This is a genomic window from Clostridium sartagoforme (assembly GCF_039521405.1).
GTDB classification, from domain to species: domain Bacteria; phylum Bacillota; class Clostridia; order Clostridiales; family Clostridiaceae; genus Clostridium; species Clostridium sartagoforme.
The window spans coordinates 173,015-230,685 of the sequence record NZ_BAAACH010000016.1; the positions used below are offsets into that span (position 1 = coordinate 173,015).

At 27.1% G+C, this 57,671-nt stretch carries 50 protein-coding genes, 1 tRNA gene and 2 other annotated features (2 of these 53 running past the window's edge); of the genes, 12 read left to right on the plus strand and 39 right to left on the minus strand.

The features are described from left to right. The 8 genes from ABDZ60_RS08335 to ABDZ60_RS08370 all read right to left on the minus strand — a co-directional run. On the minus strand, positions 1 to 2,685 hold the 5' portion of the coding sequence (locus tag ABDZ60_RS08335) for a DNA topoisomerase IV subunit A (RefSeq protein ID WP_343777462.1). Its footprint begins 225 nt before the window's first position; the window shows 2,685 of its 2,910 coding nt (coding positions 1-2,685); the start codon lies at positions 2,683 to 2,685; its stop codon lies beyond the left edge, outside the window. A 21-nt stretch (positions 2,686 to 2,706) separates the two neighbouring features. Next, a complete protein-coding gene (locus ABDZ60_RS08340) occupies positions 2,707 to 4,653 on the minus strand; it encodes a DNA gyrase/topoisomerase IV subunit B (protein ID WP_016208245.1) in 1,947 nt (648 codons plus the stop codon). A 293-nt stretch (positions 4,654 to 4,946) separates the two neighbouring features. Then, on the minus strand, positions 4,947 to 6,341 hold the full coding sequence (locus ABDZ60_RS08345; protein ID WP_016208246.1) for a glycosyltransferase family 2 protein: 1,395 nt from the start codon (positions 6,339 to 6,341) through the stop codon (positions 4,947 to 4,949). A gap of 654 nt (positions 6,342 to 6,995) precedes the next feature. Next, on the minus strand, positions 6,996 to 8,342 hold the full coding sequence (gdhA, locus tag ABDZ60_RS08350) for an NADP-specific glutamate dehydrogenase (protein WP_343777464.1): 1,347 nt from the start codon (positions 8,340 to 8,342) through the stop codon (positions 6,996 to 6,998). Between the two features lie 184 nt (positions 8,343 to 8,526). Beyond that, positions 8,527 to 9,150, minus strand: a complete 624-nt coding sequence (locus ABDZ60_RS08355) for a DUF2238 domain-containing protein (protein ID WP_016208248.1) — start codon at positions 9,148 to 9,150, stop codon at positions 8,527 to 8,529. A 30-nt stretch (positions 9,151 to 9,180) separates the two neighbouring features. Beyond that, on the minus strand, positions 9,181 to 10,158 hold the full coding sequence (locus tag ABDZ60_RS08360; RefSeq protein WP_047001694.1) for a rhomboid family intramembrane serine protease: 978 nt from the start codon (positions 10,156 to 10,158) through the stop codon (positions 9,181 to 9,183). 145 nt (positions 10,159 to 10,303) lie between these two features. Beyond that, positions 10,304 to 12,112, minus strand: coding sequence for an oligoendopeptidase F (gene pepF / locus ABDZ60_RS08365; RefSeq protein ID WP_016208249.1), 1,809 nt, complete (start codon positions 12,110 to 12,112; stop codon positions 10,304 to 10,306). A 31-nt stretch (positions 12,113 to 12,143) separates the two neighbouring features. Next, complete coding sequence (locus ABDZ60_RS08370; protein ID WP_016208250.1) at positions 12,144 to 12,542, minus strand: DUF6762 family protein; 399 nt, start codon at positions 12,540 to 12,542, stop codon at positions 12,144 to 12,146. A gap of 289 nt (positions 12,543 to 12,831) precedes the next feature. On the opposite strand from ABDZ60_RS08370, the gene ABDZ60_RS08375 reads away from it, so the two are divergent. Then, positions 12,832 to 13,503 (plus strand): metal ABC transporter ATP-binding protein, encoded by a 672-nt coding sequence (locus ABDZ60_RS08375; RefSeq protein WP_016208251.1) that lies wholly within the window; start codon positions 12,832 to 12,834, stop codon positions 13,501 to 13,503. Positions 13,504 to 13,529: 26 nt separating this feature from the next. Then, positions 13,530 to 14,330, plus strand: coding sequence for a metal ABC transporter permease (locus tag ABDZ60_RS08380; protein ID WP_047001695.1), 801 nt, complete (start codon positions 13,530 to 13,532; stop codon positions 14,328 to 14,330). A gap of 45 nt (positions 14,331 to 14,375) precedes the next feature. On the opposite strand, the gene ABDZ60_RS08385 is transcribed toward ABDZ60_RS08380, so the two are convergent. Next, on the minus strand, positions 14,376 to 14,789 hold the full coding sequence (locus ABDZ60_RS08385) for a Fur family transcriptional regulator (RefSeq protein ID WP_016208253.1): 414 nt from the start codon (positions 14,787 to 14,789) through the stop codon (positions 14,376 to 14,378). Between the two features lie 245 nt (positions 14,790 to 15,034). Then, on the minus strand, positions 15,035 to 15,595 hold the full coding sequence (locus ABDZ60_RS08390) for a manganese efflux pump MntP (RefSeq protein WP_016208254.1): 561 nt from the start codon (positions 15,593 to 15,595) through the stop codon (positions 15,035 to 15,037). 189 nt (positions 15,596 to 15,784) lie between these two features. Between ABDZ60_RS08390 and ABDZ60_RS08395 the strand changes: the two genes are divergently transcribed. Beyond that, positions 15,785 to 17,002, plus strand: a complete 1,218-nt coding sequence (locus tag ABDZ60_RS08395; protein ID WP_016208255.1) for a 6-phosphofructokinase — start codon at positions 15,785 to 15,787, stop codon at positions 17,000 to 17,002. A gap of 279 nt (positions 17,003 to 17,281) precedes the next feature. Beyond that, positions 17,282 to 19,201, plus strand: a complete 1,920-nt coding sequence (locus ABDZ60_RS08400; protein ID WP_343777470.1) for an ABC-F family ATP-binding cassette domain-containing protein — start codon at positions 17,282 to 17,284, stop codon at positions 19,199 to 19,201. A gap of 281 nt (positions 19,202 to 19,482) precedes the next feature. Here the strand turns inward: ABDZ60_RS08400 and dut are convergent, their stop codons facing one another. From dut to ABDZ60_RS08415, 3 genes are all read right to left on the minus strand, one after another. Continuing rightward, entirely contained in the window at positions 19,483 to 19,920 is a 438-nt protein-coding gene (gene dut / locus ABDZ60_RS08405) for a dUTP diphosphatase (protein ID WP_016208257.1), read from the minus strand. Between the two features lie 190 nt (positions 19,921 to 20,110). After that, positions 20,111 to 20,737, minus strand: coding sequence for a SpaA isopeptide-forming pilin-related protein (locus ABDZ60_RS08410; protein WP_016208258.1), 627 nt, complete (start codon positions 20,735 to 20,737; stop codon positions 20,111 to 20,113). A 78-nt stretch (positions 20,738 to 20,815) separates the two neighbouring features. Then, positions 20,816 to 23,053, minus strand: coding sequence for a sensor domain-containing protein (locus tag ABDZ60_RS08415; protein ID WP_343777473.1), 2,238 nt, complete (start codon positions 23,051 to 23,053; stop codon positions 20,816 to 20,818). Between the two features lie 241 nt (positions 23,054 to 23,294). Between ABDZ60_RS08415 and ABDZ60_RS08420 the strand changes: the two genes are divergently transcribed. Continuing rightward, positions 23,295 to 24,026 (plus strand): polysaccharide deacetylase family protein, encoded by a 732-nt coding sequence (locus tag ABDZ60_RS08420; protein WP_343777475.1) that lies wholly within the window; start codon positions 23,295 to 23,297, stop codon positions 24,024 to 24,026. Positions 24,027 to 24,058: 32 nt separating this feature from the next. On the opposite strand, the gene ABDZ60_RS08425 is transcribed toward ABDZ60_RS08420, so the two are convergent. The 8 genes from ABDZ60_RS08425 to ABDZ60_RS08460 all read right to left on the minus strand — a co-directional run bounded on the left by ABDZ60_RS08425 (position 24,059) and on the right by ABDZ60_RS08460 (position 32,381). Continuing rightward, positions 24,059 to 24,589, minus strand: coding sequence for a tryptophan transporter (locus ABDZ60_RS08425; RefSeq protein ID WP_016208261.1), 531 nt, complete (start codon positions 24,587 to 24,589; stop codon positions 24,059 to 24,061). 117 nt (positions 24,590 to 24,706) lie between these two features. Next, positions 24,707 to 24,940 (minus strand) — a binding site (T-box leader). A gap of 36 nt (positions 24,941 to 24,976) precedes the next feature. Continuing rightward, on the minus strand, positions 24,977 to 26,347 hold the full coding sequence (locus tag ABDZ60_RS08430) for an MATE family efflux transporter (RefSeq protein WP_047001065.1): 1,371 nt from the start codon (positions 26,345 to 26,347) through the stop codon (positions 24,977 to 24,979). Positions 26,348 to 26,597: 250 nt separating this feature from the next. Continuing rightward, a complete protein-coding gene (locus ABDZ60_RS08435; protein WP_343777478.1) occupies positions 26,598 to 28,337 on the minus strand; it encodes a sensor domain-containing protein in 1,740 nt (579 codons plus the stop codon). 45 nt (positions 28,338 to 28,382) lie between these two features. Next, positions 28,383 to 28,529: a hypothetical protein gene (locus ABDZ60_RS08440; RefSeq protein WP_157453670.1), complete on the minus strand. Its 147-nt coding sequence runs from the start codon at positions 28,527 to 28,529 to the stop codon at positions 28,383 to 28,385. A gap of 20 nt (positions 28,530 to 28,549) precedes the next feature. Beyond that, positions 28,550 to 28,738: a DUF4250 domain-containing protein gene (locus ABDZ60_RS08445; RefSeq protein WP_343777482.1), complete on the minus strand. Its 189-nt coding sequence runs from the start codon at positions 28,736 to 28,738 to the stop codon at positions 28,550 to 28,552. A 503-nt stretch (positions 28,739 to 29,241) separates the two neighbouring features. Beyond that, on the minus strand, positions 29,242 to 30,105 hold the full coding sequence (locus ABDZ60_RS08450; protein WP_343777484.1) for a tRNA 2-thiocytidine biosynthesis TtcA family protein: 864 nt from the start codon (positions 30,103 to 30,105) through the stop codon (positions 29,242 to 29,244). A gap of 91 nt (positions 30,106 to 30,196) precedes the next feature. Beyond that, entirely contained in the window at positions 30,197 to 30,961 is a 765-nt protein-coding gene (locus ABDZ60_RS08455; RefSeq protein WP_343777486.1) for an EFR1 family ferrodoxin, read from the minus strand. Between the two features lie 64 nt (positions 30,962 to 31,025). Continuing rightward, entirely contained in the window at positions 31,026 to 32,381 is a 1,356-nt protein-coding gene (locus ABDZ60_RS08460; protein WP_047001061.1) for an FAD-binding oxidoreductase, read from the minus strand. Between the two features lie 212 nt (positions 32,382 to 32,593). On the opposite strand from ABDZ60_RS08460, the gene ABDZ60_RS08465 reads away from it, so the two are divergent. Genes ABDZ60_RS08465 through ABDZ60_RS08475 form a run of 3 tightly spaced genes read left to right on the plus strand, consistent with a single transcriptional unit; the run spans position 32,594 to position 33,707 of the window. Continuing rightward, positions 32,594 to 32,869: a spore coat associated protein CotJA gene (locus tag ABDZ60_RS08465; RefSeq protein WP_016208268.1), complete on the plus strand. Its 276-nt coding sequence runs from the start codon at positions 32,594 to 32,596 to the stop codon at positions 32,867 to 32,869. Then, positions 32,869 to 33,132 carry a spore coat protein CotJB gene (locus ABDZ60_RS08470; protein ID WP_016208269.1) on the plus strand — a complete coding sequence of 88 codons (264 nt, stop codon included), beginning with the start codon at positions 32,869 to 32,871 and terminating at the stop codon, positions 33,130 to 33,132. The genes ABDZ60_RS08465 and ABDZ60_RS08470 overlap by 1 nt, the downstream gene beginning before the upstream one ends. Continuing rightward, positions 33,132 to 33,707, plus strand: coding sequence for a manganese catalase family protein (locus ABDZ60_RS08475; protein ID WP_016208270.1), 576 nt, complete (start codon positions 33,132 to 33,134; stop codon positions 33,705 to 33,707). The genes ABDZ60_RS08470 and ABDZ60_RS08475 overlap by 1 nt, the downstream gene beginning before the upstream one ends. 53 nt (positions 33,708 to 33,760) lie before the next feature. On the opposite strand, the gene aspS is transcribed toward ABDZ60_RS08475, so the two are convergent. The 12 genes from aspS to rhaM form a co-directional block, all read right to left on the minus strand. Continuing rightward, a complete protein-coding gene (aspS, locus tag ABDZ60_RS08480) occupies positions 33,761 to 35,047 on the minus strand; it encodes an aspartate--tRNA(Asn) ligase (RefSeq protein ID WP_016208271.1) in 1,287 nt (428 codons plus the stop codon). A 333-nt stretch (positions 35,048 to 35,380) separates the two neighbouring features. Beyond that, positions 35,381 to 35,602: a binding site (T-box leader), on the minus strand. Between the two features lie 141 nt (positions 35,603 to 35,743). Beyond that, positions 35,744 to 36,571 (minus strand): carbohydrate ABC transporter permease, encoded by an 828-nt coding sequence (locus ABDZ60_RS08485; RefSeq protein ID WP_016208272.1) that lies wholly within the window; start codon positions 36,569 to 36,571, stop codon positions 35,744 to 35,746. Between the two features lie 31 nt (positions 36,572 to 36,602). Further along, positions 36,603 to 37,556 carry a carbohydrate ABC transporter permease gene (locus tag ABDZ60_RS08490; RefSeq protein ID WP_016208273.1) on the minus strand — a complete coding sequence of 318 codons (954 nt, stop codon included), beginning with the start codon at positions 37,554 to 37,556 and terminating at the stop codon, positions 36,603 to 36,605. A gap of 75 nt (positions 37,557 to 37,631) precedes the next feature. Then, entirely contained in the window at positions 37,632 to 38,930 is a 1,299-nt protein-coding gene (locus ABDZ60_RS08495; protein WP_016208274.1) for an ABC transporter substrate-binding protein, read from the minus strand. A 251-nt stretch (positions 38,931 to 39,181) separates the two neighbouring features. Further along, complete coding sequence (locus ABDZ60_RS08500) at positions 39,182 to 40,783, minus strand: response regulator (RefSeq protein ID WP_343777492.1); 1,602 nt, start codon at positions 40,781 to 40,783, stop codon at positions 39,182 to 39,184. A gap of 28 nt (positions 40,784 to 40,811) precedes the next feature. Beyond that, positions 40,812 to 42,611, minus strand: a complete 1,800-nt coding sequence (locus tag ABDZ60_RS08505) for a sensor histidine kinase (RefSeq protein WP_016208277.1) — start codon at positions 42,609 to 42,611, stop codon at positions 40,812 to 40,814. A 160-nt stretch (positions 42,612 to 42,771) separates the two neighbouring features. Further along, positions 42,772 to 44,793 (minus strand): alginate lyase family protein, encoded by a 2,022-nt coding sequence (locus ABDZ60_RS08510; protein ID WP_343777494.1) that lies wholly within the window; start codon positions 44,791 to 44,793, stop codon positions 42,772 to 42,774. A gap of 25 nt (positions 44,794 to 44,818) precedes the next feature. Beyond that, positions 44,819 to 45,823 (minus strand): sugar kinase, encoded by a 1,005-nt coding sequence (locus ABDZ60_RS08515; RefSeq protein WP_016208278.1) that lies wholly within the window; start codon positions 45,821 to 45,823, stop codon positions 44,819 to 44,821. A gap of 1 nt (position 45,824) precedes the next feature. Beyond that, entirely contained in the window at positions 45,825 to 46,472 is a 648-nt protein-coding gene (locus ABDZ60_RS08520) for a bifunctional 2-keto-4-hydroxyglutarate aldolase/2-keto-3-deoxy-6-phosphogluconate aldolase (RefSeq protein WP_016208279.1), read from the minus strand. A 48-nt stretch (positions 46,473 to 46,520) separates the two neighbouring features. Next, on the minus strand, positions 46,521 to 47,651 hold the full coding sequence (locus ABDZ60_RS08525) for a glycoside hydrolase family 88 protein (protein ID WP_016208280.1): 1,131 nt from the start codon (positions 47,649 to 47,651) through the stop codon (positions 46,521 to 46,523). A gap of 86 nt (positions 47,652 to 47,737) precedes the next feature. Next, positions 47,738 to 49,468, minus strand: coding sequence for a heparinase II/III domain-containing protein (locus ABDZ60_RS08530; RefSeq protein ID WP_047001054.1), 1,731 nt, complete (start codon positions 49,466 to 49,468; stop codon positions 47,738 to 47,740). Between the two features lie 179 nt (positions 49,469 to 49,647). Next, on the minus strand, positions 49,648 to 49,965 hold the full coding sequence (gene rhaM / locus ABDZ60_RS08535; RefSeq protein ID WP_016208282.1) for an L-rhamnose mutarotase: 318 nt from the start codon (positions 49,963 to 49,965) through the stop codon (positions 49,648 to 49,650). Positions 49,966 to 50,161: 196 nt separating this feature from the next. Between rhaM and ABDZ60_RS08540 the strand changes: the two genes are divergently transcribed. Beyond that, complete coding sequence (locus ABDZ60_RS08540; RefSeq protein WP_016208283.1) at positions 50,162 to 50,797, plus strand: YesL family protein; 636 nt, start codon at positions 50,162 to 50,164, stop codon at positions 50,795 to 50,797. A 93-nt stretch (positions 50,798 to 50,890) separates the two neighbouring features. Here ABDZ60_RS08540 and ABDZ60_RS08545 read toward each other — a convergent pair whose 3' ends face one another. From ABDZ60_RS08545 to ABDZ60_RS08555, 3 genes are read right to left on the minus strand one after another with little or no spacing between them, the layout of a single operon-like run. After that, positions 50,891 to 51,031 (minus strand): hypothetical protein, encoded by a 141-nt coding sequence (locus ABDZ60_RS08545; protein WP_016208284.1) that lies wholly within the window; start codon positions 51,029 to 51,031, stop codon positions 50,891 to 50,893. Positions 51,032 to 51,074: 43 nt separating this feature from the next. After that, complete coding sequence (locus ABDZ60_RS08550) at positions 51,075 to 51,332, minus strand: helix-turn-helix domain-containing protein (RefSeq protein ID WP_016208285.1); 258 nt, start codon at positions 51,330 to 51,332, stop codon at positions 51,075 to 51,077. Between the two features lie 16 nt (positions 51,333 to 51,348). After that, positions 51,349 to 52,338, minus strand: a complete 990-nt coding sequence (locus tag ABDZ60_RS08555; protein ID WP_016208286.1) for a hypothetical protein — start codon at positions 52,336 to 52,338, stop codon at positions 51,349 to 51,351. Positions 52,339 to 52,599: 261 nt separating this feature from the next. On the opposite strand from ABDZ60_RS08555, the gene ABDZ60_RS08560 reads away from it, so the two are divergent. Beyond that, positions 52,600 to 53,202, plus strand: coding sequence for a DapH/DapD/GlmU-related protein (locus ABDZ60_RS08560; protein WP_016208287.1), 603 nt, complete (start codon positions 52,600 to 52,602; stop codon positions 53,200 to 53,202). A 112-nt stretch (positions 53,203 to 53,314) separates the two neighbouring features. Here ABDZ60_RS08560 and ABDZ60_RS08565 read toward each other — a convergent pair whose 3' ends face one another. Further along, positions 53,315 to 53,929, minus strand: coding sequence for a TraR/DksA C4-type zinc finger protein (locus ABDZ60_RS08565; protein ID WP_343777499.1), 615 nt, complete (start codon positions 53,927 to 53,929; stop codon positions 53,315 to 53,317). Positions 53,930 to 54,009: 80 nt separating this feature from the next. After that, entirely contained in the window at positions 54,010 to 54,771 is a 762-nt protein-coding gene (locus ABDZ60_RS08570) for a GNAT family N-acetyltransferase (RefSeq protein WP_343777501.1), read from the minus strand. Positions 54,772 to 55,053: 282 nt separating this feature from the next. On the opposite strand from ABDZ60_RS08570, the gene ABDZ60_RS08575 reads away from it, so the two are divergent. Then, positions 55,054 to 55,129, plus strand: a tRNA-Met gene (locus ABDZ60_RS08575). A 69-nt stretch (positions 55,130 to 55,198) separates the two neighbouring features. Beyond that, positions 55,199 to 55,834: a hypothetical protein gene (locus ABDZ60_RS08580; RefSeq protein ID WP_016208290.1), complete on the plus strand. Its 636-nt coding sequence runs from the start codon at positions 55,199 to 55,201 to the stop codon at positions 55,832 to 55,834. Positions 55,835 to 55,992: 158 nt separating this feature from the next. Here the strand turns inward: ABDZ60_RS08580 and ABDZ60_RS08585 are convergent, their stop codons facing one another. Beyond that, on the minus strand, positions 55,993 to 57,671 hold the 3' portion of the coding sequence (locus ABDZ60_RS08585) for a carbohydrate binding domain-containing protein (RefSeq protein WP_343777504.1). 1,519 nt of this gene lie beyond the right edge of the window; only the last 1,679 of its 3,198 coding nucleotides appear in the window; its start codon lies beyond the right edge, outside the window — the gene reads right to left on this strand; it ends in the stop codon at positions 55,993 to 55,995.

The following is a 57,671-nucleotide window of genomic DNA, read 5'->3' on the forward strand; positions in this document are numbered from 1 at the left end:
TAAGCTTATTCCCGTTACTCCTGAAGCTACTTTTCCCATGGTATTTATATTTTCTGAGGAAAACTTTATACCCATACCTTTTTTAGTTATAATTACTATTTCTGCTACATTATTATTATACATCTCTGCTGATATTAATTCATCATTATCATACTTAAATTTATATGACAATTGTGATGAGTAGTTTCCATCAAATTCTACTAATGAAGTCTTTTTAACCATACCTTTTTTAGTAAAGAAATATATAAATCTATTATCTTCAAAGTTTTTTATAGATATTACTTTTATAATTTTTTCATTCTTTTCTAAATCATCTATAATTTTTTCTAGAGGAATTTCACCTTTATTTACTCCTGATAATAAGAAGGCTGGTATTTTAAACACTTTTCCTAAGTTTGTGAAAATTAATATATTACTTAGAGAATCTATCTTTACTTTTAGATTATCATTTTTTTTAATACTATTAAATCCCTTTATTGTTCCCTTTGAAGTTATACCTATAGAAAAATCAATAAAATCAATACTATCACTATACTCAACTTTTGTTACTTCATCTTTATTCGATAAATTAAACATCATTATTGGTAATATATTTCTTGCAGAATCCTCTATGCTAGGAATTGGCAAATTGAATACCAATCCCTTCTTAGTTTCAAAATTTATAAATTCTTTAAATTCATCTTCCTCTAGCAGACTTATATCTATAACTTCTTCAAAATCCTTAAGCTTCGTAGCTTGTAGCTTTGTGTAACTTGTTTGGAATTTATCTAAGGAACTTCTTTTAATTCCACCTCTTGATGTTATAAATTGAACATATTTATTCGGCATAAACGAAGAAACTGAAGCAGTATAGACTATGGTTTCATCTTCCAAATTTAATGTTTTTATTAAATTATCAACTCTTTCACCTTTTTCTTTCCATTTACATTCTGGAATATTTATACCCTTTGTTTGATACATATTCCCCTTATTTGTAAATAAAAGAATGTTTTCTGTAGTATTCGATTTAAATAAGAATTTTAATTCATCACCTTCTCTATACTCAATATCTTCTGCATTTGCATTAACTCTATTGAAAGTTTTTAAAGGAATCCTTTTTATAAATCCATCTTTAGATAAAGTTATCATAACATCTTCTACTACTATAAGCTCTTCTACATCTATTTTAGCTTCATTGTCATCTTTAATAATAGCTGTTTTTCTAGGATTTCTATATTTATCTGCAACTTCCTTTAATTCAGCTTTTACTACTTTAAGAAGTTCTTTTTCGTCTGATAATATCTTTTTTAATCTTTTGATAGTTTTTTCTAATTCAGCATATTCTTTTTGGAATACTTTTATTTCAAGTCCAGTTAATCTATATAGCATCAGTTCTAAAATTGCTTCTGATTGTATTTCTGTAAATCCAAATTTATTTATAAGATTTATGCCTGCATCTTTTTTAGACTTAGATTCTCTTATTGTTTTAATAATTTCATCTAAAACATCTATAGCTTTAATAAATCCTTCAACTATATGAAATCTTTTTTCTGCAATTGCTAATTCTTTTATAGTTCTTCTTGTTACTATTTCTTTTTGATGATTTACATAATGCTTTATTATAGTCTTAAGCCCCATAGTTTGAGGTTTTCCCTCTGCTAAAGCTACCATATTAAAGCTTAAATTACATTGAAGATCTGTTCTTTTAAATAAATATTTTAAAACCTTATCTGCTACTTCTTCATCAGCTGCTTTTCTTAATTCTATAACAGCTCTTACTCCACTTCTGTCTGATTCATCTCTTATATCAATTATTGATTCTAAAGCTTTAGAATGTCTTTTATCTCCAGTCATCTCAGATATAGTTTGAAGAAGCTTCGCCTTATTTCTTCTAAAAGGAAACTCTGTTATAACTATTCCAATTTTCCCGTTTTCAAGCCTTTCGATATTGGTTTTAGCTCTTAAGGTTACCTTTCCCTCTCCAGCTTCATAAGCAGAAAGTATAGAGTTTTGTCCTATTAAAATTCCTCCAGTAGGTAAATCAGGTCCCTTTACATACTCCATAAGTTCTTTAGTTGTTATTTCTGGATTATCTATATATGCTAATACTCCATCCGTAACTTCTCCTAAATTATGTGGAGGTATATTTGTCGCAAGCCCTACCGCAATTCCAAATGTACCATTAACTAGAAGATTAGGATATCTACTAGGAAGTACCTTAGGTTCCATCTCACTATCTGAATAGTTCGGAACCATATCTACAGTATCTTTATCTATGTCTCTAAGCATTTCTATGGCAATAGGAGCAAGTCTTGCTTCTGTATACCTCATTGCTGCTGCTCCATCTCCATCCATAGATCCCCAGTTACCATGACCATCTATAAGGGTTTCTCTAGTTGAAAAATCTTGTGCCATTATAACCATAGCATCATAAACTGATGTATCACCATGTGGGTGATATTTACCTAATATATCTCCAACTATTCTTGCTGACTTATAATATGGTTTATCTGGAAATGCTTTTAATTGATATGCACCATATAATATTCTTCTATGAACTGGTTTTAATCCATCCCTAACATCTGGCAGTGCTCTATCCTTTGCAACTTCTATAGCATAAGGCAAATAGTTATCAGGCATTGCCTCCTCTAAAGGAACTCTAATTATATTATTATCCCTTGGTATATCATTAACTTTCTTCGCCATATTTTTTCTCCATCCTATTTATTAAAATTCTCCATATTTATACATATATGTTTTTCTTGGCTCAACTATATCTCCCATAAGTAATGAAACCATCTTTTCAGCTTTAGCAGCATCTTCAATCGTTACTTGAAGTAAAGTTCTTGTTTCTGGGTTTAGTGTAGTTTGCCATAATTGATCTGGATTCATTTCTCCAAGACCTTTATATCTTTGTATAAGTGCTCCTTTTCCTATTTCCTTTTTTACACTTTCAAGCTCATCATCACTATATGCATATTTATGAACTTCTTTCCCTTTAACACTTTTATACACTTTATATAATGGTGGCTGAGCTAAATATAAATGCCCATTTGCAATTAGAGGTCTCATATATCTATATATATAAGTCATCCATAAAGTTCTTATATGATATCCATCTACATCTGCATCACTCATAATTATAATTTTATCGTACTTTAAATCTTCTTCTTTATAATTATCTAAGGTACCTGTGCCTAATGCTGTATTAAATATCTTAAGTTCCTCTGATGCTAATACATTTTCTAGCTTTTGTTTTTCTGTATTCATTATCTTACCTTTTGAAGGCATTATAGTTTGAAATCTTCTATCTCTTGCTTGTTTTGCCGAACCCCCTGCTGAATCTCCCTCAACAACAATAAATTCATTTACAGTATTATCTTTCAGTGTGCAAACAGCAACTTTTCCTGCAAGAGGTGCTGCACCTTTTCCTACTTTTCTTTTTTCAGCTTCATTTATTTTTTTTATTTTTTCTCTTCTTTGAGCTGCTTGAAGCGCATTGTTTATAAGCATAGAAGCAACTTCTTTGTTATCTTCTATCCACTCATTAAACTTTGTGTAAGCTAAGTCATTCATCATTGTATAAGCTTCAGTACTCCCTAGTTTAGTTTTGGTTTGTCCTTCAAATATAGGATTTGTAATCTTTATTCTTAAGATAGCTGTCATTCCTTCTCTTAAGTCGTCACCTTCAAAATCCTTATCTTTTTCTTTTACAAGTCCAAGTTTCTTAGCACCTTCTTTAAATGCTCTTGTCATTCCTGTTTTAAATCCAGTTTCATGGGTTCCTGCTTCTTTTGTTGGTATATTATTAACATAACTCGCTATATTTTCTGTAGTAGAATCTGTAAATTGTACACATAACTCTCCAAACATTTGTATATTATTAACGCTTCTTTCCCCTTCAAAGTAAATTGGATTATCATGAAGTGTAGTTTTACTTTCATTTAAATATTCTATAAAATCTAAAAGCCCTCTTTCTGAGTAATACTCTTTTCTAAACTCATCTTTTCTTAAATCTATTAATTCTAAATACATTCCTTTATTTTGAAATGCTAATTCTTGTAATCTTTCATCTATTATGTCAACTTTAAAATCTGTGCTAGAAAAAACATCCTTATCTGGCATAAAAGTAACTCTTGTTCCTGTTTCCTTGGTTTTGCCAACTATTTCTAGTTTTGTTACAGCTGTTCCTGGCATATCTCTTTTTAGCTCTTTATCATAAGCATATTCAAATCTTTGTTTATATATATTTCCACTTTGATGAACCTCTACTTCTAACCAAGAAGATAACGCATTAACTACAGCTGCACCAACACCATGCAATCCTCCTGATGTTTTGTAGTTTTTATTATTAAATTTTCCTCCAGTATGTAACTCCGTAAAAACCATCTCTACTCCAGATTTTTTCTTAACTGGATGTATCCCTGTTGGAATTCCTCTTCCATTGTCTATTATAGTAATACTTTTATCTTTATTTATTATTATTGTAGCTTTATTTCCATATCCATTAGATATTTCATCTATAGAATTATCTAAAATCTCCCAAACACAATGATGTAATCCTTTAGTTCCTGTAGATCCTATATACATTCCAGGTCTTACTCTAACTGGTTCAAGCTTTTCTAAGGAAGTTAAATCAGTAACATCATATCCTTTCATCAAATCTTCACTCATACAAACCTCCAAAATCACTATTATTGCGTTAAACTAAACTTATACCTTAGTTTAACCATACCTTCTCATTATAATCTTTTTAATTTTATCATAATTAATCTATAAATAAAAATATAAATCTTTCTAAAGAAAATGTCAAACAAATGTTCGAGATAGATTCAAGGTAAACTCTTTATATTTTTTTATTTTATCAATTAAAAAGCTGTATTAAATTAATTTTAAAATCAATTTAATACAGCTATATATTCTAGAAATTTCACTTTAAGAAAAATCTGATTTCAAAACAATGTTTTTTACTGAACATCACAAATTTCTATATTTCTAACATGCTTTGTCGGATTCCATTCTTTATTATTTTTTCTTAGCATACCTTCAATAGTTATTGGAATCCATGTTAATGTATATAAAGAATATAATAAAAATCTAAAGAATAAAATTAGTTTCTTTTTTCCTAAGAATAATGCCGTTGCTAATAAAAATGCTAAATTATAAACTATATCTATTAATAAAACCGTTGAATAATTATCTACCTTAGTTGCAAAAATTGGTAGTATAAATACACTTAATGAATAAAATATAAGCATAACAAACAATCCTGGTGATATTTTTTTATCTAATCTCATAATTAAAGGAGTAATTAAAAATTGCATAACACCAATAACTTTAAATGAAAAATCTCCAGTCAGATAGCTAATTAAGAAAATATTAAGTCCTTCTGGACTCATGCCTTGTACAAAGCTTAAAACCGTTGATATACCAATCATTAAAGTAAAGAAAGGTTGAATTACGTATAAAGCACAATCTAAAACAAACCATTTTCTTTCTTTAAATCCCTTTTTAAGTAGCTTAAAGAAATATCTAGATGCTACATCTGTAAATCCTTGCATCCATCTTCTTCTTTGAACCCATGATTGTTTTAGAGTAAGAGGTTTTTCATCATAAATAATAGCATCATGTGCCCATCCAACTTTTTCTCCATTCAAAATTAACTTACAACTAAACTCTAAATCCTCGGTTAAACATGTAGCTCCCCATCCAAATTCTTGTAAAATCTCTGTATCTATAGCAAATCCTGTTCCACCAATTTGATTTGATAATCCAATATTCGCTCTTGCTAGTTGATACATTCTATTCTGAGTCCAGAAAGCTATTGAATATGAAGTAGCTATCCATGAATCATTAGGATTTTTACTATCTATGTAGCCTTGTACTACTTTATAACCTTCTAGCATTTTTGAATTAATTTCTTTACACCAATTTTTTGATACTAAATTGTCAGCATCAAATACTGCAACCGCATCATATTTCTTTTGCATTTTAAATATCTTATCAAATAACCACTCTAATGCATATCCTTTACCCTTTTGATCTTTATTGAATCTTTCATAAACATAAACACCATATTTTCTTGCTATTTTAGCAGTATTATCATCACAATTATCAGCAATCACAAATACATCATATAGCTCTCTCGGGTAATCTTGATTTAACATACTTTCCACTAGTTTTCCGATAACAACTTCTTCATTATGAGCTGCAACTATCATTGCAAACTTTTTTGTAGGTGTATAATTTTTCTTTTCTGTCTTTCTTATTAAGCCAAAAAAAGCTAAAACAAAATAATACATCATCATTGCAAAGACAATAACCTGAAATACACCTGTCACAGCTAAAATAATTTCTTTCATTACATCCACTCCTATAAATAAAGGATATTTTCCTTATATTACTATTTAGTACATTATCTTTGACATCTTTATTAAATATATTCTAATAGTGGTAAAAAATCAAGTACTGAAATCTTAAAAATTCATTAATATTACTACATACAAATTTTATAAATAGTTTATTGATTTATTATTGATTAGTATATTTATCTTAATATTAATTATATCTTTATATATATTATTTTATCCTATATAAATAAAGATATAATTAATATACTCATGTAATAATTTCCTTATAATTGCGAAGCATTTTATCTAGTGAAAAGTTAATAGTGAAAAGTGAAAGAATTAAGGTACATCTACTTTAGGCAAGCTTCAGTAGGTGGCTTTCATACTAAGTTCAGGTGTACAGAAATTATATTCCACAAGTATTCAATGCCTTCTATGAAAAAAAAATTAAAATACATAGATGCAAAGCACCTTTACTCCAAAATCCTGTAAGGATTTCTTCCTCAACTTTTCCCTCTTACACTTTTCACTTGTAATATTTTGCTTCACAAAATATTACAAGTTTAATTAAAAGAAAAGCCATTTAGTTATAAATATATTTTACAACTAAATGGCTTTTTATTAATAAACTCAAAATAGGGGTTGCTATTTTTGAGATTTATAACATTAAACTATACCTTGAGACATCATGGCTTCTGCAACCTTTATAAAGCCTGCTATATTAGCTCCCATTAATATATTACCTGGCTCACCATATTCTTGTGCTGCATTTTTAGAATTTATATATATGTTGACCATTATGTCTTTAAGTTTTGAATCAACTTCTTCAAAATCCCAAGATAATCTTGAACTATTTTGTGACATTTCTAATGCCGAACAAGCAACTCCACCAGCATTTGCAGCCTTTGCTGGACCAAACATTACTCCAGACTTTTGAAGCAACTCTATTGCATCTAAGTCTGTTGGCATATTTGCACCTTCTGAAACAACTTTAACACCATTTTTAATTAAAATTTCTGCTGCTTCTTTATTTATTTCCCCTTGTGTTGCACAAGGAAGTGCAATATCACATTTAATTTCCCAAATTCCTCTAAATCCTTCTGTATATTTAGCATTTGGTACATAGTCTAAATATTCTTTAATTCTTCCTCTATTAACTTCCTTAATTTGTTTTATTATATCTAAATTTATTCCATTTTCATCATATATATATCCATTAGAATCACTTAATGCTACTACTTTTGCACCTAATTCATTTGCTTTTTCACAAGCATATATAGCAACATTACCTGATCCTGATATTACTACTGTTTTATCTTTAAAACTTAAATTATTATCACTTAACATTTTCTCTGTAAAGTACACTAGTCCATATCCAGTTGCTTCTTTTCTTACTAAACTCCCACCATAGGCAAGTCCTTTACCTGTTAATACCCCTTGATCATTTGCATTTTTTATTTTCTTGTAATACCCATACATATATCCTATTTCTCTTGCTCCAACTCCTATATCACCTGCTGGAACGTCCGTATCAAGTCCTATATGCTTGTATAATTCTGCCATAAAACTTTGACAAAATCTCATTACTTCTCTATCTGATTTTCCTTTTGGATTAAAATCTGAACCACCTTTTCCTCCACCTATTGGCAATCCAGTTAGTGAATTTTTAAAAGTTTGTTCAAATCCTAAAAATTTTATTATACTTTGATTTACTGATGGATGAAATCTCAAACCACCTTTATAAGGTCCTATCGCACTATTAAATTGAACTCTAAATCCTCTATTAACTTGTACTTTTCCATTATCATCTATCCATGGAACTCTAAAAAATATTTGTCTTTCAGGTTCTACGATTCGTTCTAATATTCCTTCTTCTATATATTCAGGATGTTTATTAAATACTGGTACAAGTGAATTAAGCACTTCCTTTATAGCATTTAAAAATTCTTCTTCCCCAAAATTTCTTTTTTCCACTTTACTAATAATTTCATCTACATATTTTCTTCCAATCATATTCAAAACTCCTTTGTCCCCAATAATTCCTTTATATTAGCATATTGATATGTTTTTTGATATATTTTTTCTATTTACTCTCTATTATTGTTAAATTATTAATATTATACATCTTTTCATGAGTAAATGTAAATATAAAAATCACAAAAAAGATATGTTATTTTTATTAACATATCTTTTTTATCTATTTTTTGTTTCGTTCAATATCTTCTATTATATATTTAATAAATTTAATATTTTTACCTTTATTATATAAATATATAGGAATAGATGTTATTACCCCTACTAAAGTTCCACAAATTATATCCCACATAGTATCATTTAAACTTCCATTCTGAGCCTTTAATCCAAAAAGAGAATCAGTTGTAAATTCCCATATTTCCCATACTGCAGCTGCAGATGTAGCAAATAATATTACAAAGATAACAGAAATTAATGGATGTATTTCTTTTCTTACTTTTTCATTTGTTAAATATAAAAATAAAACATAGCCAATTATAGCAATTATCGCTCCTGATAATAGATGTAGAAATTTATCATAGTTAGTTATAGAATAAAAATCTAAAACACTAGCTAAATACATTGATAAAAAAATGAACAGCATATTAATATAATATATAACTTTTGCTCCCTTGAGAAAGGTTCTTATATATAACGAATATACTCCAAGAATAGTTATAAACGTAAGGCCTATTCTGAAAAGTTTTTCTATATCTATATTTATTAAGTAATATATTGAAGTTGCTAATAGTACTCCAATAAATGAAATAGCAAATATAAGTTCATTGTTATGATTTTTTTCTTTCACTATTATCACCTCTAGAATTTATAATTTTATTTAACTGATTGTCTTTTTACTTTTAAATAAAATTAATGCTGATATTGCCCCCATTATTAAACCACCCAAATGTGCGTAATTATCTATATTAGATATAGTTATTCCTATAATTACATTTATAGCTAGAGTCTCTAATATATTTTTTACATATTGTTTTCCAATTTTATTTTTTTCTTTTAATCCAAATACTAACATAGCACCCAAAAGTCCAAATATAGCACCTGATGCTCCAACCGATACACTATTTGGATTAAATAAATAACTAAATAATGATCCCGATAAAGCAGACAAAATATAAATTAATATATATTTTTTACTTCCATATATATATTCAACTTCTTTTCCTATTATATTAAGTGCACTCATATTAAATAAAATATGCATTATTCCACCATGTAAAAAAGTAGATGTTATTAATCTATATATTTCCCCTCTATTAATTAAAATATTAACTTTTGCACCCATTTGAATCAAAGTATATATGTTAATATCAATTAAATTTCTTGATTTAATAATTTCAATCAAATACACTAAAATATTTAAAATAATTATTGTATATGTAACTTTATATTTTTTGAAATTTATTTTCTTCTTATTATTTTCATTTATCATGTAATTTATAATAGGAATAAATGCTTTAGAACCTTCACTAGAATATAGTATTTTCTTATCTTTTACTGAAAATATTAGTTTATTGTAATAATTATTTTTATTATAATTTATATATTCTTCTGAAGCTAAAATTATTAAATTTACTACAAATCTTTTATTTAAAGATTTTAAAAGATACTCTTTTGCTTCATTAAAATCTACTTCTTCATTCATATCATTTGATACAACAACTGAAACTACTACTTCATTTAAATCAATTAACCCTATCCATCTTTCTTCTTTATGAAATTCGCTATAATAACTTCTCATAAAAAAGTTTAGTTCTTTAGTTAATAAACCAAAAAATATTTTTTCAAAATTCTTCAAAGTCCATCCCCCTTAATTAGCGCAATAAAAATATTAGTAAGCAATCAATAAAAATTATTAATTGCTTACTATTAATAAACTTCTCCAAAATTTACCGCAAAAAGTTGTGAACTATACCTTGTAAATCATAAAATGAAATAAATTGTTAATTGAAATTTATTTCTTTATCTAGCATATCTAAAAGTTCATTAAATCTTTCAACAGTTGCTTCTAGAGGTTGTGACGTAGTCATATCAACTCCTGCTTTTTTTAATATCTCTATTGGATAATCACTTCCACCACTTTTTAAGAATTCAATATATTTAGAAACAGAATCTTCCTTTCCTTCTAGTATTGATTTTGCAAAGGCTGAAGCTGCTGCATATCCTGTAGCATATTGATAAACATAAAAATCTGAATAAAAATGTGGTATTCTAGCCCATTCAATATCAATTTCTTCATCTACTACCATATCTTCACCAAAATATTTAACATTTAAATCATGCCAAGCTTTATTATAATCTTCAGCAGTTAAAGACATTCCTTTTTCCAAGCTTTCATGAGTAAATAATTCAAATTCTGCAAACATAAGTTGCCTAAATACAGTTGTTCTTATTTGCTCTAACTCTTGATTTATTAAATATAATTTTTTCTTTTTATCAGTTTCTTTATTAATTAAGTAATGAATAAGAAGAGCTTCATTTGTAGTTGAGGCTACTTCTGCACAAAACAAAGTATAACCTGCATAAATATATGGCTGCTCTTTTCTTGAATAATAAGAGTGGATAGAATGACCCATCTCATGTGCTAAAGTGGATACATCATGTAATTCATAATTGTAGTTTAATAAAACATATGGCATTGTTTTATATCCACCCCAAGAATATGCGCCTCCCCTTTTGCCTTTATTTTGATATATATCTATCCAACCATTTTCTACACCATTCTTAAAAATATTTAAATATTCTTCTCCTAATGGCTTTAACCCTTCTAAAACCATATTTACACCATCATTAAATTCTATATGCTCTTTTGGTATCTCTATTACTGGAACATATAAATCATACATATGCATTTCATCTAATCCCAATAATTTTTTCTTTAAAGAAACATATTTATGAAGTGATTTTAGATTCTCATTTATAGTTTTTATAGAATTTTTATATACTTCAACTGGTATATCATTTGGACTTAATGATGATTCTAGTGCAGAATTATACTTTCTAACCTTAGCTCCAAAATTAAAATTCTTTAGTGAGCTTGTTAAAGTAGTTGAAAATGTATTTTCTAAATTTTTATATTCTTTAAATAAAGTTTTAAAAGCTTCTTTTCTAACTTTTCTATCTTTACTTTTTATAAATGATGAGTAATTTCCTTCTGTTAACTCTACATTTTCACCATCTTCATCAATTATATTTCCAAATTTCATATCTGCATTTGTTAACATATTATGAATAGATGATGGAGCATCTAAGCAATCTGAAACTTGTGCTAGTAATTCTTCCTGTTCTTTGCTTAATATATGAGGTTTTTCCTTTAATATGTCCTTAAACATAAATGAATAAACCTTTAATTTATCATTACTATCTATAATATTCATTATAAATTCATCATCTAATGATAATATCTCTGGTACAAAATAAGCTGTATATGATGCAAATTCAGCCATATAAGAATCTATCTTGTTCATCATAGCTTGATACTTTGAATTTGATGTATCCTCATCACATTTTAAATGAGCATATACATAAACTATTTCTGCTTTTATTCCTAAATCTATATACTTTTCTAAGTAATTTAAAATATTTTCAGCATTATTTAGTTTGCCTTCAAAATCTTTAAGAGAAGGCGATTCTTTTTTTAGTTCCTGGAAAGCATTTTCCCACGCATCATCATTTGAAAATATTTCATTAACTTTCCATTTATACTTATCTTCAATTTCTTCTCTCTTTTTCAATATCTTTAATTCACTCATAACTTCTGCCTAATTTATTAGGCTCTCCTTTCTAATTATAGTCATCTTCTTTACCTTCAATATCCTTAAAGGCATTTTCCATAGCTTCTTCGATTAACTCAACACATCTTGTTATTCGTTCTTTCATGAATTCATAATCATCTACATATTTAAATTTTACTAAAAAAGTAGGATTATATTCATCTAAAGAATCCTCAATTTCAAATTCTTCCTTTATAAAAGCATCATAATTAAAAACATCATATATTGCTGAGTATTCCCATTCTTCTACATCTTTATTTGTATCAAAATATAAATTTACAACTTCATTGCTAACAAAAAGCTTTTTTACATATAATGCCCCTTCTGAAACTTGAAAACTTCCAAGCTCCTTAGTTATAAATCCCGTTTCTTTATCCTTTTCCATTAATACTAAACTTGAAAAATCCATATATATTCCTCCAATATTTTTACTTTGGTTTTATTTAACTTATCTATATTATATGTTTTATTCATAATATAAATCAACAAAACTATGGTAATTAACTATTAACAATTTATGATCAATAACTTAACTAAGAAAATCTGCTCAATTTCTTAGTTAAAATAGCTTTGTAATTTAAAACTATGTCAATAATACAAATAAATAAGTAAATTTATAATATATCTAAAGTTATTGTTGCAAACTATTCGCATTTTCATATATAATAAGTCTAGATTATTTAGGAGATGATTTTTTAATGATTAATATAAAAGACTTATGTTTTTCATATTCTAATAAACCACCATATTTACTTAAAAATATAAACTTAAACATACAAAGTGGTATATATTTATCTATAGTTGGTGAAAATGGAAGCTGTAAAACTACATTAATAAAACTAATACTTGGCTTATTAAAACCTACCTCTGGTAGTATAGAAATTAATTCAGATTCAATTGGGTATGTTCCCCAAAGACTTGATTCTTTTAACTCACAATTTCCAATTACAGTTAAAGAGGTTTTACTATGTCATAAAAAAACTTTGAAAAATAAAAATATAAATATCTCTTCAATCCTTGAAAATGTTAGTATGAGTGATTATGAAAACAGACTTCTAGGTATGCTATCTGGTGGACAACAACAAAGAGTTCTTATTGCAAGAGCTTTAATGGGTAATCCTGATATAATTATTCTTGATGAACCCTCTACTGGCGTGGATGAAAAAAATCAAATTGAAATCTACGGTATTTTAAAGAAATTAAATGAAATTGATAAAAAAACTATTATATCAATAGAACATAATATAGATATTGCTTTAAAGAACTCAACTCATATTCTTAAAGTTGATAATGGAAATATTAATTTATTTACCACTGATGAGTATAAAGAGTTTAGAAATAAAAGTTTTAAATTAAATGATGCTATTTAAGTTTATTATTAGGAAAGGTAGATAATATGTTTCAATTAGATTTTATGCAAAATGCCTTTATGGCTGGTTTTATAATATCAATACTTTGTCCTTTCATAGGACTTTTTTTAGTGCTTAGACGATATTCAATGATTGGTGATACACTTTCACATTCTTCTTTTGCTGGTGTTGCTATTGGTTTAGTTATAGGGGTTAATCCATTAATAACAGCCTTCTTATTTACAACACTTTGTGCTATAGTTATAGAATTCTTAAGAGAATATTATAAAAAATATGCTGAACTTGTTATGTCTTTAGTTTTAACCTTTAGTTTAGGTATAGCTATCATACTTATAAGCAGTGGTAAAGCTTCTGCAAAAGTAAATTCATTTTTATTTGGAAGTATTCTTACCGTTTCTAAAGAAGATATTTTCTTAATTTTAATAGTTGGAATTATTTGTTTAGTTGCTTTGATCTTTTTATTTAATAAGCTTATTTACATTACTTTTGATGAAGAAGGTGCAAAGACTTCAGGAGTAAAAGTAAAACTTATAAATTATATTTTTACTATACTTGTTGGCTCAACTATTTCTATGTCAATAAGAGTAATGGGAATACTTGTTATATCATCCATAATGATAGTGCCTGTTGCAACTGCAATGCAATTAAAAAAGGGATTTAAGACAACATTACTATTCTCCATAGGTTTTGGAATGTTTGATATTATGATGGGATTATTTTTATCATATTATATTAATAGTGCTCCAGGGGGTACTATTGCAATTACATCTGTGTTCACTTTAATTTTAGTCATAATCTTCGATAAATTTTTTAATTTAAAACAATAAATATAATAAGGGTAGTATAAAATACTACCCTTATTATATTTATTGTTATTGTTTTAATTTTTTGCATTCATCACAAACGCCATTTAATTCTAACTTATGTTCTGTTAAGCTAAATCCAACTTTAGCTTTTATGGCTTCTTCTATTTCTTCCATTGGACATGGTATTTCTACACATTTATTACAAACATCACATTTTAAAGTATGTTTGTGACTTTCCTTTTTTAATACATAAATTGCAGGTCCATCTATGTTAATTTTTTTTATTATATCTTTTTCTTCTAACAATTCTAATGTTCTATATATAGTACTAAGGTTTAAGTTTTCATTGTGCTTTTTGCATTGATAATATATATTTTCTGCTGAAAGCCCTTTATCTGAAGACTCTATTATATTTAAAATTGAAATTCTTCCTGCTGTAACTCTCATTCCTTTTTCTTTTAAATAAATTTCCCAGCTCATTTTATTCTCCTAACGTTCTTATATACAAGTTGTACTAAATACTTTTCACTTATCTAAACTACCTTTGAAATTTATACTATATAAGAAAAATCAATATTTAAGTAACCTATATAAAAATTAAATAATCTATGCTTTCAATTTTTCTATTTTGCTTAAGTAATACTATTATCTTATATCATAATACTGCAATAATATAAATTAATAATTGAAACATATATATAATTATAACACTAATATTCTACATATTAAATATTAAAAAATATCATTTCTAATGCTAATATTAATAATATTATTCCACCTAGCAAATCTGCATATTTACATATAAAATCAACCTTTCTTATATATCTACATAAAAAGAAACCTGTGGTACATATTAGTAAAGTTATTAAGCCTACCAAAACAGCATCAATAAATAACAATATTGCATTAATCTCAAAAAAAGATGTAAAACCAACTACTAAAGCATCTACACTTACTGACATTCCTAAAATTAAATACATTGATTTTTTTATTAAAACAGAATCGTCTTTATCATTCTTTTTAAAAGCTTCAAATATCATTATAAGACCTATTAAAGCTATTACAATTCCGCCTATCATATTAGGAATTGCTACAATATATGTATCAAACAAATTTCCTGCTATTCCCCCCAAAAATATAAATAGAAATTGAAAAAATGCAAATGAAGCTATAAATCCCCATTTATTTTTTCTTTTTAATGTGGGATTTATCCCCAAACATATACTAAGTCCAAGTGCGTCCATAGCCATAGCTACACCAATTAAAATTACCTCTCTTAATCCCATCTTTTAGAAACTCCTCCAAATTATATAATTCTACTCTATATATAATTATAAAGTATAGTATTTATGTATTATTTTTTTGAAATAAACCCTTTTAATATTACAAATTTTATTGTATATTATTAAATAGGGTATATAATATTTTAAAAAGTATATCACATTTTGTATTTTTTTATAAAGGAGAGTAGCTTAATGGCGAATTGTATAATTGCTCAATCTGGTGGTCCAACATCTGTTATTAATTCTAGTGTAGTAGGTTTGTTACAAGCAAATAAAGATTTAGGTGCCTTTGATAAAGTATATGCAGGTTTAAACGGAATAGAAGGTATATTAAATGGAAATATAATAGAATTATCATCTTTTTCAGATGAAGAAATAAATACATTTAGATACACACCATCTTCTGGATTAGGTTCTTGTAGATATAAAATGAAGAATTTAGAAGATTCAAGTGAGGAATATGATAAACTTTTAGACATATTAAATATAAACAATATAAAAGCCTTCTTTTATGTAGGTGGAAATGATTCTATGGATACCATTGCTAAATTAGGTAAGTATGCGAAAAGTTCAGGAATAGATATAAAATTTATAGGAATTCCTAAAACAATAGATAATGATTTAATGTATACTGATCATACGCCGGGCTTTGGAAGTGCTGCAAAGTTTATTGCTACAACAGCTCTTGAAACATATTTAGATTCATCAGTTTATATTAATAATGGAATCTTTATCTTAGAAACAATGGGGAGAGATACAGGTTGGCTAGCTGCTTCTTCATGCACAGCTAGAATAAATGGAAAGCCAGTTGCAGACTTTATCTACTTACCAGAAGTTGCTTTTAATATAGAACAATTTCTTCTAGATGTTAGAAAGAAATTTCAAGAAAAGAATAAAGTTTTTATAGTTGTTTCTGAGGGTTTAAAAAATTCTGAAGGCCAATTTATTACTGAAGTTACCAGACAAGCTCATGACAATTTCGGACATGCTCAACTTGGTGGTATAGGTAATTACCTTAAAAACTTAATAATATCATCAGGTATAACAAGTAGAGTAAAATCTCTTGAATTAGGAGTTTTACAAAGATGCTCTATTCACTGTGCTTCTGACGTAGACTTAGAGGAAGCCTTTGATGCTGGTTATTCTGCCTTAAAATTTGCTATTGATGGAAATAGTGGCTATATGGTTGGAATTAAAAGAGATTCAAATTCACCATATACTACATCTCATTTTCTTGTTGAAGCTGATAAAATAGCTAACAATGTTAAATATTTTCCAACAGAATTAATTAATGAAGAAGGAAATCACATAAGAGAAGAAGCTTTAGATTATTTCTTACCTCTTATATCTGGAACCCCTTCTCTTGTAATAGATAATCATTTACCAAAATTCAAAACAATTTCTAAATAATAAAAAAGTATGTAAGATTAATAAATTACTCATAGTTTAAGATTTTCACCAATACTATGAAGTAACCTTTAATTCCTACATACTTTTATTTATGTAAACTCCTAAATTACTAACTTAAATATTATCAATTTAAAAATTATTTAATTAACTACAGAATATTTATTATTACTTATAGTTATTTGATTAGTATAATACCTTAGAGTATAATAAAGTTGGAATTATAACTTTATTATATTTATATATATTGTAGATATTTCAAGATAATAATAGGAGGATAAAATGATAGTTTTAAGTTGCAAAGATATATCGAAAAGCTATGGTATAAGAGATGTATTGAAAAATATTACATTTTCAATTAATGAAGGAGATAAAGTTGGAATTATCGGTGGTAATGGCGAAGGAAAATCTACTCTTTTTAAAATAATTTCTAAAGAAATATCTCAAGATTCTGGAGAAATATTTATTGATAAAAATAGAACCATAGGATATTTAACACAACACGTTGATTTAGATTTAAATAATACTATATATGATGAAATGAACTTAGTTTTTAAAGAATTAACCGATATTGAAAATAAACTTCATACTTTAGAAATCAAGATGAATGAGCCTTATGATGAGAATAAAGCTTCATATCATGAAAAAATTATAAAGGACTATACTACTCTTCAAGACTTATATTCTCATAAAGGTGGCTATACATATAAAGGTGAAATTTCTAGAGTTCTTAAAGGTCTTGGATTTTTAGAAGAGGATTTTGATAAAATAATTTATACTTTAAGTGGGGGACAAAAGACTAGAGTTGCTCTTTGTAAATTACTTTTAAAGAATCCTGATATAATTTTACTAGATGAGCCAACAAACCATCTTGACCTACAAGCTATAGAATGGCTTGAGGATTATTTAAAAAATTATAAGGGAACAGTTTTAGTAATTTCTCATGACAGATTTTTCTTGGACACTGTAACTAATAATACATTTGAAGTTATTAATGGTCACATTAATTGCTACAATGTTTCTTATACTAAATTCATTGAGCAAAGAAAGAAAAATTATGAGGCTCAACTTAAGGCCTATAATCTTCAACAAGCAGAAATCAAAAGGCAAGAAGCAATAATAGAAAAGTTTAGAAGCTTTAATAGAGAAAAAAGTATTCGCGCTGCTGAAAGTAGAGAAAAAGCTTTAGATAAGATGGAGAAGATAGATGCTCCTGATAAAGAAAAGGAAGCTACTAAAATTAAATTTGAAACCTCAGTAAAAAGTGGCTATGATGTTCTTCATATCGAAAATTTAGCTAAAAGTTATGGTGATAAAAAACTATTCTATAATCTTAATTTAGATCTTAAAAGAAGTGAAAAAGTAGCTCTAATTGGTGAAAATGGTCGTGGTAAGACTACTTTATTAAAAATCATTTTAGATAGCTTATCACCAGATAATGGTAAAGTAGTTCTTGGCACAAATGTAAATGTTGGATATTATGATCAAGAACAATCTGATTTAAATTTAGATAAAACCATATTAGATGAAGTTTGGGATGAGTTTCCTAATTTAACTACTTCTAAACTAAGAGGTGCTCTAGCATCTTTCTTATTTACAGGAGATGACGTTTTTAAAATTATAAATACCCTTAGCGGTGGTGAAAAGTGTAGAATTAACTTGCTAAAACTTATGTTATCAAGATCTAATTTATTATTACTAGACGAACCTACAAATCATCTTGATATAATGTCTAGAGAAGCTCTTGAAGATGCTCTATTAAGCTACGATGGCACATTAATAGTTATATCTCATGATAGATACTTTTTAAATAAAGTAATTAATAGAATACTTGAACTTAATGAAGATGGTATTAAAGAGTTTTTAGGAAACTATAGCTACTATCAAGAAAAGAAAATCAATCCAAATAGATTTGAAATTTTAGAAGAGCTTGCTAACGGCAAAACCAAAACTCAATTAAAAGATGAGAAAAGAAAAAAGAAAGAACTTGAAAAAGAAGAGAAATCTTTAAAATTAAAAATTAAAAAACTTGAAGATGATATATCTAAAGGTGAAGACTATTTATTATCACTTCAAGAACAACTTTGCCTTGAAGAAATTTATTCAAATCCTATTGAAAGTGAGCGCGTAAATAAAGAAATTAAGGATTTAGAAGAAAAAATTTCATTTTTATATGAAGAATGGGAAAACTTAAATAAATAGTGCACTCTATTTTTAAAGATTGTGCTGCAATTTATTTTGGTTCACAGAGCGTAACTTACAGTTGTTGGATAAAATACCATATATAATATAAATTGCTAAGCAATTCATAAATGAAAGATTTAAAAAATTAAAGCCTATCTACTGAAACTTGCTTGAAGTAGATAGGCTTTAATATTAAGCTCAGTTGTAGAGTACTAAACTTGAACTATAAGTGTAAAATACCTTTTATTCAAAATTCTATAAGGATTTTCTTCTTTCAATCGTTAATTATCAATTATGAATTATTTTCCACTTGAGCCAAATCCGCCCTCGGCTCTTTCAGTATCGCTAAGTTCTTCTACCTCTTCAATATCAACATACCATACAGGTTTAACTATCATTTGTGCTATTTTCATTCCTTTTTCTACTATAAATGGCTCCTTACCATGATTTATTAATATTATTCCAACTTCTCCTCTATATCCTTCGTCTATAGTCCCTGGTGTATTTAAAACAGTTATACCATGTTTTAATGCAAGTCCACTTCTCGGTCTAACTTGAGCTTCTGTTTGTGGTGGTAATTCAATTTTTATTCCAGTCTTTATTAATGCAGTTTCTGATGGATTTATTGTTACCTTCTCTACCGAATATAAATCTAATCCAGCATCTCCTTTATGTGCATAACTTGGTATTATAGCTTCATTATGTATTTTTTGAATCTTTAATTTAAATTTATTCATTAGCAATTCCTCCTATAAAAATAATATATAATACAAAACTATTGTCCACTTAACTAAATCATTAATTAACGCATCTATATTTTATCAATTAACTATAGCTTATGTCTACATCAATATTATTAAAATAAAAAGAGATAAATCTTTTATAATTTATCTCTTTTTATAAGTGTATAAACATTATAATATTTATCTATCTTCTGTAATAAGACATTTTTATTCTATTTACTACACATATATCAGCATATTTATTATTTTTATCTATTGTTACCTCATTCCAACTATAGTAAGAAGGTTTTTCGAAAAATCTTCTATCTACTATTGCAATAACTCTATAACATCCATTTTCTAAATTACTAAATATAGCTTTACCATTACTATCTGTAAATTTTGAATCATACAACTTAGGGGATATTCCATTTAATAAATATAAGTTTATTCTTGCTCCTTTAAGCTCTACACCGTCTTTATTAGCAAGCCTTGATGTCACTTGAATTGTCCCCTTTTCCTCTACTATATTTCTATCTGCAAATTCTTCTTTTGCTTTACCTATTTGTGAGTAAAGATTGTCATATACATCTGAATCAGCGTATTTTTCATCTACTAAAAAATCCTCATTAAAATTATTTTCTATTATTTTTTCTTCGGCTTGATTATTGATTATGTTGCCTCTATTAATCGTTCTGCTAGAAGTTTCCTTTTCAATTTCTTCATCAACCTGAATAAATAAATTCAAGTTACCATTTTCATCTACAGTATACTCTTGTTCTCCATAATCGCTATCATCATTATGATATTGATCATCTATTACTATTTTCATATATACCTCCAAATCGTAATATAGTTACATAATATGATGAGCTTATCGATTTGGTGATAAAATTTCAAAAAAATAACTTTAACTTATAAGCATTTTCATTGCATTATTAAATTCAATTGGCTTACTAAAATAATATCCTTGAATAACATCACAACTAATTTTCTTTAAATAATCTAATTGATTCTTATTTTCTACTCCTTCAGCTACAACTAATAAATTTAAGTAATGAGAAAGATCAACAATACTATTTATTATATACTCACTTTTCTGCTCTATCAGTATTCCATCTATAAAACTTTTATCTATTTTTAGTACATCTATCGGCAATGTTCTTAAATAACTTAATGAAGAGTATCCTGTTCCAAAATCATCTAATGCTAAAGTAACTCCTAATTTTTTTAATTTTTCCAATGTTTTTATATTTTTCTCTGCTGATTTCATTATTATACTTTCTGTAATTTCAAATTCTATATATTTAGCATCTAAATCATATTTTTTTAATGTATCGTTAACAAATGATACTATTTCTTCATCTCTAATTTGAACCTCTGATAGATTAATTGCCATTTTAAAAGTTTTACTAGTATTTTCTGCTAACTCCTTACATTTTTTAAAGCTTTCTTCAATTATATATTCTCCTATAGGTATTATAAGTCCTGAGTTCTCTGCTATTGGTATAAATTCACTTGGTGACACTTCACCAAGCTCCTTACTATGCCATCTTACAAGAGACTCAAAACCTACTATTTCTCCAGTACTTACATTTACCTTTGGTTGATATAATAACTGAATTTCATTTCTATCTATAGCTACTCTTAATCCCTTTTCTATATCAAATTCCCTATTTAAAATTTCTAATATACCTATATCAAAAAACTCATATCTATTTTTTCCATTTACTTTTGCTAGGTACATTGCCATATCTGCTCTTTTTAACAATATAGCCATATCCTTCCCATCTATAGGATATATACTTACGCCTATACTTAATGTACAAAAAACCTCTTTATCATTTATGATTATTGGATTACTTAGCTTCTTTATTATATTATCTAATATCGATTTAATTTGATGTTTTTCTTGTAAATTATATTGAACTATTACAAATTCATCTCCACCATATCTAGCAAAAAGTGAATCTTCTATCTTCATATTTTTTATTATTTTTGTAAATTCAATTAGTAATAAATCCCCTGCATCATGTCCATATGTATCATTTATATATTTAAAATTATCTAAATCTATAAATATAAATGCCATTTTTTCATTTTTATAATGTCTTATACGCTTTGTAACTTCCCTAACAAAATATCTTCTATTTGGAATTCCTGTAACCTCATCATTGAAACTTAAATAATTAATTTCAATTTCCTTTTCCTTCCTCTCTGTTATATCCGAAAGAGCTCCATGTATAAATAAGTCACCATTTTTCTCTAATCTTTTCTTTCCTTTGCTTTGGAGCCAAACTGGCTTGTTGTCTTTACTTAAAATTCTATATTCTATTGAATAAAATTCATCCTTCTTAGAATCCATTACTTTTTTTATTTGTTCATTATATCTTTTTATATCATCTTTCAATATGTAGTTTTGCCAACTTGTATCAGTAATTATTAGATCTCCTTCCCCCTCTATATCTAAATACTTTTTTATACTACTATCAATTGATATTATATTTTGATTGACATTCCACCAGAATACTATGTCTTTAGCTCCTTCTATCGCTAATCTATTTTTATTTTCTATAACCTTATTCATGTTTTCTGTCTTTTTTCTTTCTGTTATATCTACAATAAATCCTGATAAATAGAAAATATTTTTCCTTTCTATTCCTTTTCCCTGAATTTTAGCTATTATCTTTCTATCTATCGAATTTCTTAAAGAGCATTCTAAAATAAAATTATCACATATTTTATTTTTAATTATATTTTCAATAAAAATTCTTATATCTTCTCTTTCTTCTTCATCTATAAAAGAATACCACTTTTCAAAACTATCTATATTATCATCACTTCTTAAAATATCTTTAATTTTTGTAGACATATAGAGTTTTTTACTTTCACTGTTCCACTCCCAAATTGCACCTTCAAGAGCATCTATAGCCATTATGTATCTTCTTCTATTTGCTTCAGCTAATTTATATATCTTCTTATACCTTTTATCTGTAAATATTAATTTTAATATTAAAACTAATATAACAAATGTCATTATAAATAATATAGGAGGTAGATTATTTAAACCATTTTTAATTAATAATATGATTATAAATAAGTTAGTAAATATGAAAATACTATTGTTTCTTTCTTTTTTCACTATCATCACCAATGCCTTCTTTTTAATAGTACTCATTAATTATTATTTATTTTATCATATTATTCCACTTATTAACATATTTTTACTTGTATAAAATTAAAAACTATATATTTTAATTTTTAAAGTTTACTTAAATAAGCATATTACCGTTATATTATTTTAATTATGCAGATTATTATTTAAAACATATATTATAAAAATTTAGGAATACTAGTACTAGTATTAATTTATTAGGAGGATTTATAATATGAGTTTTAAAATTCAAAGAAAATTTTTGATTTTATTTTTTTTAACTACTATATTTTCGCTATCTTTTATAACTAATGTCAAAGCGAAAGAGGATAGCCAAGATTTAAAGGAAAAAGTTGTTTATCTAACCTTTGATGATGGACCAGGAGGTAAGATTACAAATCAAATCTTAGATACATTAGAAAAAGAAAATGTACCTGCTACATTTTTTGTTATAGGTTGTCAAATTAAGGGACAAGAAGATATTATTTTGAGAATGAAAAATGAGGGCCACAGTATAGGTCTTCACAGCTTTTCTCATAATAGAAACAAACTTTACTGTGAAGATGATAGTTTTTTACAAGAAATGCTTCAAGGCCAAGAAACTTTATTTGAAGTGACAGGAGAAAAGTACAATATCTTAAGATTTCCTTTTGGTTGTAATAATAAATCTTATAAGTTAACAGATAAATTAGTTGAAAAATTACATGAAAATAATTTTAAGATATATGACTGGACTGTAGATAGTGGAGATGGTGCTAATGCCAATTCAGCTCCTGAAAATATAATAAAAAAAGCATGTAAAGCTGGAGATAATGATAAAGTTATAGTACTAATGCATTGTTCTTATATAAATAAAAATTCATCTTTAGCTCTTCCTTCAATAATTAAATACTATAAGAATAACGGATATATTTTTAAATCCATAGATGAAAATACTCCTGAGGTATATAGAATAATGAAAAAATAAAGTTTAGAGTTGCCGTAAGGCAACTCTAAACTTTATTTATCAACTACTATATTAGTTATTTTTAATGCTATAGTAATTGCTTTATATAATATCATTCCTAATAAAATATTCATTAATGCTGCAGGAATTACTACAATAACAATTAAACTTATGAATGGCCCAGGTAAACCTACTAATATACTTGCCGATCCTAAAAATATTAATCCACTTAATATAGTTCCTAAGCTTAGAGCTAGTAATATTTTTATATTATCTGATATCTTTTCACCAACTAAATTAAATATAAAGTATATTATATTGGCTGTTAACAGCTTGTCTATGATATTAGGTAATTGTCCACCTGGAAACTTTGTAGTAATTGCTGTTAATATTCCTAGTATGATACTTGAAATTAATGTAGTCTTATAATCTTTATTTATTATTATAATTATAAACATCATTGCTAATGCAAAATCTGGTTGCATAGGTAATCCTAAAGCTGGTGTAATTTGATGTAATAGAGCTCCAATAGCTATTAATATTGCATTTAGTGTCATTTTTTTTACATTCATACTTCTATTCATATTAAATTCTCCTTTTTTATAAATTTAATTTATATTTTTTAAATCTCCTTTTGTTCACAACATAATTACCAGCTCCTTTAATTATTGATATAAATAAAAAACGCCCTATACAAAAATGTATAGGACGATATTCTCCGCGTTGCCACCTAAATTGCCTTAAAAGGCCTCTTTAATCAGGTACTAACATACCCTATTCCTTATATCGTAGGACTTACGGATCAACTACTCTAATAAAAATTTCGTATCACTCCTCAGAGGCCCATTCACTATTTGTTTTAGTACCGAAATCACACCACCTTCGGCTCTCTTTGACTTTACAAAATAGATACTCTTCCTCATCAATGGAAATCTATTTATTAATTTATTAATATTTTATGATAGTTTCTATTAATTGTCAACAACTTGAGAAAACTTTTTTCTTTTTGGTAATATTACCATAAAAATAAATAACCCTAATAATAATATCCCTTTTACTATGCTTGTACCACTTATGCTCCACCAAACTCCATCTATTCCAAGTAGTGGAATGCTACTTAATAACATAGCTAATGGTATTCTAAGTCCTGTAAAAATTATACTTACCCAAGACGGAGTTAATGTATTACCTAGTCCTGAAAAAGCTCCTGCTGTAGTTATTTCTATGCACATAAATAGTTGAGAATATCCTAAAATCTTAAGATATACAGCTCCTTTGGAAACAATTCCTGCTTCTGGTATAAATGCTGAGAAAACTTTATCTCCTGAAAATACTAGAAGTATGGTAGCAAAAATTCCTACCATTATTGCCATACTCATTGCTACTTTATATCCCTTTAAGATTCTATCCCACTTATTAGCTCCATAATTTTGTCCAATAAAAGCAGTTAATGCCGTAGCAAAGCCTTCTGCAGTCATCCAAGATATAGATTCTATTTGCGAACCAACTTTTTGAACTGCAATTGCTGTTGGACCCCATGCTGAGATAATTCTACCTATTATCATAGCAAAAAATGCAAACATACAATTTTGAAGTGCAGTTGGAATCCCTAACTTACATATCTTATTCATATTATTTTTATCTATATACTTTTTATTTTTTAATGTTAAACTATATCCATTTCTTATAAATGCTATTATAAATATAAATGTAACTATTGCTTGAGCTCCTACAGTTGCCAATGCAGCTCCTATAACTCCAAGTCTTGGAAATCCCAATAATCCAAATATCAATATTGGATCAAATATTATATTAATAATCAAACCAACTGTATTTATAAAAAATGGAATCTTGCTACTACCGGAAGCATTAAAAATACCACTAAATAATGGATTTAAGAAACTAAATATCATTCCAAAAGAAACTATTACCAAATATTCTATGGACATATTTATTATATTTGCTTCTCCTAGCTTAAAGAATCCTATTAACTGTTTTCTAAATATAATTAATAAACACATATATATTATTGCTGTTATTATATTTATAAATAAACCATTATAAATAAATTTATTTTTTTCCTTAATATCGTCTTTTCCTATGGATTGAGATACTCCTATTTCCGTACCTATTTTAGATATAAATACAAGAGAACTTCCAAACCAAGTAAAAAAACCAGCTGTTCCTACAGCTGCAACTGCATCACTACCAATTCTTCCTACCCACATCATATCGACAAGATTATACGCCATTTGTATAAATGATGTACCTAGTATTGGAATTGATAACTTTAATAATGTATTTACTATATTTCCTGAAACTAAATTTACTGATTTCTTCATATGTACCCCCTTTTAATTGTTATGTTATCTCTAAGATTATATATTTTTTAATATTATTTTTCAACATATTTAGTATATAATAATAATTATTATATACTAAATATGTTGAACTTTATAAACCTCACTTTTACAATGAAAAAAAACTCCAATAGGAGTTTTTTGCATTCAATTTATTTTTAGTAATTCCAAGCAAATTACATATATAGTTGCATATCTTTTATAATTAATAATATTTAATAAAATAGCTTTTCTACTTATTTAACATATTAATTACATTTTCAAAATTTTCTGGTTTACTATAGTAAAAACCCTGAACAGTATCACAATCTATACTTTTTAAATAATCTACTTGCTCTTTTTCTTCAACACCTTCAGCTACAACTGTTATACCTAGCTTATGAGATAATTGTATTATATTTTCAATTATATATCTACTTTTATCATTTTCAGTCATATCAATAACAAAACTTCTATCAATTTTTAAGACATCTATTGGTAATTTAGTTAAATGATTTAATGAAGAGTATCCAGTACCAAAATCATCTAAAGCTATTGATGATCCTAAGTCTTTTATTTGTAATAAACACTCTATATTTCTGTCTACAGATTTCATTATCATACTTTCTGTTATCTCTACCTCTATGTATTTAGGTGAAACATTAAACTCTTTAATTAAAGAATTAAAATATTCTATCAAATCACCCTGCCTTAATTGTATTTCAGATAAATTAACTGCTATTTTAAAATTATCATATCCTTCTGATAATAAATACTTTACTCTTATAAACACTTCTCTTAATACAAATTTCCCAATTGGTATTATAAGCCTAGTATTTTCTGCTATAGGAATAAATTCACCTGGACTTACAAATCCTATTTCATTACTTTTCCATCTAAGTAATGCTTCAAATCCATTAACCTCATCATCAGTAAGCCTTACTTTAGGTTGAAAAACAACGAACATTTCATTATTTTCTAACGCGGTTCTAAGACCTCTTTGAATAGAGTAAATTCTATTTATTTCTCTTGATATATTATTATTAAACATTTGACATTGATTTTTTCCATTTCCTTTTGCTATATACATTGCAGCATCAGCATTTTTTAATAGAACTTCAAAATTTTCGCCATCATCTGGAAAAACAGATATTCCTATACTTGATGAAGAATATATTTTATCGTTATTTATATTATATGGTTTCTTTAATATATCAATAATCTTCCTTGTTGTGTACTTTATTTCATTTAAACTATTTATTGATGGTAGAAATATCAAAAATTCATCTCCACCGAATCTACATAATAGTTTATTATCATCAAATGCATTCTTTAAATCCTCTGAAAATCGTTTCAAAAATATATCTCCACACTTGTGCCCATAAGAATCATTTATAAACTTGAAATTATCTATGTCTATTATAATTAAAGCTCCTCTAGATTCCAATTTAGTATGATTTTTAAGTTCTTCCTCAATTATATCTTTAAAATGTTTTCTATTATTTAGTCCTGTAAGTTCGTCATATTGAGTCATATACTCTAATTTTAAATGAGCTTCCTTTTCTTTGGTTATATTATATAAATATCCTTCAAAGCCTAAGAATTCACCATTTTTATTTATTTTACTTTGCCCTTTAACGCTTATCCATAGTTCTTGCCCTAAAGCATTTATTATCTTAACTTCAGTTTCTTCTTCATTATTTATTACTGCGTCAATTAAAATCTTTATATAATCATTGTGCACATATTTTTTACTCTCATCAACAGTAAATATAATAAACTCCTCATCGTATCCAATGATTTCTTTATTATTTCCATAAAGCATAATTGAATCTTGTTCTTTATTTACAGAAATAAATAGTCCTTTAATGGATTTTACAAAAGATTCTTTTGAGCTTAATAAAAATTCTTTATGACTTTGTAAGTCAATAGAATTTTTATTGTTTTTGTTAAGGGGGCTAACATCCTTGTTATAACTATTTTCCCTAATCATACCTTCTTAATCCTTCTCAAAGCATATTTTTCATAAAAAGATTATTTATTTCTCTTCTTCTACTATTTCTTTTTCGTCCTCTACTTTAACTTCATTTTCTGATTTTTCTTTATTATCGTTTATTAATGTAGCAACTAAAGCCGCACCTGCTGCTAATCCAAGTGCTAACTTACTAATATTTTTAAGCTTCATAAATTTTTCCTCCTACCCGCTTACTTAAATTGATTTTGTTCTTTCTCATATTTATACCCTATCGAACTTAATTTCTCTATCAATTCTTCCTCTGTTACATCTATATCTTCACATAATGCTGATAAATTTGAATAAAAATCTCTTAATTTCATATTTACCAGGCTTAATAAAATATTAGGATCCATAGATAAAATACTTTCTCTATCCATAATATTTCTCCTTTAAATATAATTTCTATTTATTTGAAATCACAAATAAAATATACCATATATCCTTTAATAAAAAAAGCATATTATAGATCTTTTTGTATATTTATTGAAATGTTATTTCTTTTATATTATCGTAAATAATTAGATTTTTTTAATATATTTTATCTATTTTTTTAATACATTTTAGTTATTTTTATAAAATCTTGAGAAGCTACTTTGTGAAATTATTATTAGAAGTAGCTTCATCACCTTATATTTTACTTAACTTCTGGTACTTTAGAAGCTTCACTTTTCTTTGGAGATTTATATCTTTTCTTTTCCCAGCTTGCCTCTTGATTCTTTTTAGCCATTTTTTTCACCTCCATTATATTATTAGTATTCATAATCTATTTTTAATTATTCAAAATTCACTCTGATAAATTTTTAAAAAATTAAGTAAAAAAAAGATATTATGGCATAAGTTTTTATACCATAATATCTTTTAATAATATATCTATATTTTATTACTCATCATAAACATCTAAATACTTAGTTTTTATACCGTCTTTTTCCCATCCAAGTATGGAATCTAAATTTACATTTTCGGCAGCTTTAAATATTGATTTCTCTACTCCATCAAAATTTTTCTTAAGCTCTTTCACTAATTCTTTTATTTCATATCTCTTATTGCCTATTTTCTCTGCTGCAACCATACATGCACAATTTAAAGGCCAAATTCCTGCATTATTAGTAAATCTTTTTATATAATCTTCTTCAACATAATAAAGGGGTCTTATAAGTTCCATATCTTCAAAATTTGCTGCTTTAAATTTAGGAAGCATAGTTTTAAAATTCCCTGCATAAAGCACGTTTAATAATGTTGTTTCTATAACATCATTATAATGATGTCCTAATGCAAGCTTATTACATCCAAGCTCTCTTGCTTTACTATAAAGAGACCCTCGCCTCATTCTTGCACAAAGATAACATGGATAATCTCTTGCCATCTTATCTATAACTTCAAAAACTTTTCCTTCATATATATGTACTGGGATTTCAAGATGATTACAGTTTTCTATAAGTAATTCTTTTATCTGTGGATGGTATCCAGGATCCATTGCTATAAATTCTAATTCAAAATTCATTTGTCCATGTTTTTTAAGCTCTTGAAAACACTTCGCCATAAGTAGTGAATCTTTACCACCTGAAATAGCTACTGCAATCTTATCTCCTTCTTCTACAAGGTTATAATCCTTGACTGCCCTTACAAACTTAGTCCAAATATGTTTTCTATATTTTTTAACAAGGCTACGCTCAATTTCTTCTAAAGGCTTCTTTTCTTCAGTAGGAATTAATCTTTCACAGCCTTTACCTGCTATACTACTCATTTCATCACCTCACTTAATAATACTTTTCAATTATATCACTTTTTCAACATATTGTCTTTACATAATCGTTCTTAGCTATATACTTTATCTATCAACTCATTAATTCATTCATATTTATATATGGATTTTTATATCTATTTTTATTTATTGTACTTTTCCCAATATTTATAGCTTTTTTAGGGCATAGATTTATACAAGCCATACAATCTGTACACTTTCCATTCCACTTAGGTTTATTATTTTCCATTATAATGTTGTTTACTGGACACACATTTTTACAAACTTCACATCCAATACATTCAGTATTAACTCTGAAATTTTTATCTTTACTTTTGTATATATTTTTCCATGAAAAATAAAGAATTTTATTTATACCAAATTTATAATTAAGTTTCTTTATCTTCCTTAACTTAATTTCATTAATAAACTCTTTTAAAGTTTCCTCATTCCTTTTAATTGCTGTAATTGCTCTTTCTTCACTTGGATTTCTACCTGCTCTAACATAGTTAGAAATATATTTTATACAAACACAATTTGATAAAATATTTGTCTCTTTAATAATTTCATTAATATGTGCAAAGCTACTTTTAGCTTCTCCTCCACCTGATACACCAATTGCAAAAACATATGAATCTTGCTTTAATTTTAACTCTTTTAAAAAATTCAAAACTACTATAGGTAAAGAACCACAATGTATAGGATAAATTAATCCAACTACATCATTATCACAAGTAAAATCATTATTTTTCAATGCCTTACTCATAGATATTAATTCTATATCTTCATTTAGTTCTTCCTTTAATCTTTTGGCAATGTATAAGCTATTTCCTGTTGATGAAAAATAATAAATCTTCATATATATCCCCTATTCAACCTTTATAATCTATAGATAATTATAACACTTATAAGTAAAATTTCTATTATTCATTTCTTATAACTTGAGGATAATTAAATGTATTATACGGATCATAATTCTTTTTAATTTCCTTTAACCTTCTTATGTTTTCTCCATAATACTCATCTTCATAATTATTCAGTTCATGTAAAGGGAAATTAACAAAAGATCCTACTGTCATTAACTCTATAGTTTTGAAGTTTTCTTTAAGCCATTCCTTATTTATATCAGCATATTTATCTTCTTCCCAAACAGATTGAATTCCCATTATAAACTTAGCATCTCTATAATAATACGCTGTATCTAACTTATCTACATCTGAAATGGCTCCACCTGCTCCATAAAAAGATATAGCAGTATAATTTGCTCCTTCAGCCGGATTATCTATTATTTCTATAAGTCTTTTTAATTCAGTATAATTATAATCCTTATAAATAAATCTACCAGTTGACTTATACTTTTCATAGTCTGGATGGCTATCTTGAATATATCTATTACATTCCAATATACTCATATCTTCTATTTTAATTTCCATTGAATTTGTTATATTTTCTAATGGACTAAGTATTTCTCTTGCATCAATAGAATTTCCATAAAATAATCCTGTAAGCTTAACGCCTCTGCCTTTTTCTACTGAATTATATATTGCAGTCTTTAAATTAATTCGTCTATCTAAATTCTTATATAAATTTTGGAGAACTTCAATAACTTTAATATTATCTTCAGTACTAATATTAGGATAATTTATATAAATTAATGTACCCATTTCTATTTTTTCTTTTAGTTTTATAGTCATAGATGTTATGATTCCAAAATTGCATCCTCCACTGCCTTTGCAAGCCCAAAATAAATCACTATTTTCTTGCTCATTAATAATTAGTTTTTCCCCTTTATAATTTATCATTTCAAGTTCAATTAAGCTATCGCAAGCTAATCCTAGAAATCTACTAGAATATCCCCAGCCGCCACCAAGTATCAGTCCTGCTACACCTACTGTCGGGCATCCCCCTCCTGGAAATGCATAACTTTTACTTCCTAATGCCTCATATATTTCTCTATTTCTTACTCCTCCACCTATTTTTACAACACTATTCTCTTCATCTATATAAATTTCATTCATCTTACTTATATCTATAACAGCTACATCATTACCAGTTGAATATCCCTCGTAGCTATGAGCCCCTGATCTTACTCTTATTTCTATAGAGTTTTTTCTAGCCCATACTATTGCATTTATAATATCCTGTTCATTATAACAATATATAATTACTAATGGATACTTTTCAATTGCTCTATTCCAAGATAATCTACTTTCTTCATATTTACAATTATCTTTTGTAACTATTTTACCAGTTAATTCTGTATAAATTATGTTTTCCATAAAATCACCTTCTATATGTCGTTATATATTAGATAATATCATATAGAATATTAAAATCAATAAAAATAGTTATCATAAGAATTTACCTATTTACTTAAATTCTTTCATTATTTAAATTTTAAAACTTTTGGATTTCTATATCTTTTAGGCACATTTCTACTTTTTTCTACATAGTTTATAAATATAGACAATCAACGAAAGGATGTTTAATTATGTATTATCGTGATGATGATAATTGTGAAAAATGTAATGACTGTATAAAAGATCCTAGTAAGCTTTATTGTAATATAACATGTACTGATACAGCTAAAAATTGCCATGAGTCATATAAAGTTTTCGACCCTCCAGTATATGCTAAAGCATTTGTAGCTCTTCAACCATATGAAAAATTATTTAATATAGAAGATGCCTTTGATGCTGGTACAATTTTCAAAGATTTATATAGTCCTTACTGTGATGTTAAATACATTGGAGGTGTTCACAAGTAATGAATAAAAATGAGTATTTAGATAAAATACGAAAGTTACAATTTTTTGCTCTAGACCTAAATTTATATTTAGATAATTTCCCGACTTCTGAAAAAGCAAAACATGATTTCGAAGTAATTTCTTGTGAATTAAAAAAGACAATTTGGGATTATGAAAAAGAATATGGTCCTCTAACTAATTTTGGCTCTTCTTATTTCCAAGATCCTGAAGCTTGGGTTAAAGGCCCATGGCCATGGGAAAATATGAGAGGAGGAAAAAATTAATGTGGTACTATGTTAAAACTTTACAACACCCTGTTAACTTAAAATCTACTGATTTAAAAATGGCTAAGGTTCTAATTACTCAATATGGTGGTCCTGATGGAGAACTTAGTGCTGCTCTTAGATATTTAAATCAAAGATTTTCAATGCCTACAAATAAGTCTAAAGCATTATTAACCGATATTGGAACAGAAGAAATGGCTCACGTAGAAATAATAGCTACTATGGCTCATCAAATTATGGAAAATGCATCAATAGATCAAATAAAAGCTGCTGGCTTAGATGGGCATTATGCCGATCATGGAAAAGCAACTTTCTATACTGATGCTACTGGAAACCCTTGGACTGCTACTTATATCCAAGCTAAAGGTGATGTAATCGCAGACATTCATGAAGATATGGTTGCTGAACAAAAAGCTAGAGCAACTTATGAATGGTTAATGAACTTAACAGATGATGCTGAAATAAAAAAAATATTAGGTTTCTTAAGAGAAAGAGAAGTTGTACATTATCAAAGATTTGGCGAAGCATTAATGGATGTCCAAGATAATACTAAGTTAACAGATTTTTGTAAATAATGTAACAAATAAGGCTATCTTTATTATAGGTAGCCTTATTTGATTTCTGGTTTTTATGGAGTAATTCTAGTTCTATCTCTAGTTATAAAAGAGGCTTCTCTAACATTTTCTAATGACAATAATCGAGCAGTAAATCTTTCTAGTCCTATTGCTAGCCCTCCATGCTTTGGCATGCCATATTTAAAAATATCAGTATAATTCTCATAATGTTCTGGATTTAATCCCTTATTCTTTATACTTTCTATAAGCATATTATAATTATTAATTCTTTCTCCTCCACTAGTAATTTCTACGCCTTTAAAAAGTAAGTCAAAACTTCTACTTCCGCCCTCCTTAAAAGGCATTGTGTACATAGCTCTCTTTTTTATTGGATAATTCACTAGAAAAATAAAGTCACAGTTAAATTTTTCTTTTACATAACTACATATAAGCTTTTCTGATTCTGGATCTAAATCATCTTCCAAATTTTCTTTGCCATAAACCTCTCTTAATACACTTATGGCCTCAGAAAAGTCCATTCTTGGAATGCTATTTTCTATTCTTGGAACTTCAACTTTCAATATTTCTAAATATCTCTTTGCCTTTTCTTCTAATGATTTTAACATATATTTTATTAACTTCTCTTCTAAATTAACTATATCAAACTCATCATTAATAAACCCCATTTCTAAGTCCATGCTCACATATTCATTTAAATGTCTACTTGTATTGTGCTCCTCTGCTCTATAAACATGTGCAACTTCAAATACTCTTTCAAATCCAGCTCCTACCATCATTTGCTTATAAAATTGAGGACTTTGTGCTAAATATGCAGTTTTACCAAAATAATCTACTTTAAATAATTCTGTTCCTCCCTCGGTACCCTCCGCTACAATTTTAGGAGTAAATATTTCTGTAAAATCATTTTTAATTAAGAATTCTCTAAAACTCTGTACTATTATATTTTGTATCTTAAATATAGAATTGGTCTTTTCGTGTCTTAAGCTAAGAATTCTATTATTCAATATTGTATCTAAATTAATATTCAGTTCTTTTTTATTTATTTCTATTGGCAATTCTTGTGCTTCACTTATTATATGAAATTCATTTCCTATTATTTCACATGGGTGTAATGAATTATTACTACTTTTTACTATCCCAACAACAGATATTACAGATTCAATTTTTAGTGTATTTAAATCTCTAACTTCATTATCAAATATACATTGTATTAAACCAGATCTATCTTTTATAACTAAAAAAGTAATATTTTTCAGCTTTCTTATTCTATAAACCCAACCTTCTATTTTTATTTCTTTTTCCTGAAAATTGCTAACATTTGTAATTAAAATTCTCTCCATAAACAACACTCCTTTTAAATTTATATTTTTATATTAATAAAAAAATAAATCCCTTGAGTATTACTTTACTCAAGGGACGATAAATTACCGTGGTACCACCCTTATTAACTTTTAATCATAAATTAAATTTAATAATTAAGATATATACTTAAAGCGGCCTTCTTTAAGTATAAAAAGCGGACATACGTAAATTTACTTATTCCGTCACTTCACTCCAAGTCAACTCAAACTTACATATGTCCACTTGAAAACTGAAGAAAGGAAATTACAAAAAATTATTCCTAGGTTAATTTTGATATAATTCCCCCCAAAATATAAAAAGCCCTCACTCCCTATAGGAGTGAAAGCTCTGTTCACGGTGCCATCCTAATTTAACTTAATAAAATGATATTAAAGTTATCTCAATCTATTAACGCTAGAACACGTCTTATCCTAATTAGTTTCAGATAAGCTTCTCCAGGATGTCTTTCAATATCATGTTCTCATGAAGCTTCCACCATCCTTCACTCGCTAAAGATACTTATAGATATTTACTCTTCCTTTCAACAAATTTAACTTTTTATTTATATTATTCCTTTTAATAATAAATGTCAATATAATTTAGAAAAATATTCTATGAAGTATAGGCTAAAAAATCTTATTAAATATCATTCTATAATAATATTTAATAAGATCTTGATTTTTATAATAATTTTATTATCCCTTTAATCCAGATGATGCTACACCTTCAACAAAAAATCTTTGTAAAGCTAGGAAAATAATAAGTACTGGTATTAAAGCAATAAGCGATGCTGCCATAATAAGAGAATATTCTGCTGAATATTGACTTATAAACATTCTTAAACCTACTTGAATAGTTTTTTTAGCTTCTGAGTTTATATAAATTAATGGCCCCATAAAATCATTCCATACACTAACAAATGTAAAAATAGTTAATGTTGATAATGCTGGTTTAGCTAAAGGAAGCATTATTTTATAATAAATTTTATATTCACTATATCCATCTATTCTTGCTGCTTCAAGTAATTCATTTGGAATACTCATGTAGAATTGCCTTATTAAGAAAACTCCAAATGCTGAAAATGCTTGTAATAGTATTAAAGCAAAGTGAGTATCACTTAGATTCAATTCTCTCATCATAATAAATTGAGGTACCATATATACTTGCCATGGAACTGCTATTGTTGCTACATAGCACAAGAATATCTTATCTCTATATTTAAAGTCCAATTTTGCAAAAGCATATGCTGCAAAACTACTAGTAAATAATTGTAATAACGTTATTATTACTGTTAATTTTGATGTATTAAAAATAAATTTTCCTAAAGGTATTTTAGTCCATATTTCTTTATAATTGCTCCATACAGGATTATTAGGTATCCAATCAAATGGGAATTTAAATACATCTTTGTTTAATTGTAGAGATGCTGATAGCATCCATGCAAACGGAACCAGCATTAATATAGTTAGTGCTATTAAAAGTGTATATGTTAATATCTTTGAAATTGTATTTTTGGTTTTCATGTTCACTTTAACTACCTCCTTTTTATTAGTATTACATATAGCTAACCCATTTCTTCTCGCCTCTAAATTGAACTATAGTAACTATCAAGACTATCATGAATAAAACCATAGATATAGCACTTGAATAACCATAACTAAATTCCTTAAATGCCGTATTGTATATATGTGAAACCAATACTGTTGTAGATCTACCTGGTCCACCTTGAGTCATCATATAAACCAAATCAAACACTTTAAAGCAAGAAATAGTAAGCATTATACTAACAAAGAAAGTTGTTGGAGTTAACATAGGCAAAGTTATCTTTTTAAATTGTTGCCATCCGTTAGCACCATCTATACTTGCCGCTTCATATAAATCTCTTGGAATACCTTGAAGTGCTGCTAAATATATTACCATATAGTATCCCATGTTTTTCCAAATACTAACGAAAACTATTACTGGCATTGCCCATGTAGTAGAAGATGTCCATCCTGGTGGATTAGTGATTCCTAAAGACATTAGAAAACTATTAACAACTCCCATTGATGGATTAAAGATCATATTCCAAACAACTGCAACAGCTACTAGAGATGCTACGTATGGAAAGAAAAATACTGTTCTAAAGAAATTTCGTCCAAATATCTTTTTATTTAGTAATATTGCAATCCCTAATGATGCTACTAAAGTTAATGGAACTGTAGCAATTGAGTACACTACTGTATTCTTCAGTGCTATTTTAAATGTTGTATCTGTTATAAGTCTTTTAAAATTATCTAAACCTGCAAAACTTATAGGATTAGCTCCATCCCAATTTAAAAAAGATAGTATAAATGCAAATATAACTGGAATCAATGTAAAGATTGCAAAACCTAAAAAATTAGGAAGGATAAACGAATAAGCAGTTAGATTCTTTTTCATCTGCTTTTTATTTATTTTATGTGATATTTTTTGCTTTGTTTCTTGATTCACTTTTAACTCCATAACAAACCTGCCTTTCTTGGGCATATCCCCCTTAAGATATTTTATTTTTTATTTAGGAGGGAGCTTTTTAAAGCCCCCTTATTTCTTTATTAATAATTTCTACTTATTTAATTCTTCCTTAACACGATTTGCCATTTCTTTTAATCCTGCATCTATATCTACACTACCTGTCATTATAAGGTCATGTTCTTCATTTAATATTATTTCTATTAAAGCTGATTTACTATCTACTGGCATTTCTAAATATGTTTTCACTGTATTTAATGCTTCTTTACTATTTGCATCTGTAGGGAAACCCTTTGTTCCTGCAATAGTATCTACTATACTATCAGTTTTAATTGCTGGTAAAGTTCCACTATTAGCTACAACCTTAGCACCTTCTTCACCACTAAAGAATTTTATAAAGTCCCAAGCTGCATCTTTCTTTGAAGACTTAGAATTAATACCTAATGATGTTATTGTACCAACTGTTGTACCAGGTTCTACTCCATCTGCATGAGGATATTTAACTATTCCCCAATTCATATCAGCTGTACCTTTATCGTGACTAGCTATTACAGTTCCAATATACCATGATCCCATTGGTAACATTGCAATTTGTTCATTTTCAAATACTCCTGAATAGTGTATGCTTCCAGTTTTTAATGAACCATAATCCATAACAACCTTATCTTTTTGCATTCCTAATACCATCTCATAGAAAGGCTTCAAGAATGAATAATCTTCTTGTATAATTGAATTCTTACCATCTAATACTGCTGGTAATTGTACTGTAGATCTCCAAGTATGATAGTGGCTGCCATAAACTGCTTCCGCTCCAGAGCCTGAAGTCATTTTTCTTGCAAGTTCTTCATATTGTTTCCATGTCATATCATTAGTTGGATATTCTACGCCTGCCTTATCAAAAAGATCTTTGTTATAGTAAAGAACCCAGAAGTCACTTCTAAATGGAAGTGAATATAATTCGTTATCTATTGTCATTTGTTCAGTTGTTCCTGAATAAAGATTTAAATTAACTTTATCCTTTTCAATATAACTAGTAAGTGGCTCTAATTGTCCTTTGTTTACCATTGAAGAATAACCTGGTGTATCTTTAACTGTTATGATATCTATATCATCAGAACCACCTGATAACATAACTGATAACTTGTCTTGATATTCTGCTGAAGAAATATCAACTAATTCAATATCAACATTTTCATTTTGGGCCTTATATGCATCTATTACAGGTTGCAAATAAGCTGTCTTATCTTTATCCCAAACTGACATTTTTAATGTAACTTTTTCACCAGATGTATTTCCTTCTGTTTTAGTGTCTTCTTTGCTTCCACAACCTATAAAAACACTACTAGCTACTGCTAATGTTAGAAGGACAGAAATAATTTTTTTAGTTTTCATAATTCATTCCCCTCACTTTTCATTGATTCGATTTACAATTTTATTATATTAATTTAGTGTTTGCTTATAAATGGATAATCTTTTTATTTCATTCACTTTTTTGTTAACCTTTTCATTGCTGATTTTTCTAAATATTTTATCAAGCTTTTCATGTATTATTTTTTTATTTCATTCACTTTTTACTTCTAAATATATATCTTTTATATAAAAATATCGTCCATATATCTTTATATAGACGATATTTTAATTCTCTATGACATAATTTTTATATATTCTTTTGGTGAATATCCTGTTATTTTTTTAAATACTTTACTAAAATAAAATGCACTTTCAAATCCTAATTTATCAGAAACTTCATAAACTTTATGATTTTCTTTAATTAATAGTTCTTTTGCTTTATTTATTTTCATTTGATTTACATATTCAGAAAAGCCCATATTACAATCCTTTTTAAATATTAAACTTAAGTAACTAGGACTTATATTATGTATACTAGCGGTTTCATTTAAATAAATCTTTTCTTCTAAATTATCATTAATATATTTTTTAACTTGAGTAACTATATGATGTTTATAATTTCTTTTCCTAAAATCAATATATTCACATAATCTATCTCTTAATAAAGATATCCATTGAACTATTTCTATAACATTCTTCTTTTTATATATACTTCTATATCCTTCTATTTCACTTGAAAACATATCATTTATGCAGTCTGTCCCATCGGGTAATAAATTTAATGATATATATAATATATTACATGCACAATCTATTGCTTTTAAATATTCATTAGGAGACGAATTTAACCAATCTATTATATTGCAAAATATTTTATCTAATCTTTCTGAATCATATTCTTCAAAAGCCCTTCTTAAATCATCCCTAAATAAATTTATGTTAAATCTATCTTCGTTATCATCTTCTAACTTTGAATAAACTCTTATATCTTCATTTGAACTTTGTAAGTTATAGGCATATCTAGCTTCTTGAAATGAATTTGAAATCAACTCCAGCTTGTCATAAACATTCCCTATTCCAATTTTTATACTTACATTAAAATAATTTTTAACAGCCTCTGAAATATTATACATAGCTCTTTTAACTGTATTTTTTATGTTAAAGTCTTCTTCCTCTTCAAAATAACATATAACTGCAAAATGATTGGCATCAAGAAATACATTAAATGATTTTAAGTATTTAATAGAAATTTGTTTTATCATATTAAAGGTACACATATAAATATTTAATAGTTTATCGCTATCCAATTCTTCCCTTGAATTAGAACTTATATCACAAAAACAAGTTATAAACTTCTTTTTTTCTAAATCAAGATTTAACTGTATAGTTTCTTCATACATTAACTTATTTTCTTCAAATAAGTTGTACAATAATTTTATAAAAAATCTTTCTTTTAAACTACTTATATCTTGTTGATCACTACTACTTTCTAAATTAACATTTTCTTTTTCCCTCTTTTTTAATTCCTTAATAGAATTTTCTACAGATCCTTCTAAGACTTGTGGTGTTAATTCAAGCTTTACTAAATAATCATTAACATTATACTTTATAGCTGTTTTTGCAATTTTAAAATCCTCATAACTTGTCAAAATTATAAAAACAGGTTGCTTTGAATAATTTTCTCTACAATATTGTATAAGTTCTATTCCCCCCATTATTGGCATTTTTACATCTGTAATTATAATATCTGGAAAGCTATTATCTATTATTTTTATTGCTTGCTCTCCATTAGATGCCATTCCAATTACATCTATGTCAAATTTATCCCAATTAATCATAGATTTTACACCCACTTGAACTAATGGTTCATCATCTACTATTAACAATTTATACATATACCTCACTCCTCCTAAAGTTATGCCTTTACTTTTTAACTTTATCGTATGGAATTACTATTATTATACTTGTATATTCATTTAGAACACTTGCTATCTTAATTCCGTATTCATTTCCAAATGTTAGTTTTATTCTATCATTAACATTTTTTATTCCTATATTATTAAAAGATTTTTTATCCAAGCTATTATCACCACTAAGTATCTTTTTTATTTTATCATCTGATATTCCTATTCCATTATCTTTTATTTCAATTTTCACTTTGTCTTCTTCAAATAAACCAAATGATATTTTAATTACTCCTTCATTTCCCTTAGGCTCAATTCCATGGAATATTGCATTTTCTACCATTGGTTGCAAAGTAAATTTTATTATTTTACTTAGATAAATTTTTTCATCTTCAACGTTATATATAACTTTAAGTGCTCCTCCATATCTATATTTTTGAATTGTTATATATTCATTTAATAAGTTTATTTCTTCTTCTATAGATATTATTTGATCTGTACCCTTTGAAATATTTTTTAATAATTTAGCTAAAGCTGATGTCATTTCTGGTATTCCTGTAACATTTTGAATGGTTGCCATCCACTTAATAGAATTAAGAGTATTATATAGGAAGTGTGGATTTATTTGACTCTGAAGCATCTTGAACTCTAAATCTTTTTTTTGTTTTTCATATTCTACTTTAGAAGATATTAAATCTGTTATTTTTTCAGATAAAATATTAATGCCTCTTCCTATAGTTCCTATTTCGTCCTGCCTCTCAATAGAATCATCAATTGAAAAATCCCCCATTGATATTCTTGCTACCTTATTATTAATTTTTCTAACAGGCTTACTAATCATTTCATTTAATATATAAGTTAATATACCTGCAAGAGAAAATAATAAAACTATTATTAATATCGAAAGTGGAATAAATAAGGATTTTTGTATAGAAAAATTGCTCTTTTTCAATGCTTGTCCCACTGCCCAGCCATCTAAATCTGACTTATACCAAATGTAGTTTACATCTTTATTTGAGCTGTCCTTTGATTTATAAGTAATAATATTATTATTTTCAACAACATCAGCTTTTTCATATTTATCTAAATCCACTAAAATCAATTTATTTTCTATGTATTTATAAACTTTTCCTCCTATAGATATAAAAATTTCATCTCCCTTATTTAGGTTATAACTATCTAAAAAATCTGTAATAATTTCTGTATTAATTGAAATATATACCCACCCAACCGAACTATTATCATAATAGCTATAAATAGGCCTAATAATAGGTATAATTTTATCTGCACTTACATCCTTTTTAAATGCATCTTCTTTTAAGCCTATCCATTTAAATCCTACTTCATTAAATAATTCATCAAAATATGGAACTTCCTTACTGACTTTACCATCCGTTAGGCTTCCTGCTGATGTATCAGTAATTATTTGCAATAATACTCCTTCTGGATTACTAATTATTAATCTATCAACATATCTGCTTGATCTTGAATTATTTAGTTCTTCTTTTACTCTATAATATGTATTTAAACTTATACTACTATTAATATTACTTGATGTACTACTTACATAAGATGAAACTTGATTATTAATACTGCACCATTTAGCTAATTGAACTACTTCATCAATTCTATTTTCTATATTCTTACTTACTATTTTTAAATTTGAAGTTGTTGTACTAGTTATCTTTTCATTTAATATGTGCTTAAAGGTATATAAACATCCGTATAAAATTAATATAGTTATTACTGCTGTTAACCCTATCATTATTGAAGTTACCCTAAACATTATTGTCTTATATGGTATATTAGTATTTTTCATAATTCTTCATCTACCTCTTATATATTATTAAAAACCCCTGCTTTACATATTATTATTTATATTTTATCATTTTTTTCACATCTTGAAAACATTTACTCAAATAGAAAATAACATTGCACTAAACTTATCTAATGCAATGTTACTTTTATTGAATAAACTTCTAATATACTAGAACTTTTCCTATTCTTTCCTCATTCTTACTTCTATTAAATACTACTACTTGCCCAAAGCCTATACATCCGTCTGCATTAAAGCTATCTGTAGGCGAAGCATAATCCTGATGAGCAACTACCACTGTATATTTCTTTTGACCCTTTTCAATATTTATAGCCTCTATAAGCTTATCCTCAAAAATTATTCCTTTAAAATTAGATTTAACCTTTAATTTCTGTACTTTCGCTTTTTCATAATTTTCTTTTGAGTTAGTTGATATAACAGTTATAATGGATGCAAACCCATCTGCTGAAACTTCTGTTACTAAAGTTTCTTTCATCTCATATTCATTATAATGTTTTGAATACCTTGTTTCTTTTATATTCAAATCAATATTATTTGCTAAAAAGCATAAATCTGTATAATTTTTTTCACTAATATGATTAACTTCATTATTTGATTCCTTAGAAAGCTTGCCTGTATTATTAAAATGGAAATATTGATTATATTTATGCTTTGAACCTGCATAGAATTCGTCCACAATTATATATATATCAGGTTTTATATATATAATTCTACGATTTACAAATACTCCTCCGCCTTTAATATCATAGTAGCCTAAATGACCACCTTCAACATAATCATACTCATCACTTTTTACCATTTTTTGATTTATGGATCTTGCTAATTTGCTACAACCCCAAGGATCAACACAAACTATGAAATCTTCTTCATCAACCGTTGTTGTATTATGAGCGCTTGGATCTTTAAATTCATATCTATCTGGCTTATCTACGTAAGTATATCTACCTGAATCAACTAATATATCTTCACCATTTGCAAATAAATCTATATGAAGTTTATCTGAGTGTCCATGACCAGCACCTAAAGTACCACAATAAAAATGGAAGAAGTTTTCATCCTTACTCCAATCCGAATGAAGATAGTAATTTCCACTTTCCTTAAGTTCAATAGCAGTTTCTTTTGGTAGACACTTATCAATTTTTATATATTCTTTTGCAGCTTCAATTCCTAAATCCCATATACAATCAAAATCAAACTCATCATACCCACCAAATTTCAAAACTCCATCTTTATATGAATATGCTGCCTTAGTAATTATATCTCTAACATCTATATCATCGCTGTCTCCCATCATAATTTCATGATGATCTGGCTTTTTATGATAAAATGTTCCATATGCCATACTATATAATTTTCTTTCTATCACTTCTGGTAATTCAATATTATTTCTATCACATAATATTTTTACATCTAAATAGCAGTGTGCTACTTCATTATGATACATTGGTGATTGTTCCCAATGAACACCATCAGCATAAACTTGGACTTCTATTTCCTCTGCCAGTCTTTTTAAGGCTTCTTTTCTATATTCAGCAGTTCTTTCTGATTCTGGAAGCATAACTCCAGCTATAAATAATCCATGATTTTGAAGTACTCCCCAGTTACTAACTAATCTAAAGGTATCATATATTCCCATTAAAAATTCTGCATGTTCTTTTACTGATGCTTCAAAGATTTCAAAAACTTCTTCAGTTAAATGAGAACTATCTTTAAAGTACATAATTGCTTTTAACCAATACTCTAATCTTAATCCTGCTTCTATAGTTCTCCATGCAAGAGCATTTCTTTCATCTTCAAGTTTTACATTTTTAATCCAATGAGTCATTTGCTCAACAAATGCTTTTGCATATTTTTCATCTTTTGTCATCACATATGCTTGACCAAGACAAATCCAAAATCTATGTCTATTAAATTGATATATCCATTCAGGATCATCCTCCGGCATATGAAGCCAGTTAATTTCATCATTAAATACTTCTGGTACAACTGTTCTTTCCATATCCCATCTTAAATTAAATAAAAACTTTTTATTGACAACATCATCAGCTACAGCAAGAATATCCTTAAATTCATTCATGTAATTTTTACTTACATATTCACATATACCTTCTATATCATCCATAAAAAATTTTTTATTTTGACTAAAAAAAGTGCTCTTACTCATAATTAATATCTCCTTTAATTAATTATCATCTTTGAATTTTTGTTCCTTCATTTCTCATAATGCTTTCTATTTCATCAACATCCACACAATTTGCATCTCCAAAAATACTATGCTTTAAAACAGATGCTGAGTTTGCAAAATTACTTATATAATTTCCATCTTTACTTTTTATAATTCCATATAAAGCTCCTGCAGTTAGAGCATCTCCGCCTCCAACTCTATCTATAATATCATCTATTTTTAGAATGTCAGATCTATATAATATACCCTTATTAAAATAATTACATTGAAGATAGTTAATTGAAGAAGATTCTATATCTCTAAAAGATGAAAACATGTGAACTATATTTGGATAAATTTCTTCAAGTTCAGTATAATAATATTTAAGCTTATCATGTTTATCTTCTATATCACATTTCATATTTAAAATATTTTCTGCATCTAAAACTCCAAATGACAAAATATTTACATATGGTAGAATATCTAAAGTAGCTTTTCTGGCTTCTTCTAATGACCATAATTTTGCTCTATAATTTGAATCGTAACTAACTAATATGTTTTTTTCTTTACATTTTACTAAAATATCCTTTACAATTTTTCTTATGTCAGGTGATAATGCTAAAGTTATGCCTGAAAAATGAAATATATCTATGCCTTCTAAAGCTTCATCAATATTAATATCTCCATACTTAAGAGTGCTAAAAGCTGAATTTTCTCTATCATAAATAACTTTAGACCCCCTATTACCACTTCCTATTTCCAAAAAATATATTCCCGTCCTTTTATTAACTCTAGTTATATTTTTTGTATCTATTGATTTACTATTCAAGTATGAAATAATTGAGTCTCCAATATAATTACTAGAAAGTCTTGTTATAAAACTAGTGTCGATTCCAAAATTAGATAAAGATATTAAAACATTTGCTTCGCCGCCACCATAATTGGCATTAAAATTATTGGCTTGGCTAATTCTATTTCCTCTATTAGTAGATAAGCGAAGCATAATTTCTCCAAATCCTGCTACCTTCATATTAATTTCCTCTTAAATCCTTTAATTTGTCAGTATATTGGCTGCAAATTTTAGTTATTTCATCATAGTTACCAGCTTCACCAAGAGTATTTAATTCTCCACCAATTCCTATCATGTTAGCACCTGCCTTAAGCCACTCAGATATGTTATTTAATCCAACTCCACCTGTTACCATAACATTAGCATAAGGTAATGGTCCTTTTAATGCGCATATAAACTTTGTTCCAAGAACACTACCTGGAAATACCTTTACTACATCTACCCCACTTTCATAAGCTTTAACTATCTCAGCTATAGTCATGACCCCTGGTATATATGGTATTTGATATCTATTACAAAGTTTTGCTGTCTCTTCACTAAAAGATGGAGATACAATAAATTTTGCTCCTGCTATAATAGCTTGTCTTGCTGTTTCTGAATCTAAAACAGTTCCTGCACCAATTAATACAGATGTATCTTCTGAATACTTATTACTTAAATCTGATATTATTTCATTGGCAAATTTATTTGTATAAGTGACTTCAATTGCTTTTACTTCACCTCTTATGCAAGCCTGTGATATATTTACTCCTACTTCCTTACTACTTCCTCGTACTACTGCTACAACACCCAAATCATTAAGCCTAGTTAAAATACTGTTTCTTTGCATAAGTTTTCCTCCCAATTAATATAAAATTTATATTTATTTTTTATTAGTTTACCAAAATAGTAGTTCATCGCCATTCAATATAGATATACCTTCAACAAAATAGTAATCTCCATATATTAATGGAACATCTAAATTAGTTTGTTCTGGGAAGTGTCCTGTTCCATTCATAATTAATCCTTCTTCCTTTTCATTATCCTTACTTGAACATTCTATATATAAAGCTTTTAGTATTTCTTCACCTGCATTCTTATATATATAATCCTCAAATTCTCCAGCATACTTAGATAGTAATAATAATCCACACGCTGCTATTGCTCCTGCTGAAGAATCTGGATATCTATATTTCTTTTCTCCATCTTCTGGAACTCTAAAATCCCAAACTGGACATTTATTATCTTGTAAGTTTGATATAAAATAATGTGCTGTTTTCTTTGCTGCATTTAATATTTTTATATCCTTTGTATATTTATAAGAAAGTGTTAATCCATATACAGCCCAAGCACATCCTCTTGCCCAAGCACTATTTGGTGCAAAGCCTTGTCCTCCAAGTTTTTCTACAACTTCTCCTGTTTCAGAATCAAACACTACCATATGTTGAACTGATCCATCTTCTCTTATAAAATGTTCTAAAACCATGTTAACGTGTCTTTTTGCAATATGTTTAAACCTCGGATCACCAGTTTCTTCTGATGCCCAATATAATAGCGGTAGATTCATCAAACAATCTATTATTGCAACGCCACTATTATCTTTTCTTCCAATCCATGCATTCCAGGCTCTAATATAATTTCCTTCTGTGTTAAATCTTGCTGATAACAAATTTGCTGCAAGTAATGCACGTCTCCTCGACTCCTTATTTCCAGTTAATTTGTAATTAGCTAAACTAGTTAGTGTCCACATGAATCCCATATCATGATCTATACATTCTGTATTAGTAAGTAAACGATCCATCTTTTCTTCACATTGTTCTGCTGTTATTTTTAATGAATCATCATTTGTTTGTGAATACACCTTCCACAATAATCCTGGCCAAAAGCCAGCAGTCCACCACTGTTCATTTTCTAATTTATATTTCCCATCATGTGATGCATGTGGAAAATTAACTCCTATTTTTCTATTATTAACTTCTGTTTTTTCTATAATAAAATTTAATGCTTCTTTTTTCCAATTATTATTCATGTTATTTACCTCTCTTTAACTATGTTATTTTTTATGAATTACTAAAATAATAAATGTATTTAAATACTATTAATCACTTATACTTTTTAATTAACTGTTGAATCCTTATCATAACTTATATAAATATTAAATTTTTCTTCCATAGATTGTACATCTTCTTTAGAAATTAGATTACTTCTATAAATAACATTTATTTGATTATAATGATTTATTACTTTTTTCTCTTCTAAAGAATACTTAAATGTATCAGGATTATATTCTAATATTAATTTATCATTATTTATTTCCCACATTATTTTGCCTTCATTAATTAATTTAGAAGGTATTGAGCTAATAAAGCCTTCATTTATTAATATGTTGTTACTGGATTTAAACTTATCTTTAATACTTAAAATATCCTTCTTATACATAACTTCTCTAATGCACGAATTTATTAATTCTTTAGGATATGCATAAGTCAGATCTAACTCAAGTTCAACATTACTACTGCTTATTTTTTTATTTAATATTTCACATTTCTCAGTTCCAACAATCTGCTCTAAGTTGTTTATAAGAGGAACTGAATGCCAATAGGACCTTGTTTGATCATATGAATATCTTTCTTCTCCAAAATATCCTGCAGTATATAATCCAGCCCCTAAATCTGTTAAAACCATATTGCCATTAACAGCCACTATAAAACTTCCTAAATCATTATGATTATGTGGTTCATCATTATTACCGCCTTTTATAGCAAAGGTTATTTTATCTTTCCTAAGTACCATCCATTGAGCATCTTCTAAAAATTCTACTGAATCAGAAGGTTTTTTATTAAATACTTCTTCTGTTGTCCACCATAAATTTCTACTTAAATGTGCCCATCTAAAGCATTGATCAAAGTCAAGTGAACTTATTTTAGTAACAAACGGAACTTTAATATTATAGTTTTTATATAAATATGATAATAATCCTGTTGCAACTGACATATTAACAGGAACATCAGAAAATGGAACGAATTTATTTTCACTAATTTGAATTATATTAGGAAAGTTAGCTATTGTTTTTACCTTATTATAATTTTCATCAAAGATTTCTCCTTTTAATGCTTTATAATAATTGTAATATCCAAATCCATAAGTCCAATATCCTACACCTTCTAGTGATGCACCATCATCTCCAAATCCTAAAAGATAGTATTTTAAAGCTTTTTCTACTTTATATATAATTTCCTTTTGCTTACTCTCATCGGCTATTAATAATCCAACTATTCCTATGCATCCAGAACATACTGCATTCCAGTTATGAGTTTGCTTTTCCCAAGTCCAAGTATTATTTAAAAATGGTTCTATAACTCTTTCATTTATTCTCTTTTTTATATGAGCTTTAAGAGATTTATCTATTTTATCTTCATGGATTATTAACAGTTCACTTAATGCTTGTGCAGTCTCTGCAGAAAATAAATCTATTATCTTATCTGGCTCTTCCGCAAATCCAACTTCATCATATTTTAAATGTGCTGCTAAGCACCAACTAAATTCATTAGATATAGACCACAATAATTCATTAAAATAATTAACGACCTTTTCTAAATCCTCTTCTTCTTCTGAATCTTTAAATTGCAAATATAATCCTAAAGCCGATAGCTGCTTACGTCTGCTAAAGTAGATATCTTCAAATTCTCTTCTAATACCATTCTTATAAAAAGACATATATGACTTATATGATATTTGTGGTATTTCTTCTTTTAATATTTCATCTACATAAATTTTTATTTCTTCTATTAATGGTTTTGTAATTTTATTTGTTGGAATTTTTTTATGAAAATATTCATACACCATATATTTCTCCTTTTTTAAATATAAAAAATTATATTTTTTCTTATACTCTAATTTTATAAAAGTACTCAAATAATAAAAATGTATAATATTTTTATTTCATTCACTTTTTGTTAAACCTTTTCAACTTTACATCTTTTATCACTGTTCACTCTTCAAAATTAAAAATAAATAGCATTTAACTATTTTAAATAAAACATTTCTTTTAAATCTATTGATATAGGACTATTATCTTCATTTGTTTCCATTATATCTGCCATATAAGTCCACCATTTTTTACAAATATCTGTACTAGCACTTTTACTCCAAAGCTCTAAATCTTTAAGTTCTATATATCCATATAGAAAATTAGTTTCTTCATCTAAAAATATAGAATAGTTTTCTCCTCCATATTTATGTATCATATCCTTCATTTCATCCCAAAGATTGTTATGTCTAATTTTATACTCTTCTGCACAACCTTCATTAAGCTTCATTTTAAAACATCTTCTATAACTCATACACAACCCCTCCTAAGTATTACCCTTATTATAAATATAATAATTTTATACTTTAATGTACTTTTTTATTATTTAATATACATATTTATAAAACTTCCTTTAGCCCTTTGTATTCTATAAAATCATATTGTATTATGATTTTATAGAATACAAAGTTATTATAAAATTTTAATATTATTATTTTAGGAGGATAGCTATGGGAAAATTTTTTAGCGTAGATAATATGCTGTTTAGATTTATGGGAAGAGTTTCAGAACTAATAATACTAAATTTTTTATGGATCTTTTCTAGTCTTCCATTATTTACTATAGGAGCTTCAACAAAAGCCCTTTATTCTGTTTCGCTTAACTTAGCAAATGAATCTGAAGGAAGTATTATAAAAGATTATTTTAAAGCTTTTAAAGATAATTTTAAAAAATCAACTATACTTTGGTTAATAATTTTAATTTCATCATTAGTTCTTGCTATCAATTCAATATTTTGGCCAAGATTCCAATCTGCTTTAGGATATTTCGCTATGATAGTAATTGCATTTTTTATTATTATTTTTCTTCTAGTTATTCCTTATGTTTTTCCAACAATAAGTAAAGCTGATATTTCTATTATTAAATCATTAAAACTATCATTTTTACTATCAATGAAACACTTACCATATAGCCTTATCATATCTTTACTTGGTATTTTATTTATTGTTATGAATCTTATTTATCCTTTTTCTATATTCTTCACAATTTTTGTTGGAATCTCACTATACTGTTACTTATCATCATATATATTTAATATGATTTTTAATAAATATCCCTCAAATAATTCTAATTTTAATAGCATTTAATGATTAATGCACAAAAATAGGTATGTGCCAAATACACATACCTATTTTTTATATTTAAATTTATATATTATTTTTAATGTAAAAGAATTGAAATTAATTCATTGTGTTTTCTTTATGACCACATTCTTCACACTTATAATATTTCTTTCCATATTGGTTGTTATCATATGCAAAATTATACTCTTTCATAATCGCCCCGCAAATTGGACAAGTTTTCTCTATATTATTCTTCAATATATTTACTCCTCTAACTTATTAACCTGTAATATTTTTGTATTTATTTAATTATTAACTCTTTAATTTCAGGAATACTATATCCCTTATTCTTTAATTCCTTAATTTCTTCAATTATTTTAACTGCATCTTCACGTTTAAATCTTCTTGTTAAATTCTCTTCTTCTTGCTCAAAAGGTATCATACCTTCTTCAGTATAGTATTTAAGTGTACTATATCTTGAATTAGTAATCTTTACAAGTTCTCCAATTGATACATATTCAGATTCTAGTATTTTTTCCATAGATCGTTGTCTAGACATTAATTATACAACTCCTTTAAATAGGATATCTTCTAAGTCGTACCCCATGAATAGGTATTCTACCTTGAATAGCTTCAGGTATAGCCTCATAAATAATATTATCTATTTTAATTAAAGGCACAGCTCCTTCACGTATAATTATATAATTGTGTCCATTTTCCTGAAGTCTTTTTTTTACATCTTCTAATCTTTGGCTTGCTTTAGGAAGCCATTCTTCTGTATCAATGAAAATAGATTGGGATCTCTCTATAATAGGAAATACAAAATTTATTCCTATTCCTGTAGGGGTTTTCATTGCATTTTTTTTCAAATTCAAAAATCCCTTTACAGCCATTTCAACTCCATGGTAAATATGAACATCATAAAGCTTTTTTATCATCTTATTATTTATAATCAATTTATGCATTCTTTTATCTACTATTTCTAAGTCTCCTTTAGAAAAAACATCTTGCATATATCCACTTTCTCTAAGAAGCCACAACATAAGCATATTTTCATCACTTAAAGTTCCATCTTCTAGAACCTCTGCCCTAAGAAATTCAATTATTTTAGAATATTCACCTATATCACTTCTATACTCTCTTAATAAAAGTCCTGCTGTTTTGTAATATATATCACAACCTAATAAACTTGGTATCTCTTCCATATGGTTATATCCCTTTAAGAAATCTGCCATAGTAACTTCAAGTTTCTTTAGATATTTATTACCTAAGTTCGACGCTTTTGATAACCACCATTTTAAATCCTCACATATAACCTCTTTCTTATTAAAAAGAGGTTTGAAAACCGCTTCCTGATATAAAGTAATATTAGGATTTTCTATATATGATTTTTTTAATAATAGTTTCTCATTAATTTCTGTAAAATCACCGTTTAAATAAGATTCTAGAACAACTGCTGCTGCAATGCAATGAAGTGATACTTTTTTAATTGTTGTCATATGAATACTATCTTGTGCATTTAACGCAATCATTGAATAACTTTGAGATAATTTCAAATTTCTCATAAATTTCCCCTCTTTTTTATAATTAATTTTCTTATAATAAGTAAATTATATGTAACTCACTTACTACTTACTACTTACTACTTACTACTTATATCATATGCTTATTATATTAATTTGTAAACAGGTTCCAGAATTTTTTCATAAAAATTTCTAGTTATTATATTATTAAATATAATATTACATTCTATGAAAAATTATTATATGTTAAAATTTTAATATCAATATATAGTTAAAATTATTATAATTTAGAGAGGTTTAAAAATGGGAATAAGAGAACGAATGCAAAATGGACAAATTTATACAGATTTAGAAGAAGGGCTCCCACAAGAACGCCTTTATGGAAAAGAGCTAGTTTATGATTATAATCTTACCCGCCCAAGTGAAGAAGATAAAAGAAATGAAATCTTGAAAAGGTTATTTGGACATGTTGGTAAAAATATATGGATTGAACCACCTTTACGAGTTGCTTATGGTAATCGTACATATATTGGAGATAACTTTTATGCTAATTTTAACCTTGTATTAGTTGACGATATTAATATATTTATAGGTAATAATGTTATGTTTGCACCAAATGTTACAATCTCCACAACTGGACATCCTGTTCATCCTGACTTAAGAAAAAATGGTGAACAATTTTCTTTTCCAGTTAAAATAGAAGACAATGTTTGGATAGGAAGTAATGTTGTTATTTTACCAGGAGTAACTATTGGAGAAAATTCTGTAATAGGTGCTGGTAGTGTTGTTACAAAAGATATCCCTAAAAATGTAGTAGCTGTAGGAAATCCCTGTAAAGTATTAAGACCTATTACTGATAGAGATAGGAAGTATTATTATAAAGACTTAAAAGTAGATGATATTTAAAATATATTCTATTGTTTTATTTAAAATTAAAAAAAATAGCTGCTATTTTTTATATTGTCAAAATTAGCTGCTATTTTTTTAATATATAAAATTTCTATATTTCTAATAAAATTTAATTAGGTAGTTGATTTTTATATTGCTCATTACTTATTTTTTCAACTTCTTCAACATAAGTATCATCATCATAATCATATTCATATTCTGAAGAATTTCTTATTTCATTAAACCTTCCAACTGATTGATAACTATCTTCTTCATCAAATCCTATTTCATCTTTATCACCATATTTTGATTTATGACCAAATGGGTGTCCAATTACACTTTCTTCTACTACTCTTTGATTAGAATTATAAGTTTTTATTGTACTAATAACATCTTCACAATCAATGCAATTTAATGCATATGGTAAAAACTCTAATCTACCTTTATCTATATCTTTCCCACAGGTTTTACATTTACCATAACTTCCCTCATCTATAGCTTTTAACGCATCATCTATCTTATCTAATAATGACATCTCATTTGCTTCAAGCGCTCTGCCTTTCTCAACTTCAAAGGTTTCACTTGCTATATCAGATGGATGATTATCATAAAATGATAATTCACTTGCAACTTCTGCATTAAACTTAGTCATCCCATTACTATCCAATTGATTAATAAGATCTGTTATTCTCTTTTTTTCTTGGTTAAGTTTGTTTTTATAATATGTTAATTCTTCTTTATTCATATAAATCATCCTTTCAAAAGTAATGCTTAATTATATTCTTCCTAAAAGATGATTTTTTAGTACATTATTTTATAGAGTTATTATTTTTCATTTTTTAATTTTCTTACTTTTATTTCTGCAAAAGTTGGATAAAAACCTGCCTTTAATGCAACTTTCTGTGAAATTATATGAGATTCGATAGTACCATAAAAAGGTATCTTTCCTCTTCTTAATATTTCATTTTTTAAAGCTTGTACTATTATACTTCCAATCTTTTTACCCTTAGCTACTGGTAAAACATTTACCCCAATTTGCCACATAATATCTGAATCCTCACTAGCACCTGCCATACCTAAAATATTTCCATTATCATCTATAGCTGCAACTGCTAATGTATCCGGATAATTATTATTAAAAGCAAAGGCTTCATCAAATCTATCATCACCTTTAAATTGAAATATATCATCTTTTTCATACCATTTTAATTTAAAGTCATTAATATCTATATTGTTAGTATTGTTTGGTAAATAATAGTGATGTGTATTTTCTATTTCATAACCAAATTCATTTAACTTTTTATCTATTCTTCTTAGAACTGAATATAAAAACATCCATTCTCCAGGAATTTTAGATAAGTTTTCAATACACCAATCCTTAATACAATTATCTGCAGATATAACTGCCTTTCCATTAATTATAAGTATCTTTAATATTTCCTTATCATTACTATATTTTCTTCTACCTTCCATTATCTTAAGTTCTGTAATTAGATTTTCATTATTATTATTAAACTCTTCATTCTTGCAATTATAATCCTTTGCAAGTTGTTCTTTTACTTTAAATAAAACATTATTATCTTCCATATATTCTCTACTCCTTAATTTTAAGCTATAAATTTTTAAATTATATAAAATATTAACAGTTCTATCTTATCTATATGATATTATTATACACTTATCAAGTATTATTAAAAATATTAGGTTTTTAAATACTTCTTCTTATTTGGTAGTATTTGATATCATATGACATTCTAAGATACCTCTTGTGATCCTATGCCATAATATGATGTTATATAACTTTGACATTGCTCCTTATTAAGCATATACTAAGGATACAAGTTAGAAAAACTTGTATGTATTTAATATCGCGGGATGGAGCAGTTGGCAGCTCGTTGGGCTCATAACCCAAAGGTCGTAGGTTCAAGTCCTGCTCCCGCAACCAAAACCTTACTCTTACTGTAGGGTTTTTTGTTATTTAAAAATTATTATTATGAAGGAAGGTACATATTTAATGAATTATAAAGCTTTTGAAAATAAATTTGATGTTAAAGGGCATATTGCTTATGCCACTGTTTTAAAAAAAGATGGAAGTGAATTAGTTTTCCAAATAGATACTGATGATGTTGAAAGAATTAAATCTATGGGAACTTGGTTTGCTGAATGGCATAAAGACTTTAATGCCTATACAATTCAAAATATCCGTAAATCAAAAGGTACAAAACCTGTTAAGCAAAGTCTTCAAACAGCTGTTTTAAATACTAATCCTAAAGCTCCTGTTAAACATATTAATGGAAATATGCTAGATAACAGAAAAGTGAATTTAGAAATAGTATCAAGATCTCAGCAAAATCAATATGAAAAATTTGATGATAATACAATAGCTATCATCTTAACTAATAAATATGGCATCCCACATTCTAGAGCATTAATTTCTTATGAAGATTTAAATAATGTTATTACCGAAGATTTAAGTTGGGTTGAATATAAGAAAAATGGAGTTGTAATGGTTGTTGCAAATACTCCTCAAGGAAGAATTCATTTAGATAAGTTTATAATGAATCCTAATGAATCTGAAGTCGTACATCACATAAACCTAAATCCTCTAGATTGTAGACGTAACAACTTAGAAAACAAAGTAATAGAATAGTATTATAAAGAAAAGTTCAGTATTCGTTACTGAACTTTTCTCATCTTATTATTTATATAGATATAAAAAACTAACTTTAGGATCTTCACTTGCTTTATACATTCACAAAATATTTTCTTTAATCTATAGAAGTCATTTCTACTCCATTTTGATAATTTTTATCTTTTTTTCTTTATTAAAATTAATCCCAAAGCTAAAATTATACTTGATATTCCTATTGATGTATTAACTGTTTCATTTCCTGTGTCAGGTAGAGTTCCTGATTTTTCCAAATTTTGTCCTGAGTTCTTTGGATTCTCTCCTGGGTTTTCCCCTAGGTTTTCTCCTGGATTCTCTCCTGGGTTTTCTCCTGGGTTTTCCCCTGGGTTTTCTCCTGGATTTTCCCCTGGATTTTCTCCTGGATTTTCCCCTGGATTCTCTCCTGGATTTTCTTCAGCCCCTTTTACCTTTAGTACTACATTATCTATATATACTTCATGTGAAGAATATTCAGCAAATTTACCTAATAGGAAATTTAACTCTACAATTTCACTTCCTGTAGCTTTAAAGGTATTCTCGTATTTTTTCACTTCAGGTGATACCGATATTTTATCCTCAAATACTCTATAATATCCTGAGTTCTGTACTACTACTTCTAATTCCCTATCTATGTTGGATCTTATATCAAAAGATATTTCATATTCTATATCTTTAGTCAATGGTAAATTGGTTTGTCTAAATTGTACTGCCCATGTTTCTATTCCATTGTTTTTAAGTTCTGGTATTGGTATTATGGCTTCGCCATTTTCTACTTTTACATCAGAAATAAAATTATCATTCTTAATCCAATTCCATGCTTTCCAACCTTCAAGCCCATTATCAAACTTTCCATTACTTAATGGGAATTTAACTACATTATCTTCAGGATTTTCTTCCACGGCTCCTTCAACTTTTAATACTACATTATCTATAGATACTTCATGAGTATTATAATCTCCAAATTTACCTAATAAAAAGTTTAATTCAACAGCTTCGGTTCCTGTTGCTTTAAATGTATATTTGTGTTCCTTCACTTCAGGAGATACTGATATTTTCTTTTCAAAAACTCTATAGTATCCTGAATTTTGTAATACAACTTCTAACTCTCTATCTATACTTGAGCTTATATTAAAAGAAAGTTCATATTCTATATCTTTATTTAATAATAAATCTGTTTGTTTAAACTGTACTCCCCAGGTTTGAGAAGCATCTCCTGTTTCACCTACTTTAGGCACTTCTATAACAGCTTTTCCATCTTTTACTTTAATATCATTTATAAAATCATCATTTTTTTCCCAATTCCAAGCTTTCCATTCTTCAAGTCCATTTTTGAAATCACCATTTTTTATTAAGAATTTTTCTATATCCTTAGGTGGTTCATGTAATCCATCACATTTAAGTTCTATATTATCAATGCTTATTTGAGATTCAATTCCTCCTAATAAAAATTCTATTGTTCCATTATTATCTATACCGCTAGTATTAAATTTAAATTCTAAATTATACTCTTTCAATTCCTTTTCTAATGATATTGTTTTTTCTAATACATTATCACCATTACTATCTTTCATTACTAATTTTACATCTCTATCTTTATCTGCTCTTGCATTAAAAGTTAAAGTATGGTTTGCTTCTCCAACTAGCATTATTCCTTTTTGATTTAAAACTACATCTTCATAATTATTAGTATTATTTTTTACATCTATACATAAGTTTCTACTACTCTCAGGAACAAAATAGTTTGCATCACCTGATAAGTTCCAATAAGTTTTTCTATCAACTAACCCCTTATCAAAAGTCCCGTTATAAATATGATTAC

Excerpts from the sequence above, each read along its gene's own strand:
- ABDZ60_RS08340 (WP_016208245.1), bottom strand. The coding sequence starts at position 4,653 with ATGAGTGAAGATTTGATGAAAGGATATGATGTTACTGATTTAACTTCC.
- ABDZ60_RS08345 (WP_016208246.1), bottom strand. The coding sequence starts at position 6,341 with ATGAAAGAAATTATTTTAGCTGTGACAGGTGTATTTCAGGTTATTGTC.
- gdhA (WP_343777464.1), bottom strand. The coding sequence starts at position 8,342 with ATGATTGGAAGAAAATATGTAGATGAAATTATTAGTAAAGTGGAAAAA.
- pepF (WP_016208249.1), bottom strand. The coding sequence starts at position 12,112 with ATGAGTGAATTAAAGATATTGAAAAAGAGAGAAGAAATTGAAGATAAG.
- ABDZ60_RS08370 (WP_016208250.1), bottom strand. The coding sequence starts at position 12,542 with ATGGATTTTTCAAGTTTAGTATTAATGGAAAAGGATAAAGAAACGGGA.
- ABDZ60_RS08375 (WP_016208251.1), top strand. The coding sequence starts at position 12,832 with ATGATTAATATAAAAGACTTATGTTTTTCATATTCTAATAAACCACCA.
- ABDZ60_RS08380 (WP_047001695.1), top strand. The coding sequence starts at position 13,530 with ATGTTTCAATTAGATTTTATGCAAAATGCCTTTATGGCTGGTTTTATA.
- ABDZ60_RS08385 (WP_016208253.1), bottom strand. The coding sequence starts at position 14,789 with ATGAGCTGGGAAATTTATTTAAAAGAAAAAGGAATGAGAGTTACAGCA.
- ABDZ60_RS08390 (WP_016208254.1), bottom strand. The coding sequence starts at position 15,595 with ATGGGATTAAGAGAGGTAATTTTAATTGGTGTAGCTATGGCTATGGAC.
- ABDZ60_RS08395 (WP_016208255.1), top strand. The coding sequence starts at position 15,785 with ATGGCGAATTGTATAATTGCTCAATCTGGTGGTCCAACATCTGTTATT.
- ABDZ60_RS08400 (WP_343777470.1), top strand. The coding sequence starts at position 17,282 with ATGATAGTTTTAAGTTGCAAAGATATATCGAAAAGCTATGGTATAAGA.
- dut (WP_016208257.1), bottom strand. The coding sequence starts at position 19,920 with ATGAATAAATTTAAATTAAAGATTCAAAAAATACATAATGAAGCTATA.
- ABDZ60_RS08410 (WP_016208258.1), bottom strand. The coding sequence starts at position 20,737 with ATGAAAATAGTAATAGATGATCAATATCATAATGATGATAGCGATTAT.
- ABDZ60_RS08415 (WP_343777473.1), bottom strand. The coding sequence starts at position 23,053 with ATGATAGTGAAAAAAGAAAGAAACAATAGTATTTTCATATTTACTAAC.
- ABDZ60_RS08420 (WP_343777475.1), top strand. The coding sequence starts at position 23,295 with ATGAGTTTTAAAATTCAAAGAAAATTTTTGATTTTATTTTTTTTAACT.
- ABDZ60_RS08425 (WP_016208261.1), bottom strand. The coding sequence starts at position 24,589 with ATGAATAGAAGTATGAATGTAAAAAAAATGACACTAAATGCAATATTA.
- ABDZ60_RS08430 (WP_047001065.1), bottom strand. The coding sequence starts at position 26,347 with ATGAAGAAATCAGTAAATTTAGTTTCAGGAAATATAGTAAATACATTA.
- ABDZ60_RS08435 (WP_343777478.1), bottom strand. The coding sequence starts at position 28,337 with ATGATTAGGGAAAATAGTTATAACAAGGATGTTAGCCCCCTTAACAAA.
- ABDZ60_RS08440 (WP_157453670.1), bottom strand. The coding sequence starts at position 28,529 with ATGAAGCTTAAAAATATTAGTAAGTTAGCACTTGGATTAGCAGCAGGT.
- ABDZ60_RS08445 (WP_343777482.1), bottom strand. The coding sequence starts at position 28,738 with ATGGATAGAGAAAGTATTTTATCTATGGATCCTAATATTTTATTAAGC.
- ABDZ60_RS08450 (WP_343777484.1), bottom strand. The coding sequence starts at position 30,105 with ATGAGTAGTATAGCAGGTAAAGGCTGTGAAAGATTAATTCCTACTGAA.
- ABDZ60_RS08455 (WP_343777486.1), bottom strand. The coding sequence starts at position 30,961 with ATGAAGATTTATTATTTTTCATCAACAGGAAATAGCTTATACATTGCC.
- ABDZ60_RS08460 (WP_047001061.1), bottom strand. The coding sequence starts at position 32,381 with ATGGAAAACATAATTTATACAGAATTAACTGGTAAAATAGTTACAAAA.
- ABDZ60_RS08465 (WP_016208268.1), top strand. The coding sequence starts at position 32,594 with ATGTATTATCGTGATGATGATAATTGTGAAAAATGTAATGACTGTATA.
- ABDZ60_RS08470 (WP_016208269.1), top strand. The coding sequence starts at position 32,869 with ATGAATAAAAATGAGTATTTAGATAAAATACGAAAGTTACAATTTTTT.
- ABDZ60_RS08475 (WP_016208270.1), top strand. The coding sequence starts at position 33,132 with ATGTGGTACTATGTTAAAACTTTACAACACCCTGTTAACTTAAAATCT.
- aspS (WP_016208271.1), bottom strand. The coding sequence starts at position 35,047 with ATGGAGAGAATTTTAATTACAAATGTTAGCAATTTTCAGGAAAAAGAA.
- ABDZ60_RS08485 (WP_016208272.1), bottom strand. The coding sequence starts at position 36,571 with ATGAAAACCAAAAATACAATTTCAAAGATATTAACATATACACTTTTA.
- ABDZ60_RS08490 (WP_016208273.1), bottom strand. The coding sequence starts at position 37,556 with ATGCCCAAGAAAGGCAGGTTTGTTATGGAGTTAAAAGTGAATCAAGAA.
- ABDZ60_RS08495 (WP_016208274.1), bottom strand. The coding sequence starts at position 38,930 with ATGAAAACTAAAAAAATTATTTCTGTCCTTCTAACATTAGCAGTAGCT.
- ABDZ60_RS08500 (WP_343777492.1), bottom strand. The coding sequence starts at position 40,783 with ATGTATAAATTGTTAATAGTAGATGATGAACCATTAGTTCAAGTGGGT.
- ABDZ60_RS08505 (WP_016208277.1), bottom strand. The coding sequence starts at position 42,611 with ATGAAAAATACTAATATACCATATAAGACAATAATGTTTAGGGTAACT.
- ABDZ60_RS08510 (WP_343777494.1), bottom strand. The coding sequence starts at position 44,793 with ATGAGTAAGAGCACTTTTTTTAGTCAAAATAAAAAATTTTTTATGGAT.
- ABDZ60_RS08515 (WP_016208278.1), bottom strand. The coding sequence starts at position 45,823 with ATGAAGGTAGCAGGATTTGGAGAAATTATGCTTCGCTTATCTACTAAT.
- ABDZ60_RS08520 (WP_016208279.1), bottom strand. The coding sequence starts at position 46,472 with ATGCAAAGAAACAGTATTTTAACTAGGCTTAATGATTTGGGTGTTGTA.
- ABDZ60_RS08525 (WP_016208280.1), bottom strand. The coding sequence starts at position 47,651 with ATGAATAATAATTGGAAAAAAGAAGCATTAAATTTTATTATAGAAAAA.
- ABDZ60_RS08530 (WP_047001054.1), bottom strand. The coding sequence starts at position 49,468 with ATGGTGTATGAATATTTTCATAAAAAAATTCCAACAAATAAAATTACA.
- rhaM (WP_016208282.1), bottom strand. The coding sequence starts at position 49,965 with ATGAGTTATAGAAGATGTTTTAAAATGAAGCTTAATGAAGGTTGTGCA.
- ABDZ60_RS08540 (WP_016208283.1), top strand. The coding sequence starts at position 50,162 with ATGGGAAAATTTTTTAGCGTAGATAATATGCTGTTTAGATTTATGGGA.
- ABDZ60_RS08550 (WP_016208285.1), bottom strand. The coding sequence starts at position 51,332 with ATGTCTAGACAACGATCTATGGAAAAAATACTAGAATCTGAATATGTA.
- ABDZ60_RS08555 (WP_016208286.1), bottom strand. The coding sequence starts at position 52,338 with ATGAGAAATTTGAAATTATCTCAAAGTTATTCAATGATTGCGTTAAAT.
- ABDZ60_RS08560 (WP_016208287.1), top strand. The coding sequence starts at position 52,600 with ATGGGAATAAGAGAACGAATGCAAAATGGACAAATTTATACAGATTTA.
- ABDZ60_RS08565 (WP_343777499.1), bottom strand. The coding sequence starts at position 53,929 with ATGAATAAAGAAGAATTAACATATTATAAAAACAAACTTAACCAAGAA.
- ABDZ60_RS08570 (WP_343777501.1), bottom strand. The coding sequence starts at position 54,771 with ATGGAAGATAATAATGTTTTATTTAAAGTAAAAGAACAACTTGCAAAG.
- ABDZ60_RS08580 (WP_016208290.1), top strand. The coding sequence starts at position 55,199 with ATGAATTATAAAGCTTTTGAAAATAAATTTGATGTTAAAGGGCATATT.